This is a genomic window from Thermobacillus xylanilyticus (genome assembly GCF_907165215.1).
Lineage (GTDB): Bacteria > Bacillota > Bacilli > Paenibacillales > Paenibacillaceae > Thermobacillus > Thermobacillus xylanilyticus.
The window spans coordinates 54,015-111,685 of the sequence record NZ_CAJRAY010000018.1; the positions used below are offsets into that span (position 1 = coordinate 54,015).

49 protein-coding genes and 3 pseudogenes (1 of these 52 only partly in view) are annotated in these 57,671 nt (G+C 62.9%); 26 read left to right on the plus strand and 26 right to left on the minus strand.

Features of this window, described 5'->3' with window-relative positions:
• Both KJQ12_RS03580 and KJQ12_RS03585 read left to right on the plus strand, forming a co-directional pair.
• A partial coding sequence (locus KJQ12_RS03580) for a sensor histidine kinase (protein WP_213483519.1) occupies positions 1 to 1,242 on the plus strand: 1,242 nt, incomplete at its 5' end.
• A gap of 72 nt (positions 1,243 to 1,314) precedes the next feature.
• Positions 1,315 to 2,925 carry a S41 family peptidase gene (locus KJQ12_RS03585; protein WP_213483520.1) on the plus strand — a complete coding sequence of 537 codons (1,611 nt, stop codon included), beginning with the start codon at positions 1,315 to 1,317 and terminating at the stop codon, positions 2,923 to 2,925.
• A gap of 2 nt (positions 2,926 to 2,927) precedes the next feature.
• Here the strand turns inward: KJQ12_RS03585 and KJQ12_RS03590 are convergent, their stop codons facing one another.
• From KJQ12_RS03590 to KJQ12_RS03620, 8 genes and pseudogenes are all read right to left on the minus strand, one after another.
• Positions 2,928 to 3,464, minus strand: a complete 537-nt coding sequence (locus tag KJQ12_RS03590) for a DJ-1/PfpI family protein (RefSeq protein WP_213483521.1) — start codon at positions 3,462 to 3,464, stop codon at positions 2,928 to 2,930.
• A 14-nt stretch (positions 3,465 to 3,478) separates the two neighbouring features.
• Positions 3,479 to 4,559: pseudogene (locus KJQ12_RS19845) on the minus strand (winged helix DNA-binding domain-containing protein).
• Between the two features lie 94 nt (positions 4,560 to 4,653).
• Entirely contained in the window at positions 4,654 to 4,896 is a 243-nt protein-coding gene (locus KJQ12_RS03600) for a helix-turn-helix domain-containing protein (protein ID WP_280529249.1), read from the minus strand.
• Between the two features lie 6 nt (positions 4,897 to 4,902).
• A complete protein-coding gene (locus KJQ12_RS03605) occupies positions 4,903 to 5,211 on the minus strand; it encodes a hypothetical protein (RefSeq protein WP_213483523.1) in 309 nt (102 codons plus the stop codon).
• Between the two features lie 31 nt (positions 5,212 to 5,242).
• Positions 5,243 to 5,527: pseudogene (locus tag KJQ12_RS19850) on the minus strand (DUF6597 domain-containing transcriptional factor); the annotation flags it as partial.
• Positions 5,475 to 7,091, minus strand: a complete 1,617-nt coding sequence (locus KJQ12_RS03610) for a glycoside hydrolase family 43 protein (protein ID WP_213483524.1) — start codon at positions 7,089 to 7,091, stop codon at positions 5,475 to 5,477. The gene KJQ12_RS03610 and the pseudogene KJQ12_RS19850, both read right to left, overlap by 53 nt.
• Positions 7,092 to 7,153: 62 nt before the next feature.
• Positions 7,154 to 8,326: a UxaA family hydrolase gene (locus tag KJQ12_RS03615; RefSeq protein WP_425315953.1), complete on the minus strand. Its 1,173-nt coding sequence runs from the start codon at positions 8,324 to 8,326 to the stop codon at positions 7,154 to 7,156.
• Positions 8,313 to 8,594: a UxaA family hydrolase gene (locus tag KJQ12_RS03620; RefSeq protein WP_213483600.1), complete on the minus strand. Its 282-nt coding sequence runs from the start codon at positions 8,592 to 8,594 to the stop codon at positions 8,313 to 8,315. Before KJQ12_RS03620 ends, KJQ12_RS03615 begins: the two co-directional genes overlap by 14 nt.
• Positions 8,595 to 8,632: 38 nt before the next feature.
• Between KJQ12_RS03620 and KJQ12_RS03625 the strand changes: the two are divergent.
• The 13 genes and pseudogenes from KJQ12_RS03625 to KJQ12_RS03685 form a co-directional block, all read left to right on the plus strand.
• Positions 8,633 to 9,052: pseudogene (locus KJQ12_RS03625) on the plus strand (carbohydrate ABC transporter permease); the annotation flags it as partial.
• 13 nt (positions 9,053 to 9,065) lie between these two features.
• Positions 9,066 to 9,917, plus strand: a complete 852-nt coding sequence (locus KJQ12_RS03630) for a carbohydrate ABC transporter permease (protein WP_213483526.1) — start codon at positions 9,066 to 9,068, stop codon at positions 9,915 to 9,917.
• A 66-nt stretch (positions 9,918 to 9,983) separates the two neighbouring features.
• The gene (locus tag KJQ12_RS03635; RefSeq protein ID WP_213483527.1) at positions 9,984 to 10,736 is read left to right on the plus strand and encodes an SDR family NAD(P)-dependent oxidoreductase; all 753 of its coding nucleotides are present in this window, start codon (positions 9,984 to 9,986) and stop codon (positions 10,734 to 10,736) included.
• 71 nt (positions 10,737 to 10,807) lie between these two features.
• On the plus strand, positions 10,808 to 11,251 hold the full coding sequence (locus tag KJQ12_RS03640) for a PPC domain-containing DNA-binding protein (protein ID WP_213483528.1): 444 nt from the start codon (positions 10,808 to 10,810) through the stop codon (positions 11,249 to 11,251).
• A gap of 76 nt (positions 11,252 to 11,327) precedes the next feature.
• A complete protein-coding gene (locus tag KJQ12_RS03645) occupies positions 11,328 to 12,041 on the plus strand; it encodes an RraA family protein (RefSeq protein ID WP_213483529.1) in 714 nt (237 codons plus the stop codon).
• A gap of 18 nt (positions 12,042 to 12,059) precedes the next feature.
• Positions 12,060 to 12,788: a FadR/GntR family transcriptional regulator gene (locus KJQ12_RS03650; RefSeq protein ID WP_213483530.1), complete on the plus strand. Its 729-nt coding sequence runs from the start codon at positions 12,060 to 12,062 to the stop codon at positions 12,786 to 12,788.
• 35 nt (positions 12,789 to 12,823) lie between these two features.
• Positions 12,824 to 13,279 (plus strand): iron-containing alcohol dehydrogenase family protein, encoded by a 456-nt coding sequence (locus KJQ12_RS03655; protein WP_213483531.1) that lies wholly within the window; start codon positions 12,824 to 12,826, stop codon positions 13,277 to 13,279.
• A 197-nt stretch (positions 13,280 to 13,476) separates the two neighbouring features.
• Positions 13,477 to 14,832, plus strand: coding sequence for an ABC transporter substrate-binding protein (locus KJQ12_RS03660; RefSeq protein WP_213483532.1), 1,356 nt, complete (start codon positions 13,477 to 13,479; stop codon positions 14,830 to 14,832).
• A gap of 87 nt (positions 14,833 to 14,919) precedes the next feature.
• Complete coding sequence (locus KJQ12_RS03665; protein WP_213483533.1) at positions 14,920 to 16,338, plus strand: NAD-dependent malic enzyme; 1,419 nt, start codon at positions 14,920 to 14,922, stop codon at positions 16,336 to 16,338.
• A 104-nt stretch (positions 16,339 to 16,442) separates the two neighbouring features.
• Positions 16,443 to 17,198, plus strand: coding sequence for an IclR family transcriptional regulator (locus KJQ12_RS03670; RefSeq protein ID WP_213483534.1), 756 nt, complete (start codon positions 16,443 to 16,445; stop codon positions 17,196 to 17,198).
• Positions 17,199 to 17,247: 49 nt separating this feature from the next.
• A complete protein-coding gene (locus KJQ12_RS03675; protein WP_213483535.1) occupies positions 17,248 to 18,144 on the plus strand; it encodes a fumarylacetoacetate hydrolase family protein in 897 nt (298 codons plus the stop codon).
• Positions 18,145 to 18,169: 25 nt separating this feature from the next.
• Entirely contained in the window at positions 18,170 to 19,627 is a 1,458-nt protein-coding gene (gene gucD / locus KJQ12_RS03680) for an alpha-ketoglutaric semialdehyde dehydrogenase GucD (protein ID WP_213483536.1), read from the plus strand.
• 12 nt (positions 19,628 to 19,639) lie between these two features.
• Positions 19,640 to 21,649 (plus strand): YjhG/YagF family D-xylonate dehydratase, encoded by a 2,010-nt coding sequence (locus KJQ12_RS03685; RefSeq protein WP_213483537.1) that lies wholly within the window; start codon positions 19,640 to 19,642, stop codon positions 21,647 to 21,649.
• A gap of 270 nt (positions 21,650 to 21,919) precedes the next feature.
• Here KJQ12_RS03685 and deoC read toward each other — a convergent pair whose 3' ends face one another.
• The 7 genes from deoC to melA all read right to left on the minus strand — a co-directional run bounded on the left by deoC (position 21,920) and on the right by melA (position 30,206).
• On the minus strand, positions 21,920 to 22,612 hold the full coding sequence (deoC, locus tag KJQ12_RS03690; RefSeq protein ID WP_244860398.1) for a deoxyribose-phosphate aldolase: 693 nt from the start codon (positions 22,610 to 22,612) through the stop codon (positions 21,920 to 21,922).
• Positions 22,613 to 22,666: 54 nt separating this feature from the next.
• The gene (locus tag KJQ12_RS03695; protein ID WP_213483538.1) at positions 22,667 to 23,716 is read right to left on the minus strand and encodes a DNA-binding transcriptional repressor DeoR; all 1,050 of its coding nucleotides are present in this window, start codon (positions 23,714 to 23,716) and stop codon (positions 22,667 to 22,669) included.
• A 25-nt stretch (positions 23,717 to 23,741) separates the two neighbouring features.
• Positions 23,742 to 24,707 (minus strand): ABC transporter permease, encoded by a 966-nt coding sequence (locus KJQ12_RS03700; protein WP_213483539.1) that lies wholly within the window; start codon positions 24,705 to 24,707, stop codon positions 23,742 to 23,744.
• A 1-nt stretch (position 24,708) separates the two neighbouring features.
• The gene (locus KJQ12_RS03705; protein WP_213483540.1) at positions 24,709 to 25,779 is read right to left on the minus strand and encodes an ABC transporter permease; all 1,071 of its coding nucleotides are present in this window, start codon (positions 25,777 to 25,779) and stop codon (positions 24,709 to 24,711) included.
• Complete coding sequence (locus KJQ12_RS03710; protein WP_213483603.1) at positions 25,776 to 27,287, minus strand: ABC transporter ATP-binding protein; 1,512 nt, start codon at positions 27,285 to 27,287, stop codon at positions 25,776 to 25,778. Before KJQ12_RS03710 ends, KJQ12_RS03705 begins: the two co-directional genes overlap by 4 nt.
• Positions 27,288 to 27,395: 108 nt before the next feature.
• Positions 27,396 to 28,490, minus strand: a complete 1,095-nt coding sequence (locus tag KJQ12_RS03715) for a BMP family lipoprotein (protein ID WP_280529246.1) — start codon at positions 28,488 to 28,490, stop codon at positions 27,396 to 27,398.
• Positions 28,491 to 28,907: 417 nt separating this feature from the next.
• Entirely contained in the window at positions 28,908 to 30,206 is a 1,299-nt protein-coding gene (gene melA, locus KJQ12_RS03720) for an alpha-glucosidase/alpha-galactosidase (protein WP_213483541.1), read from the minus strand.
• A 210-nt stretch (positions 30,207 to 30,416) separates the two neighbouring features.
• Between melA and KJQ12_RS03725 the strand changes: the two genes are divergently transcribed.
• The 10 genes from KJQ12_RS03725 to KJQ12_RS03770 all read left to right on the plus strand — a co-directional run bounded on the left by KJQ12_RS03725 (position 30,417) and on the right by KJQ12_RS03770 (position 42,425).
• Positions 30,417 to 30,896 (plus strand): DUF6530 family protein, encoded by a 480-nt coding sequence (locus tag KJQ12_RS03725; RefSeq protein ID WP_213483542.1) that lies wholly within the window; start codon positions 30,417 to 30,419, stop codon positions 30,894 to 30,896.
• 1 nt (position 30,897) lies between these two features.
• Complete coding sequence (locus KJQ12_RS03730; protein WP_213483543.1) at positions 30,898 to 31,257, plus strand: GIY-YIG nuclease family protein; 360 nt, start codon at positions 30,898 to 30,900, stop codon at positions 31,255 to 31,257.
• Positions 31,258 to 31,479: 222 nt separating this feature from the next.
• Complete coding sequence (locus KJQ12_RS03735; RefSeq protein ID WP_244860401.1) at positions 31,480 to 32,397, plus strand: carbohydrate ABC transporter permease; 918 nt, start codon at positions 31,480 to 31,482, stop codon at positions 32,395 to 32,397.
• 25 nt (positions 32,398 to 32,422) lie between these two features.
• Positions 32,423 to 33,262, plus strand: coding sequence for a carbohydrate ABC transporter permease (locus tag KJQ12_RS03740; RefSeq protein WP_213483605.1), 840 nt, complete (start codon positions 32,423 to 32,425; stop codon positions 33,260 to 33,262).
• A gap of 111 nt (positions 33,263 to 33,373) precedes the next feature.
• Positions 33,374 to 34,795, plus strand: coding sequence for an ABC transporter substrate-binding protein (locus KJQ12_RS03745; RefSeq protein ID WP_213483545.1), 1,422 nt, complete (start codon positions 33,374 to 33,376; stop codon positions 34,793 to 34,795).
• Between the two features lie 93 nt (positions 34,796 to 34,888).
• Entirely contained in the window at positions 34,889 to 36,718 is a 1,830-nt protein-coding gene (locus KJQ12_RS03750) for a cache domain-containing sensor histidine kinase (RefSeq protein ID WP_213483546.1), read from the plus strand.
• A complete protein-coding gene (locus KJQ12_RS03755) occupies positions 36,696 to 38,312 on the plus strand; it encodes a helix-turn-helix domain-containing protein (RefSeq protein WP_213483547.1) in 1,617 nt (538 codons plus the stop codon). The genes KJQ12_RS03750 and KJQ12_RS03755 overlap by 23 nt, the downstream gene beginning before the upstream one ends.
• Positions 38,309 to 40,114: a heparinase II/III family protein gene (locus KJQ12_RS03760; protein ID WP_213483548.1), complete on the plus strand. Its 1,806-nt coding sequence runs from the start codon at positions 38,309 to 38,311 to the stop codon at positions 40,112 to 40,114. Before KJQ12_RS03755 ends, KJQ12_RS03760 begins: the two co-directional genes overlap by 4 nt.
• Before the next feature lie 19 nt (positions 40,115 to 40,133).
• Positions 40,134 to 41,261: a glycoside hydrolase family 88 protein gene (locus KJQ12_RS03765; RefSeq protein WP_213483549.1), complete on the plus strand. Its 1,128-nt coding sequence runs from the start codon at positions 40,134 to 40,136 to the stop codon at positions 41,259 to 41,261.
• Between the two features lie 33 nt (positions 41,262 to 41,294).
• Positions 41,295 to 42,425 (plus strand): DUF2264 domain-containing protein, encoded by a 1,131-nt coding sequence (locus KJQ12_RS03770; RefSeq protein ID WP_213483550.1) that lies wholly within the window; start codon positions 41,295 to 41,297, stop codon positions 42,423 to 42,425.
• Positions 42,426 to 42,512: 87 nt separating this feature from the next.
• Here the strand turns inward: KJQ12_RS03770 and KJQ12_RS03775 are convergent, their stop codons facing one another.
• The 7 genes from KJQ12_RS03775 to KJQ12_RS03805 form a co-directional block, all read right to left on the minus strand.
• Positions 42,513 to 44,174, minus strand: coding sequence for a CocE/NonD family hydrolase (locus KJQ12_RS03775; protein ID WP_213483551.1), 1,662 nt, complete (start codon positions 44,172 to 44,174; stop codon positions 42,513 to 42,515).
• 51 nt (positions 44,175 to 44,225) lie between these two features.
• Positions 44,226 to 44,894, minus strand: coding sequence for a CoA transferase subunit B (locus KJQ12_RS03780; protein ID WP_280529247.1), 669 nt, complete (start codon positions 44,892 to 44,894; stop codon positions 44,226 to 44,228).
• 78 nt (positions 44,895 to 44,972) lie between these two features.
• Positions 44,973 to 45,662: a CoA transferase subunit A gene (locus KJQ12_RS03785; protein ID WP_015253400.1), complete on the minus strand. Its 690-nt coding sequence runs from the start codon at positions 45,660 to 45,662 to the stop codon at positions 44,973 to 44,975.
• 21 nt (positions 45,663 to 45,683) lie between these two features.
• Positions 45,684 to 46,868, minus strand: coding sequence for an acetyl-CoA C-acetyltransferase (locus KJQ12_RS03790; RefSeq protein WP_213483552.1), 1,185 nt, complete (start codon positions 46,866 to 46,868; stop codon positions 45,684 to 45,686).
• Between the two features lie 8 nt (positions 46,869 to 46,876).
• Positions 46,877 to 48,511 carry a CocE/NonD family hydrolase gene (locus tag KJQ12_RS03795; protein WP_244860402.1) on the minus strand — a complete coding sequence of 545 codons (1,635 nt, stop codon included), beginning with the start codon at positions 48,509 to 48,511 and terminating at the stop codon, positions 46,877 to 46,879.
• A gap of 58 nt (positions 48,512 to 48,569) precedes the next feature.
• Complete coding sequence (locus tag KJQ12_RS03800; RefSeq protein ID WP_015253397.1) at positions 48,570 to 49,502, minus strand: hydroxymethylglutaryl-CoA lyase; 933 nt, start codon at positions 49,500 to 49,502, stop codon at positions 48,570 to 48,572.
• A 27-nt stretch (positions 49,503 to 49,529) separates the two neighbouring features.
• Positions 49,530 to 50,738, minus strand: a complete 1,209-nt coding sequence (locus KJQ12_RS03805) for a CaiB/BaiF CoA transferase family protein (RefSeq protein WP_213483554.1) — start codon at positions 50,736 to 50,738, stop codon at positions 49,530 to 49,532.
• A 165-nt stretch (positions 50,739 to 50,903) separates the two neighbouring features.
• On the opposite strand from KJQ12_RS03805, the gene KJQ12_RS03810 reads away from it, so the two are divergent.
• Complete coding sequence (locus KJQ12_RS03810; RefSeq protein ID WP_041853753.1) at positions 50,904 to 51,806, plus strand: LysR family transcriptional regulator; 903 nt, start codon at positions 50,904 to 50,906, stop codon at positions 51,804 to 51,806.
• Between the two features lie 69 nt (positions 51,807 to 51,875).
• Here KJQ12_RS03810 and KJQ12_RS03815 read toward each other — a convergent pair whose 3' ends face one another.
• The 4 genes from KJQ12_RS03815 to KJQ12_RS03830 form a co-directional block, all read right to left on the minus strand.
• Positions 51,876 to 54,164, minus strand: a complete 2,289-nt coding sequence (locus KJQ12_RS03815; RefSeq protein WP_213483555.1) for a beta-glucosidase — start codon at positions 54,162 to 54,164, stop codon at positions 51,876 to 51,878.
• Positions 54,165 to 54,206: 42 nt separating this feature from the next.
• On the minus strand, positions 54,207 to 55,091 hold the full coding sequence (locus KJQ12_RS03820; RefSeq protein ID WP_015253393.1) for a carbohydrate ABC transporter permease: 885 nt from the start codon (positions 55,089 to 55,091) through the stop codon (positions 54,207 to 54,209).
• Positions 55,092 to 55,110: 19 nt separating this feature from the next.
• The gene (locus KJQ12_RS03825) at positions 55,111 to 56,058 is read right to left on the minus strand and encodes an ABC transporter permease (RefSeq protein WP_213483556.1); all 948 of its coding nucleotides are present in this window, start codon (positions 56,056 to 56,058) and stop codon (positions 55,111 to 55,113) included.
• 86 nt (positions 56,059 to 56,144) lie between these two features.
• Positions 56,145 to 57,671, minus strand: the 3' portion of a protein-coding gene (locus tag KJQ12_RS03830) for an ABC transporter substrate-binding protein (protein ID WP_015253391.1). Its footprint extends 3 nt past the window's final position; the window shows 1,527 of its 1,530 coding nt (coding positions 4-1,530); its start codon lies off the right edge, out of view; the stop codon is at positions 56,145 to 56,147.

The following is a 57,671-nucleotide window of genomic DNA, read 5'->3' on the forward strand; positions in this document are numbered from 1 at the left end:
CCGCCCCTGGAGCGCGGCCCCGTCGTGCTGCTCTGGGACGGACAGGGCGTGCCGTATCCCGCTTCGCTGGCGGATGCGGGGTACGAATCGTTCTATGCGCAATTCGGCGCGCACCGGTCGGCGGAAAGGCCGGTTACGGTGAAGATCGGCGGCCATTATTACCGCACCTTGTTCCTGGCACTGCCCTCCCCGTTGCTGCTGCATCGGAGCCACAGGCCGCCGGGCGGGGCGGAAGCGGACGTCGGCGCATCCGGCGGGACGGGTTCGGCGTTTGTCTACGGCAGCGATTCCGGCGGGACGGGTTCGGCGTCCGGCAGCGGCTCCGGCGCGGCGGACCCGGCGTCGTCCTCATCACCGGCAGCGCCGATCCCGATCATGCACGTTCAGGCCGTCGTCAATATGGATGCCGAGCAGGCGATGCTGAACAGGCTCGCCGACTGGTTCCTGATCGGGCTCGGGCTGGGCGGCGCGCTGACCGTTCTGGCCGGTCTGTATCTCGCCAATCAGGCGCTCAGGCCGATTCGCCGTTCCTGGGAGCAGCAGCGCCGGTTCACCGCCGACGCTTCCCACGAGCTGCGCATGCCGCTGTCGATCATCCAGGCGAATGCGGAGCTGATGCTGATGCATCCGGATCGCTCCGCGCTGGAACACAGCGAGCAGATCTCGATGGTGCTCGCGGAAGCGAAGCGGATGGCCAAGCTGGCGGACCTGCTGCTGCCGCTCGCCAGGTCCGATTCCGGCCGGGAGGAGCTGCTGCTCGGCGACGTGCGGCTTGACGAGCTGATCCGCCATGTGATGCGGCTGTTCGAACCGCTGGCGGAATTGAACGGGGTGCGGCTCGAGGCGGAGCTCGCCTCCGGCGTCGAGCTGACGGGAGACCGCGACAAGCTGCAGCAGCTGCTCGTCATCCTGCTCGACAACAGTTTGAAGCACACGCCCGCCGGCGGCGCGATCCGGGTCACGCTGACAAGACGCGGCCAGCAGGCGGTCATGATGGTGGAAGATACGGGCGAAGGCATTGCCGGGGAGGACTTGCCGCACATTTTCGAGCGGTTCTATCGCGGGGACCGGTCGAGAAGCCGCGGCGACGGCGGCACGGGCCTCGGCCTCTCCATCGCCCGCTGGATCGCGGAGAAGCACGGCGGCGCGATCACGGCGGCAAGTCAGCCCGGGCGCGGCACGACGATGACGGTCCGCCTGCCGGCCGCGCCCGCGGGAAAGCGGATCGGGCGGTTCAAGTAGGTTTATAATCTGATTTTTATTTGCCGCTCCCATAATGGTCTCCGAAATCTGCGATTCAGGAGGCCATGAACGATGAAGCTTGTGTTGAAACACCGACGGATGCGGAAAATCGCCGGCATGCTGCTCATTGCCGCAGCGATCGCCGGATGCGAGTCCGGGGCCGCGCGAGGCGGGCAGGCCGCGGGAGAGCCCCTTGCGACCGGAGCAGGGCCCGGTCCGGAGAGTCCGGCCGAGCAGCTCGACGCCGCCGTACGCGGACAGGTGGCGGAGGCGTTGGCGCAAGTGCTGGCGGAGTATTATGTCTACGAAGAGATCGGCCGTGAGATGGCCGAGGCGATCCGGAACAGGCTGCAAGAAGGCGCGTATGACGGCATCCGCTCGCCGGTCGAATTCGCCGACGCCCTGCAGGCCGATCTGCGGGAGATATCCCGCGACGGGCATCTCGGCGTCCGGTATGAGCCGATGTCGCCTGCGCCGGGCGGCGCGGAGCCGGGAGGACCTGCGCCAAGCGGTCCCGCGCCGAGGGCGGCGAAACCGGGCGGACCTGCGCCGGGCAGTCCCGCGCCGAGAGCGGCGGTTCCGGGCCCGGCCGTACCGCTTCCGCGCGATGCGGGACCGATGGCGCCGGGCCTGACCGCGCCCGAGCCGGATGGTCCCGCCAAGCCGATCGGTCCGGCGCCGAAGGCTCCGCTCGCTCCGGCGCCCCGGGCGGCCGGGCCGGACGCGGCGGCGCTGCCCGACGTGCGCATCCTCGACGGCAACATCGGCTACATGGCGGTGAACGCGATGCCGCCGACCGAAACGGCCATGCGGGCGATCGCGGCGGCGTTCGCCCTGCTGAACGGGACCGACGCGCTCATCCTCGACCTGCGCGGGAACACCGGCGGATCGCCGGCCGTCGTCGGCCTGATCGAAGGGTATTTGAGCGAAGGCTCGCCCTATACGACGAACACGGTGCACTGGCGCAACGGCGACCGGCCCGAGCGGCTGCGCACCGCCGATGTCGGCGATCTCGCCTACGGCAGCCGGAAGCCGGTCTACGTGCTCACTTCGCCGGCGACCTTCTCCGCGGCCGAACAGCTCAGCTACGATCTGCAGGCGTTCAAGCGGGCGACGATCGTCGGCGAGACGACCGGCGGCGGCTCGCACACGTCGAACATCGGGCCCGTCCCGCTCGGCCACGGCTTCGTCGCGAATATCCCGACCGGCTATCTGGTCAACGCCGTCACCGGCACGAACTGGGAAGGGACCGGGGTGCGGCCCGACGTCGAAGTCCCCGCCGAAGAAGCGCTCGCTGCAGCCTGGTCGCTGGCGGCGCGGACGCTGGCGGACAGCGCGCCCGACCCGGCGGCCCGCGCCGGGCTGGAGCTGCTCGCCGAGGCAAAGCTGAGCGGCGAACCCGATCTCGAGTTCGCCGCTCTGGAAGGCGAATATGCGCCGGTCCAAGGCGGAGGCCCCGGCATGCCGGCGGCGATCCGCCGGGAGGACGGCGCGCTGCGCATCCGGATGCGGGCCGGCTCCTTCGTCCGGGACGCCGCCCTCGTCCACGCCGGCGGCAACCGCTACACGCTGGATGGCTATCCGAGCGGTTTCTCCTGCGCCTTCGTCAAGCGGGAAGACGGCATCCGGCTGCTCGTGTCGGACGCCGGCCGTCTGACCGTCCTCGGCAAACCCGGGCGGTAACGTCAGCGGTCGGACACCGCCCCCATCAGCGCGTAAAAATAAGCGGCCTCGCCCGTGCTGTAGTAATGGTACCAGGCTTCCAGCGCTTCACCGGACATGACGTCCAGCCGCCGCATCACCTCGCGCGCCAGCAGCAGCGCGCCCGCCGAACCGGTCGTGATCAACCGGCCGTCGACCACGACCGGTTCGTCCCTGTAGAACGAGGCGCCCCGGCCGCATATGGCGGCCACGAGGCAGCCGCTGTCCAGCAGTTCGGCCGTCTTGGCCAGAATCGGTCTGTGCCGCGGATCCTGCCAGGTGTCGGCGCCGGGCAGGAGCAGCACGGCGCACGTCTCGGGACGAATGTCTTCGACGGTGAGATCGGGTACAATGGTGAAGCCGCCCTTGGTGACCACCGGTTCCCCGGACGCGCCGACGGTTCTGACCGGAACGCGCCCGCCCGGACGCTTGAAATATTGGCCCGAGTTGAGCTCCGCCGTCACGTGGCCGAGTTCCCAGTCCGCGAGCGCATCAAGCACATAGACATATGCATGTTTCATGGACGCTGCCTCCCTCATTCCGTCCGGATTTCAATCCGCGTCAGGGGGAGTCCGAGAAATTCGCCGTAACGCCGGGCCGCTCCGGCGACGCGTTCTTCGGTGACGCCCGAATTCTCGAACGGATGGACGGCCAGCTCCACGCCTTGCTTCCCGATCGACCTCCGCCAGATGCCCGCGATTTCGCCGCCGACCACCAGCATCGGAGCGTACACGCCGTTGCCGCCGGGGACGACCTTCGGGGCATGCTCCGGCTTGAGCATCGCGCTCCTGTCCTTGTAGCCGAGCAAATATTCGTCGTACCCCGCCAACAGCGCGATCCCGGGCATCTCCGGGCCATCCCCGCGCTTTTCGCCGCCCGACCAGTAAGCCGTACCGCCGATCGTTTCGGAAAAAAGCACCCCGTCCGCCGCCGCGACCGCTTTTTTCGCCTCCGTGATCGTCAGCCCCGCCCACCAGCCGAAATCGTGCAAAGTCGCCGGACCGTGACCCGTGAAATACCGGACCGCAAGCTCCCGCAGCGCTTCTTCCCCGGACAGGTCGCGCGGGTTCGGCGCCCAGTCCTCGAGCGGCACGAACGTCTGCTGTTTGCCTTCCAGCGGCCCCAGGCAGATCAGCCCACAACACCCACAGGATGTGGTAACCGCGCTGCGGCTTCGTGCGGATCCCCGCCTGCTCGAGCAGCTCCATCAGCTCGGCGCGGGTCATCCGCTTCCGCTCCCTCAGCGCGCCCTCGATCAGCCGCCCGCATTGCGCGATCAGCCGGTCGTCAATCTCGAGCTGCTGTTGTCTGCGCTTGTTGCGGGCGAGCACGCGGGGAGCGGACAGCCGGACCATCCAGCGCGCGTCTTCCGCGGGCACCGCATGCAGCGTGCCGCGCAATGCCCAGGTGAGCACGATGCGCCGGTCGGCGATGGCCCGCTCGACATCGACGAGGGTCGCGCTTTCCGTGCGCAGGCCGATCGCCCATGCCGCCTGCGCGTAGTCCTGCGCCTGCAAGGCGCCGAGCCGCCGCATAACTTCGGCGGGCGTCTCCGTTTTCAGGCCGCTGATGAGCAGATTCCGCATTCTGCGGGAGGCGATGGCGGCATGGAGCATGGCATCCACTCCTGATCATACGGATTTCCGGTGTTTGCGGTATGATCGTATCGCGCGGGGGCGCCGGCTGTATTGTAAATTTTTGTCCCGGTAGTCAAAACATCGGCAGGTGGCTGGGGTGCATGCTCGCGGTGAGGCTGTATTTGGTCGGCGTCTGGCCCGAGAAAGCGTGGAACTCTTTGATGAAATGCGCCTGATCGTAATAGCCGCACGCATAGGCGATATCCGCCCAATGAATGTTCTCTGGCTGCCGGATCAGACGCAGGGCCTTCTGGAAGCGCATCAGCCGGCAGAAGCGCTTTGGCGTCATGCCGACTTCGCACTTGAACTGTTCGATGAACCGCTACAGGCTGAAGTTCAGCCGCTCGATCGTGCCGCCGACCGACAGGCCGGCCGGAGCACGGCGGAATTCCGCCAAGGCGTGCGCCACGGCGGCGTCCGGCGTCAGGTCGGAGTGAATGCGGGCGAGCAGCCAGGTTTCGAGGATAAGAAAACGTTCGGGGAGCGACGAGGCGTACAGCAGCTCGTCCCGCAGATCGGCCGCGCCGGGACCGTGCAGATCGGTCAAATCGAGGATCAGGCCGGCCGCTTCGCATGCGGGAACGCCAAGGAACGCGGCGGCGGCGGCCGGCTTGAACTGCGCGCCGATCATCGTCCGCTCGCCCGCGTTGTCCCATGATGAAGCAATCCGAGCGGGGACCGATGACGACGGCGTGGCCGAACCGGCCCGCGTCAAGCCGCCGATCCCGCATCCGGATCCGGTCGTCGCGCAAGTTCACGACCAGTTGGATCACACCCTCCGGGAGATTGCGCTCCTTCGCTCCCGGAGGGTTGATTCCCGAGAAGAACCAGAGGAAATCCACGAACCGCGCGAGCGGTTCGCGGGGAATGAACGTTCTGTAGATCATATGTCCATTATACACCAGGCTCCGGCAGTTCACGATACGTGAAATAGTCGAAGTCCGCATGTTTTCCCTGTCCGCTCAAGTCCTGCACGCAGATCCCCAGGAAGGCGCCCGTGAAGCCCTGGTCGATCATGCGGCCTTCGATCTTCGCTTCCACGTTCTCGTCGGAAATGACACTCGCGTCCAGCTCCGGCCCGATCGGCGTCCAGTCCTGCCCGTCCCGCGAATAGAGGAACTGCAGCCGGTCGTAACGGAGCGACGCTTTCAGGTGGACGCGCTCCCACCCGTCAACGGACACCGGCTGCTCCAGCGGCTCGTCGTACAGCCCGCGGTCGCTGCACATGATGTTCAGGCATTTGCCCAGCTCTTCGTCGCGGCTGATGTACAGGTAGTAGTAGTTTCGCGTGTTGTAGTAATGGATGAGGCCCGCCAGCTGCTGGAACGTGTCCGGCTCGAACTCGACCGCCGTCTCCGCTTCCGCAACGAACGCTTGCTGCCGGCGCGCGATCAGGCTTTGCCGATGCTTGGAGGAGAGCGATTCCCGCCCGATCAGCCGCAGGTATCCCGACCGCGCGGTCAGCGACGCCCACTGCTCGTCGAGCGGCTCGCGCAGCGTCTGGAAGTGGATGGAGATCCGCTCTCCGTCGAAATGGTCCGTCTCCGGCTCGGGCGGGAACGGATGGTCCGGCAGGTCGGGCGCGGGCACGACCGCCTTCGGGCTGTTCCCGCCGCCGGCCGGGCGCAGCCAGCCGTCCTCCGTCCATTCCACGGGTAGCAGCGCCGTCTCCCGGCCGAGAATGCAGCGCTCCGACGGGCGGAGCGGCCGGCCGCACAGGTAAGCGAAGTACCAGTCGCCGGTCTGCGTCTGCACCAGGCTGGCGTGACCCGCCCGCTGCAGCTCCAGTTCGGGTTTGTTCGCCGCGGTCAGGACGGGATTTTCGGGATCGACTTCATACGGACCGAACAATGATCTTGATCGCGCGACCGTCACCGCGTGGTTGAAACGGGTGCCGCCTTCGGCCGTGACAAGGTAGTACCAGCCGTTGTGTTTGTAGAGATGCGGCCCTTCCGTGAGCCCCAGCGGCGTGCCGCGGAAAATGTTGCGGATCGGTCCCAGAAGGCGCCGCTCTTCCGGTGAATACTCCTGCAGCGCGATGCCGGCGAACTTGTTTTTGCCCTTGCGGTAGTCCCAGATCATGTTGACCAGCCACTTGCGGCCGTCGTCGTCATGGAACAGGGACGGGTCGAACCCGCTGCTGTTCAGGTAGATCGGCTCGGACCACGGCCCTTCGATGCTCGGGGCGGTCACCAGATAATTGTGGGTGTCCTTGAACGGCCCGACGTGGCTCTTCACATCCGTGAATACGAGGTAGAACAAGCCGTCGGCGTAGCTCAGGCAAGGCGCCCAGATGCCGCCGGAGTCGGGATTGCCGAGCATGTCAAGCTGGCTCCGGCGCTCGAGCGGCCGGGCGGCCAGGCGCCAGTGGCGCAGGTCGCGGGAGTGGTGGATCTGCACGCCGGGGAACCACTCGAACGTGGAGGTCGCGATGTAATAGTCGTCCCCCACCCGCAGGATGGACGGGTCCGGGTTGAAGCCGCGCAATACGGGGTTGTGGATCGTCTTCAATGGAATTCCCTCCTTTACTCTATCATGTCATAAAGCCGGTCCGACGCGTCAATCATCATTTTTTAGAATGTCGGTCCGATGCGCCAAATTCCGAAGTCGTGCTGCTTCAAAATTTCCGACCGGGTCAGCTTGCCCGAGCAGACGGCCAGCAGCTCCCCGTACAGCCGGCCGCCGACTTCTTCGATCGTCTCCGTGCCTTCGATCACCGTGCCCGCGTTGAAATCCATATTGTCGCCCATGCGGCTGTACATATGGGAATTCGTCGCGATCTTGATGACCGGGGCGATCGGCGAGCCGGTCGGCGTTCCCCGGCCGCTCGTGAACAGGACGACCTGCGCCCCGCCGGCCACCATGCCGGTGAGCTGCTCGATGTCCTGGCCCGGCGTATCCATCCAGACAAGCCCCTTCTTGCTCGGCCGCTGCGCGTAGTCCACCAGCTCCTGCAGCGGGCGGCTGCCCGCCTTGGCCGCGGCGCCGAGCGATTTCTCCTCAAGCGAGCTGAGCCCGCCGCGGATGTTGCCCGGGCTCGGGTTGCCCGTGCGGATGTCCACGCCCATCATGAACGCGCGGCTCTCCATCGCCTGAATCACTTCATATACCCGTTTGGCCACCCGGTCATCGGCGGCCCGGGCCGCGAGCAGATGCTCCGCGCCGATCAGCTCGGTCGTCTCCGCGAGGATGGAGGTACCGCCGGCGTCCACTACAGCGTCGCTGACCCAGCCGACGGCCGGGTTCGCCGAGATGCCCGAGCAGGCGTCCGAACCCCCGCATTCGGTGCCGACGATCAGCTCGCTGACCGGCACCGGTTCGCGCATGAGCCGCGAGGCGTCCGCGACCATCGCCGCCGCGATTCTCGCGCCCTGCGCGATCGCCATCAGCGTGCCGCCGTGGTCCTGGATCGACACCACCTCGACCGGCTTGCCGCTCTTCGCGATTTCCTCCGCCACGCTCCGCGCCTGGTGCGTCTCGCAGCCGAGCCCGAGCACCACGACGCCGTAGACGTTGGGGTTCGCCCCCATGCCGGCGTAAGTGCGGAACGTCTGCTCGAAGTCGACGCCCACCTGGGCGCAGCCGTGCTGGTGGATGAACGACACCGTTCCCGACACGAGCTGCGTGATCTGATGCGCCGCCTGGGCCGCGCAGGTGATCGTGGGCAGAATGAGCACGTGGTTGCGCACCCCGACCCGTCCGTCCGGCCTCCGGTATCCCCAAAATTGCCCGTCATGATTTTGCAAGTTGATCCCCCCTGCCCCGAACCCCTTCGAGATTGTGAATGTGGACATGCTGCCCCGGGCGAATGTCGGATGTCGCGCGCCCGATCACTTCGCCGTACTTGAGGATGGACTCGCCCGCCGCGATCGGCCGAACCGCAAACTTGTGGCCGAAATCGATCGGCTCAAGCACTTCAACTTCGAAAACGCTTTCTCCGCAAACGACGCGAACCCTCGTGCCGGCGGGAATGTCCGTCAAGGCGACGGCCACGCTGTCGACGGGCTTCATCATTACCACTTTGTGCGCCTTCTGCACGTTGGTCCACGTCGCTGTACACACTGATTACGCTGCTTGTGTGGCAGTTCGGATCACCGATGATTATCTTCCTGGCGGGGCTGAAGCAGATCCCCGAAACGTTGTATGAAGCCGCGGCCATCGATGGCGCGGGACCGTTCAGAAGGTTCTGGAACATTACGCTGCCGTCGCTGACGCCGATCATCTTCTTCAATCTGGTCATGCAAATCATCAACGCGTTCCAGGCGTTCACGCCGGCCTACATCGTAGGCGGCGGACAGGGCGGCGCGATCGATTCCACCCTGTTCTACACGCTGTACCTGTACATCAAGGCGTTTACGGAGTTCAAAATGGGCTATGCCTCGGCGCTGGCCTGGGTGCTGCTGGTAATTTGCGGCGTGTTTACCTGGTTGTTGTTCCTGTCTTCGAGAAAATGGGTTCATTACGAAAGCTGAGGGGAGTACGGACATGTCCCGCGTCTATGCCGCGAACAAAGGCGCCTCCGTCATCAAGACGGTGATCGCCGTCATTGCTTCGGCCGTCATGCTCTACCCCTTGCTCTGGATGCTGGCCAGTTCGTTCAAACCGCAGCATTTGATTTTTCAGGATCTGAGCCTGTGGCCGGATGTGTTCACGCTGGAAAACTACATCAACGGCTGGAACGGATTCACGAATCTCACATTCGGAACGTTCTTCAAAAATTCGTTCATCGTCGTCCTGTTCTGCATCATCGGGAACCTGCTCACCTGCTCGATGGCCGCCTATGCCTTTGCAAGGCTTGAGTTTACGGCCCGCAACTTCTGGTTCGCGCTCATGTTCGGGTCGTTGCTGCTGCCGCACCATGTGGTTCTTATTCCGCAATACATCCTGTTTGACAGTCTGGATTGGATCAACACGTACATGCCGCTTATCGTGCCAAAGTTCCTGGCTTCGGACGCCTTTTTCATCTTCCTGATGGTGCAGTTCATTCGCGGGCTGCCCCTCGAACTGGATCAAGCGGCGAAAGTGGACGGTTGCGGCCACATCCAGATTTACGGCCGGATCATTGTGCCTTTGCTGCTGCCGGCCATCGTGACAACGTCCATCTTCACGCTGATTTGGACATGGAACGATTTCTTCAGTCAGCTGATCTACATCAGCGATCCGCGAAAACTGACCGTCGCGCTTGCGCTGCGGTCGTTCATGGACACAATGGGCCAATCCTCCATGGGTTCGCTGTTCGCGATGTCCATTCTGTCGCTGGTCCCGATCTTCACCTTCTTCCTGGTGTTTCAGCGTTGGCTGATTGAAGGCATCGCGACTTACGGTGTGAAAGGTTGATGCATGCCGAACCGTTCAATGGCGACATGGAAATCACAACTTTAAGAAAAAGGGAGAATGGCTTGCATGCACTTGGAAGGCAGAACCGTGTTAATCACCGGCGCAGCTACCGGCATCGGCAAGGCGATCGCCCTGAAATTCGCATCGCACGGCGCCAACATCGTCATCAACTACTCCAAGTCCGAGGCGGAAGCGGAGGACACGCTACGGGAAGTGGAGCAGCAGGGCGTGAAAGGCCTCGTATGCCGGGCAGACGTCTCCATCGACGAACAGGTCCGCGGCATGGTCGAACAGGCGGTTCAAGCCTTTGGCCGCATCGACGTGCTGATTAACAACGCGGGAACGACGCAGTTCGTGGCGCTGTCTGATCTGGACGGCATGACCGAGGAAATCTGGGACCGGGTATTTGATGTCAACGTCAAGGGCGTTTTCTTCACCAGCCGCGCCTGCGCACCGGAGCTGGTGCGCAACCGGGGGTGCATCATCAACATCACCTCGATTGCCGGCTTCAGCGGGCACGGCAGCTCCTTGGCCTACGCGGCGTCGAAGGCGGCGGCGATCAGCATTACCCGGTCGTTCGCCCGGGTGCTGGCGCCCCATGTCCGGGTCAATTCCATCGCGCCCGGCGTCGTTGTCACCCGTTGGGTAGATGGGCATGACGACCACATCCAGAACTTCGCAAAAGCGACTCCGTTCGGCCGCGCGGCCACGCCGGAGGACGTGGCCGACGCTGCCTGGGGGCTGGTGTGCGGCGGGCAGTTCATTACCGGGCAAACCCTTGTGGTGGACGGCGGTTGGAGCCTCAACAGCATTGTCTGATGTTCCGCCTGCCGCTCTGCGAAAGTTGAGCATACAGGGTTTGAAATCTTTTTTCAGCGGAGGGATGTACCATGGCCACATTGTTTATGGGTGAAGGATTCGGCAGGCCCATCATCATCCATCTGAAGCGGGGGGACCTGCTTCTGGAGAGCATCCGCGACCTGCTTGCGAAGGAGGGGGTGAAAAATGCGGTCTTGTTCGGCGCGGTGGGTTCGATGCGCAGACTGGTCTACCACCTGCCCACCAGCACCGGACCGACTTCGGATGACCGGTTCATTACCGTGGAAGGCAACGGCCCGATCGAGCTGGGCTCCCTGTCGGGGAACGTCATTGACGGCGACCCCCATCTTCACATCGTCGCCCAGGACGCAAAAGGCACTTATGTCGGCCACCTGGAGGAAGGCACCGAAGTACTGTTCCTGGCGGAAATTATTTTGGCCGAAATCAAAGACCCGGGCATCCATCGCGTAAAAAATGAACACGGAGTCGTCTATCTGGACCGAAAACCGCAATGATCGCGCTGTTCATGACCATTTGCTTTCTCACCTTTCCATTCAACCATAACAATACATGCATTGGAGGTAATCCCGCATGGCTATGACTGACAAAGAATTGATTCAAGAGATTCGAAAATGCCGGCTGGCTGACCTGTCTGACGGAATGGACGCGCTCGGGCTGGTGAACGTCGGCTCGATGTCGACCGAGATGCGCCCGCTGCGCCCCGGCATTTCGTTCGCCGGATTCGCCTGGACCGTCAAGCTCGTTCCCGCACAAAAGACGTTCCATGCCTGCAAGACGGTCGAAGAGTACAAGAAGATGAACGGCGAATGGTGCTCCGACGTCTACACGTTCGCCAAAATTTTGAAGCAGGAAGACATGACCGACAAAGTGCTCGTCATCGACCAAGGCGGCTATCCGGGCGGCGTGCTCGGCTCCGAGAACACGATGGACTACAAGCTGCGGGGCGTGGTCGGCTACGTGGTGGACGGCGGCTGCCGCGACTCCTACGAGTGCAATCTGCAGCAGGCCAACGTCTTCTGCACGAAGCGCACGTTCCACCACGTGTCCGGCCGTCTGGTGCACGGCGGCGTCAACATTCCCGTCGAGTGCGCCGGCGTGACGGTCAATCCCGGAGACATCGTGTGCGCGGACGACGACGGCGTGCTTGTCATTCCCCGCGACCGCGCCGAAGAAGTGCTCATGTTCGCCAAGGCCATTCTCGAAGACGATATGAAAGTGCGGGCTCAACACTATGAAGCCCTGGGCTTCGAGCCGGACGAAACGTTGAACAGGTTGAACGATTGAAGATTGGAGTTTTGGAAAGTGAGCAAGGATTTCAAGTTTGAACCGATTGAAACGCACTCGCTGGTCGTCGAGCTGACCAAACGCCTTCTGAATTACATTCTTTCGGGCAACGTTCGCCCGGGCGAGAAGATTCCGGCCGAACGGCCGCTGTCCGAAGCGCTGGGCGTCGGCCGCTCGGCCATCCGGGAAGCAATCAAGGCGCTGTCCGTTCTCGGCATTCTGGAAGTCCGCCAGGGTTACGGCACCTACGTGAAACAGACGAGCTCCTCCCTGCTGACCCAGAGCATCGAATGGGGGCTCCTGCTGGGAGAGAAACATACGATGGATCTGGTGGAAGCCCGGATGCTGTTCGAGGTGGACATCGCCCGCCTCGCCGCCCAGCGGTGGGAAGGATCGGAACTGGATGAACTGCGGGACATTCTCGCCAGGATGAAGAACGCCAGCCTGTCCGAGTTCGTGGACGCCGACGTCCAGTTCCATATGAAGCTGTGCGACATGGCGAAAAATACCGTTCTGAAAAACGTGCTGTCCAGCATCCGCACCCTGCTGCGCACCTGGATTCAATGCGTCATCGACAAAGCCGGCGAGACCGCGTTCTCGTACGAAGACCACCACGCCATCTACCTGGCGGTCTCCGAACGGGACCCCGACGCCGCGGCCAGAGCGATGGAGCATCATATGAGCGATGCTTCCAAGCGGCTGATCGAGGTGCTGCGCGAAGCGGACGAAGCGGACAGTGCATCCTGAATCATCCATCCTGAAAATTGAAGGAAGTCAGGGCCATGAACTATCGATTCTCGATCCCAACCACGGTGGAGTGCGGAACGGGCATTTCCGGACGCGCCGGCGAATTTCTGCGGGCACGGGGCGCCAGCCGCGTGTTCGTCGTCACCGACGCCGGCATCCGGAATGCCGGACTGCTGGAGCCGGTCCTGCATTCGCTCGAGGAACACGGATTGAAGTACGACATCTTCGATGAGACCGAGCCCAATCCGAGCGCAGAGAGCGTTATGACAGGATTGGAACGGCTGAAGCAGAAGCCGCATGACCATATCCTCGCCCTTGGTGGCGGAAGCAGCATCGATACCGCGAAAGGTATCGGCATTATGGCGACCAACAAGGGGCACATTCTGGATTATGAGGGGGTGAACCGAATCCCGCATCCCGGCCTCCCCGTGGTGGCCATCCCCACCACGGCCGGCACCGGCAGCGAAGTGACCGCTTCGGAGTCGATTTGAAAGCGCTCCCCAAACTGGTTGAAGATTCGATGCGAAGCGGCAACGTGCTCGTCAACCCGAGATGGACCCGGTCATCCGACATTGAACGCATCATTCGGAACGCATATGAAGGGAATCTGTCGGTTTAACCCTGTCGATTGCCTTCACATTTTGCCGTACTCATGTGGTCCACACCGAAGAATGGAGTGATTGTTTCTATGAAACGGAAGCAAGGCATCGCATTCTTACTGGCTGTTCTGTTGTTGGTGCTGTCGGCGTGCGGCGGAGGCGCCAATGAACCGAAATCCAATTCATCATCCGAAACCGGCGGCTCCGACTCCGGATCCTCAGCGTCAGGCAACAGCGCGCCGGAGAAAGTGGAACTGCGCATCTCCTGGTGGGGCAACGCCGAACGCGCGAAGTTGTACGACCAGATTCTGGATATGTACGAGAGCGAAAATCCTCACGTGACGACCGTTCGCGAGTGGACAAGCTTCAACGATTACTGGCCGAAGCTCGCTACCCAGGTTGCGGGAAACAACATCCCTGATATTTTCAGTCTGCACGTATTGTTGTATGGCGGCGACTACGGCAGCAGGAACGTCCTCGAACCGCTGCAGCCGTATGTGGATCAAGGTCTGATCAATCTGGACGGCTGGGATCCGGCCGTAATCGACGCGGGCAAGCTGGACGGTGTTTTGTATGCGCTTCCGAAAGGTGTAACGTCCAGCGCCCTGATCTTCAATACGACAATGATCAAAAATCTGGGACTCGATCTGCCGGAAATCGGCACGCTCAGTGAATTCAAATCCTATCTGCAGCAGCTTCGCGACAAAATGCCGGCGGACCAATATCCGATCGTTGACGCCAGCTTCGACGACCACTATGTCGAATCGTTCGTCCGGAGCAAAGGCAAATCGTTCCTGTCAAGCGACGGCAGCGGCCTTGGCTTCGCCAAGGAAGACCTGATGGAGTTCTGGAGCATCTGGGAAGAATTCCGGCAACTCGGTCTCACCGTTCCGGTCGGGATGACTGTCGAGAACACCGGACAGCCCGCGGAGAATTCGCTGTTCGTCAAGCAGCGCGTGGCCATCGACATGAAACCGAGCAACCACGGCAAAATCTACAGCCGCAACCTGCCCGATGTCGAAATCAACATGCTGCGCACGCCGAGTGCGGACAACGCCGTGTTCAGAAGCGGCGAGAACCTGCAGGCGCCGTCCTGGGTCATCAGCAACAAATCGCAGCACAAGGAAGAAGCGGCCAAACTGATCAACTGGTTCGTGAACAATGTGGAAGCGCAAAAGATCTACAGCCTGGAGAACGGCATCCCCGGTTCCACGGCGATCCGGGAGGCGCTGAAGCCGGACTTGCATCCGATGGACATCGAGGCGATCAATCACGCGGAAACGATCTCGCCCGATTTGCCGCCCACGGATTACCGCCAGGAAGGCGCTTCGGAAGTTTTCACGCTGTACAAGAAATGCCTGGAACAGCTCGCCTTCGGCCGCATGAGCGTGGAACAAGCGGTGGACGGCTTCTTCCAGGAAGCAGAAACCATTCTGAAACGATAATTTGATTCTCGGAAATGGCTTTGCAGCCCCGGCTCCGGCCGGGGTTGTCACGCTTCTTCAGTATGAATGCGACGAGGTGCTCCCTCTATGACGTTTACCAGCATCATTCTTCGTCTGGAACTGGACCATCGCATGGCCGCCCTCGGTGATGCCATCGACGTGATCACCGCCTCCGGCGGAGACATCACATCCATGGACATGGTGCGACCCGGACGCGACAAGTCTGTATGCGACATCACGATTCATGTCACAGATACGGCGGAGACCGCCGTACTGGACGCCGTGAAGCTGTACCCGGGACTCCGGCTGATCCATGTGTCGGACCGCACCTTTCTGATGCATCTGGGCGGGAAAATCTCGATTCAGCCGACCGTCCCCATCAAGAACAGGGACGACCTTTCCCGGGTATACACGCCCGGCGTGGCGCGCATCTGCACGGCGATCCGGAACAATCCGGACAGCGCCTACACCCTCACCATCAAGCGGAACACGGTCGCGATCATCACCGACGGAACGGCCGTTCTCGGCCTGGGTGACATCGGTCCGTCCGCTGCGCTTCCGGTCATGGAAGGCAAGGCGATGCTGTTCAAGCAGATGGCCGGCGTCGATGCCTTCCCCATCTGTCTGGACACGAAAGACCCGAACGAAATTGTGGATATCGTGAAAAAAATTTCTCCCGTCTTCGGCGGCATCAATCTGGAAGACATCGGCGCCCCCCGCTGCTTCGAAATCGAACGCCGGCTCGCGGAAGAGCTTGACATTCCCGTGCTGCACGACGATCAGCACGGCACATCCATCGTGGTGGCTGCCGGACTGCTCAACGCGCTCAAGGTGGTCGGCAAGCGTCTGGAAGACATCCGCGTTGTGGTCAACGGCATCGGAGCGGCGGGCGGTTCCATCTGCCGCATGCTGCTGTCCATGGGGGTGCGGCGGCTCGTCCCCGTGGATCGGGACGGCGCGATCGTGCATGGCGACCGATATGCCAATCCGATGTGGCAATGGCTGGCGGAGCAGCCCCAGGTGGAACGGAAATCCGGCACGCTGCGCGAAGTTCTCGCCGGAGCGGATGTGTTCATCGGCGTGTCGCGGGGCGGGGTGCTGCATGCGGACGATATCCGGCAAATGTCGCCCGATCCGGTAGTGTTCGCGCTCGCCAATCCGGTTCCTGAAATTGAGCCCGCTGAGGCGCGGCCGCTCGCCCGCGTACTCGCCACGGGGCGCAGCGATTATCCGAATCAGATCAACAACGCGCTTGTCTTCCCCGGCATATTCCGGGGAGCGCTCGATTGCCGCGCCCGGCGCATCAACGACCGGATGAAGCTGGCGGCTGCACAGGCGATAGCCGGCGTCGTCTCGGACCATGAGTTGAACCGGGACTACATCATTCCCGGCGTCTTCAACGAACGGGTCGTGCCGCGGTTGCGGCGCGCCGTCATCGAAGCAGCCATCGAAACCGGAGAGGCGAGGCGGATTCCGCCGGATTTCCGCAATGGCTCCACGGGTTGACGCGGATCTGTTTACAACAAACCCGTACGCAATGTAATATAGACTCAAAGATCATAAAACTATATTTTATATTATAAAACTTTGAGTCAAGGAGTCATTGCGACATGCCGATCATCCAGGCGCTGGACCGGGCGCTGCGCATTCTCGACCTGTTCGACGAGCACACCCCCGAGCTGAAACTGACAGAGATCAGCGCGCGCATGCAGCTGCACAAAAGCACCGCGCACGCGCTGCTGCGAACGCTGCAAATCCACGGCTACATCGAGCAGGACGAGGAGAGCGGCAAGTACCGGCTCGGCCTTCGCTTGCTGGAAAAAGGACAGATGCTGCTGCAAAATCTCGACATCCGCAACGTAGCCAGACCGCATTTGCAAGCCCTTTCGGACGCGACCGGGCAGACGGCGCATCTGCTCATTCTGGACGGCCGGGAGGGGGTGTACATCGACAAGGTGGAAGGGGCGCAGGCGGCCATCCGCTATTCCCGCATCGGCCGCCGGGTGCCGCTGCACAGCAGCGCCAGCGGCAAAGTGCTGGCCGCCTTCCAGCCGCCGGACGCGCTGGAGCGCCTGCTGGCCGGCTACACCTACGTGCGGCACACGCCGAACACCATCGATTCCGAGGCGAAGTTTCGCCGGGAGCTGGAAGAAGTGCGGAAGCACGGCTGCGCCTTCGACCGGGAAGAGAACGAGCCCGGCGTCCTGTGCATCGCGGCGCCGATCTTCGGCCATGACGGGCAGCTTCTTGCCGCGATGAGCCTGTCGTGCATGACCGCGCGGGTGGACGAGGCGGAGGCGCAGCGGCTGGCGGAACGGGTGCGGAAGACGACGGCGGAGATTTCGGCCCGCCTCGGGCACCGCTGACGGAGAGCTGCACCCCCTCAAAAAAGATTATTTGAATGGAGTGAACCAGATGCGCATTATTCGTTACATCGGGGACGACGGAGCTGCGCGCCTCGCGGCGGTGACCGACGAGGAGCAGGCTTTCCCGCTCCGGTCGCCGGATTTCATGGCGCTGGTGCGGGAAGCGGACGAGGCGGGGATCACGCCGCTGGAAGCGGTGCGCCGTCAGATCGCGGGCGCACAGCCGCTGCCCGGCGACTGGCGCGAGTTGAACCTGCTGACGCCGGTGGATGCGCCCGAGGTGTGGGCGGCCGGCGTCACTTATGAGCGCAGCAAAGAAGCGCGCAACGAGGAGTCGAAGGGCGCCGCAACCGGCGACGAAACGTTCTACGACAAGGTGTACCGGGCCGAGCGGCCGGAGATTTTCTTCAAGTCGACGAGCGCCCGCACGGCGCGGCCGGGCACACCCGTCTGCATCCGCAGCGACTCGGACTGGCAGGTGCCCGAGCCGGAACTCGGCATCGTGCTGGACCGCGGCGGCCGCATCCTCGGCTACACGGTCGGCAACGACATGAGCTGCCGCGACATCGAGGGCGAGAACCCGCTCTATCTGCCGCAGGCGAAAATCTGGCGCCGCTCCTGTTCCATCGGTCCGGCGATCCGGCTGGCCGAAACCGTGCCGAATCCGTATGACCTGACGATCACCTGCCGCATCTATCGGGACGGTCAATTGGCGGTGAACGAGTCGGCCAATACGGGGCAGCTCCGGCGGAAGCTGGACGAACTGGCGTCCTTCCTCGTGCGGGACAACGTCGTTTTCGACGGCACCGTGCTGCTGACCGGCACCTGCATCGTGCCGCCCGACCGGTTCACGCTGCAGCCCGGCGACCGGATCGAGATCGACATTTCCGGCATCGGCACCCTGATCAACCCTGTCGCGGCGGCAGACGCCGCAATCCAGGATTAAGTCTCACAATCGGGAGGAATCATCGATGGCTAATGCCCCTGTTTTCCAAAACTACATCAACGGCGAATGGCGCGGCTCTTCCACCGGGGACACCGTTGCCAGCGTGAACCCGGCCAATCGCCATGACATTGTCGGCATCGTCCCGAATTCGAGCCGGGATGACCTCGAGAGCGCCGTGGCCGCGGCGGATGCGGCCCGCACGTCGTGGCGCAAGCTGGCGGGACCGGCGCGCGGCCAGCTGCTGTACAAGGCCGCGGACATCCTCGAAAGCCGGATCGACGACATCGCCGAGACGATGACGCGCGAGATGGGCAAAACGTTCGGCGAAGCGAAGGGCGAAACCGCGCGCGGCGTGGCCCTGCTCCGCTATTACGCCGGCGAAGGCATGCGCAAGGTCGGCGACGTCATCCCGGCCACCGACGCCTCGGCGCTCATGTTCACGACGCGCGTGCCGCTCGGCGTCGTCGGTGTCATCACGCCGTGGAACTTCCCCGTCGCCATTCCGGTATGGAAAATCGCCCCCGCCCTCGTCTACGGCAACACGGTCGTCTGGAAACCGGCGACGGAAACGGCGGTTACCGCGGCCAAGGTGGCGGCCTGCTTCCATGACGCCGGGCTGCCGGCGGGCGTGCTGAACCTCGTGATCGGCAGCGGCTCGGTCATCGGCCAGGGCATTGCCGACCACCCCGGCATCCATGGCGTCACATTCACCGGCTCGAACGCGGTCGGCAAGCGCATCGCCCAGGCGGCGCTCGCCCGCGGCGCGAAATACCAGCTCGAGATGGGCGGCAAAAACCCGGTCATCGTCCTGAAGGACGCCGATCTGGAGCTCGCGGTGAACGCGACGATCAGCGGCGGCCTCCGCTCGACCGGCCAGAAATGCACGGCCACGAGCCGCGTCATCGTGGAGAAGGAAATTTTCCCGGCCTTCCGGGAGAAGCTGCTGGAGAAGATCGCCGCGCTCAAAGTCGGGGACGGCATGGAGGCGTCGACCTGGCTCGGTCCGTGCGCGAGCGAGAGCCAGATGGAGACGGTGCTCGGCTACATCCGCAAGGGTGTCGAAGAAGGCGCCGAACTCTTGTGCGGGGGCGAACGGCTGCAGGAAGGCAAAATGGCGGACGGTTTCTTCGTGGCGCCGACCGTTTTTGACCGGGTGACGCCCGAGATGACGATCTTCCGGGAAGAGATTTTCGGGCCGGTGCTGGCGCTGGTGCAGGCGGAAAATCTGGAAGAAGCGCTCCGTCTCGCCAACGATTCGGAGTACGGCCTCAGCGCATCCATTTTCACGCGGGACATCGGCAGCATCCTGACCTTCATTCAAGACATGGACGCCGGGCTCGTGCGGGTGAACGAGGAGACGGCCGGCGTCGAACTGCAGGCGCCGTTCGGCGGCATGAAGAACTCCAGCTCGCATTCGCGCGAACAGGGCACGGCCGCGATCGAGTTCTATACCGCCATCAAGACCGTTTTCGTGAAGGGTTGAGGAGCGACCGCCATGTCTTCCGTTCTGGAAAAAATCCTCGGCCGCCCGGACGACGACGACTATCGCATCGACACGCACGCGCCCGGTCCGGACGGATCGCTGCCGCTGACGCCGGAGATGCTGCGCGAGAGCCCGAGCGGCGACCTGTTCGGCTGGTCGCAGAACGTCGGCATGGGCTGGGACCCCGCCCGGCTGCTCGGCCCGCAGGTGCTCATCCTCGGCACGCAGGGCGGCATCCGCGATGAGGACGGCCGGCCGGTGGCGCTCGGCTACCATACCGGCCACTGGGAGGTCGGCCTGCTGATGCGGGAAGCCGCGGAAGAAGTGGCCGGCCTGGGCGGCGTACCGTTCGCCGGGTACGTCAGCGACCCGTGCGACGGCCGCTCGCAGGGCACGACCGGCATGTTCGACTCGCTGCCGTACCGCAACGACGCGGCGATCGTCATCCGCCGGCTCATCCGCTCGCTGCCGACCCGGCGGGCGGTGCTCGGCGTCGCCACCTGCGACAAGGGGCTGCCGGCGATGATGCTCGGCTTGGCCGGCACACGGAATCTGCCGTCCGTCATCGTGCCCGGCGGGGTCACGCTGCCGCCGACGCGCGGAGAGGACGCCGGCAAAATCCAGACGATCGGCGTCCGGTTCGCGCGCGGCGAGCTCTCGCTGGAAGAGGCGGCCGACCTCGGCTGCCGGGCGTGCGCCACGCCGGGCGGCGGCTGCCAGTTCCTCGGCACCGCCGCGACCGCGCAGGTGGTCGCCGAGGCGCTCGGCCTGACGGTGCCGCACGCGGCGCTCGCCCCTTCGGGGCAGCGGGTCTGGGCGCAGATGGCGCGCCAATCCGCCCGCGCGGCGCTGCACATGGCGGAGAGCGGCCTGACCACGGGCCGCATCCTGACCGACGCGTCCATCCGCAACGCGATGGTCGTGCACGCCGCGTTCGGCGGCTCCACGAACCTGCTGCTGCACGTGCCCGCGATCGCGCACGCGGCCGGCCTGCGCGTGCCGGACGTCACCGACTGGACCGCGGTGAACCGGTCCGTGCCGCGCCTTGTCAGCGCGCTGCCGAACGGGCCGGTCCCCCACCCGACCGTGCGCGTCTTTCTGGCGGGCGGCGTGCCGGAGGTGATGCTCCATCTGCGGCGGCTCGGCCTGCTCGATGAGACCGTCCTGACGGTGACCGGCGAGACGCTCGGCGCCGTGCTGGACTGGTGGGAATCGTCCGAGCGGCGCCATCGGATGCGGCAGCACCTGCTGGAGCGGGACGGCGTCGACCCGGACACGGTCATCTATCCGCCGGAGAAGGCAAGCGCCGCCGGCCTGACGTCGACCGTCACCTTCCCGGTCGGCAACATCGCGCCGGAAGGCTCGGTCGTCAAGTCGGCGGCGATCGATCCGGCGCTGGTGGACGAGGACGGCGTGTACCGGCACGTGGGCCGGGCGAAGGTGTTCACCTCGGAACGGGCGGCGATCCGCGCGATCAAGGAAGGCCGCATCGTCGGCGGCGACATCCTCGTGCTGATCGGCTGCGGGCCGTCGGGCACCGGCATGGAGGAGACGTATCAGCTCACGTCGGCTTTGAAGCATTTGCCGTTCGACGGCAAGGTGTCGCTGCTCACCGACGCCCGGTTCTCCGGCGTGTCCACCGGCGCCTGCATCGGCCACATCGGCCCGGAGGCGCTGGCGGGCGGACCGCTCGGCAAGGTGCGGGACGGCGACTGGATCGACATCCGCATCGACCTGAACCGGCTGGAAGGCCGCATTGACATGGTCGGCGACGGCGAAGCTCCGGCGACCCCCGCCGAGGGGGCCGAGGTGCTGGCCCGGCGCGGGCCGCACCCGGACATGGCAAGCCATTCGCTGCTTCCGGACGACACGCGGCTGTGGGCCGCGCTGCAGGCGGCCAGCGGCGGCACGTGGCGCGGCTGCGTGTACGACGTCGACCGGATCATTGAAGTGCTGGAGGCGGGCGCGAAGGCGCTGGCCGCGGCGCGGGAAGCCGGCGGCGCGGTTGAAGACCGGCGTTAAAATCCGGCCGCGCAAATCTAACGGAACTGACAGCCGTTATTTGCTCCGGACAGATGCGATTCCCAAGTCTTGCGGAACTCAGAGGCGTTATCGCTGCCCGGACAGGCAATATATCGCCACCACAGACCAAATAGGTGCTTTCAGTTCCGTTAGATTTTCCAAAGGCGCAATTTCGGCGGAATAACGCCTCCTGGTTCCTTTAGCGCACCGTTCGAAGCGTTTACGGGGCACATGAAGCCGCAGGGCTTGTGAAATCAACGGAGCTCTGGCTCAGTATCCGCCGTCGCCCTGGCCGGACGACGCCATCGCCGCGCCGGAACTCGTGCCGATGCGGGTGGCCCCGGCGGCGATCATGCGGCGGGCGGTCTCGAGATCCCGCACGCCGCCGGACGCTTTCACGCCCATCTCCGGTCCGACCGTTCGCCGCATGAGGGCGATGTCCTCGACGGTCGCGCCGCCTGGTCCGAAGCCGGTCGACGTTTTCACATAATCCGCCCCGGCCGCTTTGCTGATCCGGCAGGCTTCGATCTTCTCCCCGTCCGTAAGCAGCCCCGTTTCCAGGATGACCTTGACGACGGCCCGGCCGCAGCACGCGGACACCACGCCCTCGATGTCCCGCTTCACGGCGTCGGCATCGCCGGATTTGAGCGCGCCGACATTCATCACCATGTCGATTTCCGTGGCGCCTCCGGCAATCGCGTCGCGCGCTTCGGCGATCTTCGCGAACGTGGTGGAAGCGCCCAGAGGAAAGCCGATGACGGTCGTGACGCCGACCCCGGAGCCGGCAAGCAGCTCGGCCGCCAGCGGCACCCAGTATGGATTGACGCATACCGTGGCGAAACCGTACATTTTCGCCTCTTCGCACAGCCGGACAATGTCCGGGCGGGAAGCGTCCGGTTTGAGCAGCGTATGATCGATTCTCCTGAATATCTCCTCCGGGGGGATCCGCATGGCTTGATCCATGACCTCGTGCCTCCTGTCGTCAGAACCCTCGTCCATGAACGGGAGAGCGGCCGTTCATTCTCCCGGCCCCCGATCAACGACCGGCTGCCTTTCGACCGGCGGCCTCCCGGCCGGAACCCGCTCGGCCTGCTGCCCCGCCCCTCCCGCATCCGGCTCTCCGTCCGGCTCACGCTCCAGCAAGGTTTTGGCCGTGAACTGGTCGGTGATCAGCACGTTCGGGTACTTCCCCCGCAGCGCGCCGTACACGGCCTCGACTTTGCACGGGCCTCCCGCCACCAGGATCGATTTTTCCTTGCGGCGCAGTTCGGACAGATCGATGCCGATGGTGCGGCGGTCCAGCTCTTCGCTGCAGAGGTTGCCGTTCATGTCAATGTAGCGGCAGCAGATGTCGCCGACCGCGCGGGAATAGACCACCTGCAAATCTTCGAAGTTGAAATAGCCCGCCCGGATCACCACCGAATCGTTGTCCGGAACGCCGACGGTGAACACGGCGATGTTGGTGTTTTTGCCCATATCCAAAATTTTGCGGATATGGCGGTCCGCCTCGATCGCCTGTTTGACCAGCATATGATCGACGATGGCGGGCAGCGGGAGAAAATGGGGCGTCGTGTTGAACGCCTTGCCGAACAGATGCACGATTTCGTAAGCGTACGTATCGGTCTCCGAATAGCTGACGCCGCCGTTCATCTGCACGATGCGGACGTTTCGCACGTGCTTGCTCTGCAGATTGACGGCCACTTCATGCAGCGTCGTGCCCCACGTGACGCCGATGGAATCGCCGTCCTTGACGATGTCGTGCAAATATCCGGCCGCCGCTTCGCCCAAATATTTCTTCACGATCCGGTTTTCGTTCTGCGGCGCGGAGACGACGACGGCCTTCTCCAGACCGTAACGCTCCTCCAGCCCGCGTGCGAGGATCTCGTTGTCCTGCGTCGGGTCCAGAATCTTGATCTGCACGATGCCTTCTTCTTTGGCCATCTGCAGCAGGCGCGACACCGTCGGCCGGGAAATGCCCAGCTTCTTGGCGATTTCCTGCTGGCTGTAGTCGAGCTGGTAGTACATTTTGGCCGCATCGACCATTTTTTTGAGCTTATCCGTTTCCATCCCTTACGTTCTCTTCTTTCCCATGCTATCTCTCGCCCTTCCGGTACGGCTTGCCGACGGCGCCGGGCGCCACCGCGCGGCCCACGAATCCCGCAAGCACGAGCACGGTCAGGATGTACGGGAACATGTAAATGAAATCGACCGGAATATAGTTGGTAATCCCGTACACCTGAAACACCGATTTCAACGCGGATGCGATGCCGAAGAACAGGGCGGCGAACATGCCCGCCACCGGCCGCCATTTGCCGAAGATAAGCGCGGCGAGCGCGATGAAGCCCTGTCCCGATATCGTATTGTGCGAGAAGTTGCTGGTCGTGGTCAGCGCGATCGTCGCGCCGCCCATCGCGGCAAGCGCGCCGCTGATCATGACCGCGGCGTACCGGACGCGGTACACGTTGATCGCCACGGAGTCGGCCGCTTTCGGATGTTCGCCGACCGCGCGAAGCCTTAAGCCCGCGGGCGTCTTGTACAGCACGAACGCCATGACGGCGACCAGCAGGAACGCGATGTAGCTGGTCGGATACGCGACGAACAGCGCCGGTCCCAGATAGGGGATGTCCGACAGCGCGGGGACAGCCCATTTCGAGAATACGTGCTTCAAGGTCGGCGTCTGGGCCGCCCCGTTCAGCAGCATTTTGCACAGGTAGATGGTGGCGCCTGCCGCCAGCAGGTTGAGCGCGACGCCGCTGACCACCTGGTCGGCCCGGAACGTGACCGAGGCCGCCGCATGCGGCAGCGCGAACACGGCTCCCGCAGCGATGGCGCAGACGAACCCGATCCAGGGCGCGCTTCCCCCGAGCCCCGCATTCGTCTCCAGAAAGTAGGTCACAATCGCCGCCGTGAACGCCCCGACCATCATCATGCCTTCCAGGGCGATGTTGACCACCCCGGAGCGTTCGGAGATGAGGCCGCCCAGCATGGCGAATACCAGCGCCGTGGCGAACACGATCGTGGTCTGAATCAAGTCGCTGGCTACCTGAAGCACCGCCATGCTAATGCACCGTCCCGTTCTTTTTTCTGAACCGCCGGATCAGCAGTTCCACCATGCCGCCGGCCGCCACGAAGAAAATAACCAGCGCGATGACGACATGAATCAGTTCTTCGGGAACGCCGGCGCCGAATTTCATGCCGGACGCGCCGTAGGTCAGCACCCCGATCAGCACGGCGCCGAGCACCACCCCGACAGCCGTGTTCCGCCCGATCAGCGCGACGGCGATGCCCATCAGGCCGTAGCCCGGAAACGCGGCGTTGATCGTCTGGTAATGGAACACGCCCATCACTTCGCAGGCGCCGCCGACGCCGGCGAACAGGCCGCTGATGAACATCGTCTTGACGAACGTGGATTTAACGTTGATGCCCGCGTATTCGGAAGCGTCCGGATTGAAGCCCACCGCGCGGAGCTCATAGCCCTGCCTTGTCTTCCACAGCACATAATAGAACAGCACGGAGAGGGCGAGTGCGATCAGGACGCCGTAGTGAATGCGCGCGTGGTCGAACAGTTCGGACAAGCCCGGCGATGACAGCCAGGCGCTCTCCTGGATATACTTCGAGCGCGCCATCCCTTTTTCAAGCAGGGCGGTGCGGACGATATAGTTCGCTGCGTGCAGGGCGATCCAGTTGAGCATGATCGTGGTGATCACCTCATGCACGCCGCGCGCCGCCTTCAGATACCCGACGATCGATCCCCACAGCCCGCCGGCCAGGGCGCTTGCGGCAAGCGCCAGCGGGACGTGGAGAAACCAGGGCGCATCCAGCAGCACCCCGACGCAGGCCGCGGCGACGGCGCCCATGATGAACTGCCCTTCCGCCCCGATGTTGAACAGTCCCGTCCGGAACGCGAAGGCCACCGCCAGACCGGTGAAGATGTACGGCGTAATCTGCCGGATCGTCTCGCCGAAGTTGTACATGTCCCCGAACGCTTTCGCGAACAGGGAGCCGTAGGCCAGGAACGGATTGTAATGGCCCGCCAGCATGATGACGGCGCCGAGGATCAGTCCGATCAGGATGGAGACAACGGGGATCAGCGTCGATTCGCTGAACAGTCGTTTGACGAATCCGGTCATGCGGTCTCCTCTCTTTCTCCCTTGTGGCCTCCGGACATCAGGAGACCGATCTCCTGCTCATTGGTCTTCCGCGGGTCCAGAATGCCGACGATCCGGCCTTCGTACATCACCGCGATGCGGTCCGACAGGTTCAGGATCTCATCCAGTTCCAGCGAATACAGCAGCACCGCCTTGCCTTTGTCGCGCTGTTCGATCAGCTTCCGGTGGATGAACTCGATCGCGCCCACATCGAGGCCGCGCGTGGGCTGCGTCGCGATGAGCAAGTCCGGCTCGCACGCGACTTCGCGCGCGACGATCACTTTCTGCTGGTTGCCGCCCGACAGCGCTCTGGCCGGCGTTTTCTCGTCCGGCGTCCGGATGTCGTATTCCCCGATCAGCCCGGCGGCGTGCCCGAAGATCTCGTCGTACCGCAGCAGGCCGCGTTTGCAGAACGGGGGAGCGTAATAGTTTTTCAGCACCAGATTTTCCCCGACGCAGAAATCAAGCACGAGCCCCCGCTTCTGCCGGTCCTCGGGAATATAGCCGACTTTCGCCTCCGCGATCCGGCGCGGGCTTTCGTTCTGAACCGCCCGGCCCCGCAGCCGGATTTCCCCGGACGACGCCTTGCGCAGTCCGGTGAGCACCTCGATCAATTCGCGCTGGCCGTTGCCTTCCACGCCCGCGATGCCGAGGATCTCGCCGCTCCGCACCTCCAGCGACAGCCCCCTCAGCGCCTGGCAGCCCCGGTCGTCGAAGGCCGTCAAGTTGTCGATCTCCAGAATCGTCTCGCCCGGCTGCGCTTCCTTCTTCTCGATGACGAAGCTGACGTTCCGCCCGACCATTTTCGCCGCCAGCTCCTCGGCCGTCGTGTCCCGGACGGGAAGGCTGTCCACCACCCTGCCGCGGCGAATGATCGTGACCCGGTCGGCGATCGCCATAATCTCCTTCAGCTTGTGGGTGATGAGGATGATCGTCTTGCCTTCGTCGGCCAATTTGCGCATGATCGCCATCAATTCCTGTATTTCCTGCGGCGTCAGCACGGCGGTCGGTTCGTCGAAAATGAGAATGTCCGCACCCCGGTACAGCGTTTTCAAAATTTCAACCCGCTGCTGCATCCCCACGGAGATTTCCCGGATCGTCCGATGCGGATCCACATGCAGCCCGTACTTGTCCGAAAGCTCCCCGATGCGGGCGAGCGCCTTCTTGTAGCTGATCATCACGCCTCTGCGCGGTTCGGCTCCGAGGATAATGTTCTGCAGGACGGTATAGGGTTCGACCAGCATGAAATGCTGGTGAATCATCCCGATCCCGAGGTCGATCGCCTTCTTCGGATCGGTGATTTTGACCGTCTGTCCGTGGATGCGGATTTCGCCTTCATCCGGCTGGTACAGGCCGAACAGGATGTTCATCAAGGTCGTCTTGCCCGCCCCGTTCTCGCCGAGCAGGGCGTGGATCTCGCCCTTTCGGACCTGCAGATGGATATCATCGTTGGCGACAATGCCGGGAAAGCGTTTGGCAATGCCCTTCATTTCCACGGCGAATTCGTTCGGCACCGGTTCATCCCCCGCTTGTGACGGCCGGGCGGCCGGGACGCATCCGTCCGCCGCCGCCCGACCGCAGTCTGGATCTGCTGTCTGTTACTCCGACGGCACCACAATTTCACCGCTGACGATTTTCTGCGCGTATTCATCCACTTGCTTCAAGACATCCTCGGGAACGTTCGGGTTGTTCTCCGGCAGGCCGACGCCGTTCTCCGCCAGGCCGAGCTCGGTCAGCCCCGGCTGGAACCGGCCGTTCACCAGATCGGCGCTGACTTGCACGACCGCCTGGTCCACCCGCTTCATCATGGAGGTCAGCGTAATGTCATGTCCGAAGGTGATGGACTGGTCCTTGTCCACGCCGATGACCCAGACGTCGCCTCCCGCTTTCTTCCGCTCGATGCCTTCGTTGAACACGCCGTCGCCCGTCGCGCCCGCCGCGTGGAAGATGATGTCCGCCCCGTCGTTGTAGAGGGTGGCCGCGGCCGCCTTGCCCTGGTCCGGCGCGTCGAAGGCGCCCGTGTAGTTGATGATGACGTTCGCGTCCGGATTGACGGCTTTCACGCCGGCCGTGAAACCGGCCTCGAACCGCTTGATGACGGGGATCTCCATGCCGCCCACGAAGCCGATCTTGTTCGTCTTGGTCATGAGGCCCGCCACGACGCCGACGAGATACGAACCTTCATGTTCCTTGAACGTGACCGAAGCGACGTTCGGCGCGTCCACCACCTGGTCGATGATGGCCAGCTTCGCGTCCGGATTCTGGTCGGCGACCTGCTTCACGGCGTCGCCCATCAGGAAGCCGATGCCCCAGGTCAGATCCGCTCCGTTCTTGACGAACTGGTTCAGGTTCGGCACGTAATCGGCATCGCTCTGGCTTTGCAGGTAATCCACCTTCGCGCCGTATTCCGACTCGAATTGCTGCAGGCCTTCCCAGGCGCTCTGGTTGAACGAGTTGTCGTTCACGCCGCCGACGTCGGTTACCATGACCACGTAATATTGTTTCTCCTCGCCGCCGGACGTTTCGTTCGATCCGGTCTCCGTCTGTTCGTTCTGCTGTCCGCCCTGCGTTTCCGGCGGCTGACCGCCGTTGTTCTGATTGTTGTCCGACTTTCCGCAGCCCGCCAGCACGAAGGTCAGCGCGAAAACTGCGGCAATGATGGCCATCCAGCTTCTTCTGCGCCAAATTGTCATTTGCAAAATCCCCTCTCCTGCTTAGTCATCACTTGAAACGAGAGTCATGCGGCAAATGTCCTTCGTCGTTGCCCGGATCGGTTGCGCCACGGTTCGCCCGACTGTTCACCCCCCTTGTCTGGTTAAGACGCCGTTATGCAAATTGAAAAATTGATAATATCCGCGATGAACAAACGTTCACTTCAAATTGCGCGAGGAATCGGAATTTTCAGTTATTTATTTGGGGATAAAACCACGATAAGTAAAAAACTTGTTATTATGCTGAACGTATGTAAATATAGAAATTTTTATTTTGTTCCAGTATATCCGAGACAGCCGGCAATGTAAATATTGTTTACATCGGCGCAGCACCGAAGCCAAAAAAAGGACGTGCCATGCACGTCCTGTTCAACGTTCGCGATGCTTTTTGGATGCTTTTTAATGGAACTTCGGCAGCCAATCGCCGTGCGCCTCGATCAGATCGTCGCACAGGGCGACGATGTCGTCGATCGACAGCTCGGCCGACGTGTGCGGGTCCAGCATCGCCGCGTGATAGATATGCTCCTTCTTCCGCGTAATCGCCGCTTCGATCGTCAGCAGCTGCGTATTGATGTTCGTCCGGTTCAGCGCGGCGAGCTGCGGCGGCAGATCGCCGACATACGTCGGCGTCACCCCGCTGGCGTCCACCAGACAGGGCACCTCGACGCAGGCTTCCTTCGGCAGATTCGTGATCAGCCCGGTGTTCATGACGTTGCCGCCGATCTTGAACGGCACATCCGTCTCGATCGCTTCAAAAATATAGGACGCATACTCATTCGAGCGCTGGTGCTCCAGATTGGCGTTATTGACGAGCGACTCCCGCATTTTTTTCCAGTCTTCAATCTGTTTCACGCAGCGGCGCGGATATTCGTCCAGCGGAATATTGTACTTCTCGATCAGCTCGGGATAATTCTTCTTGATGAAATACGGGTGGTACTCGGCGTTGTGCTCGGACGATTCCGTCACATAATAGCCGAAGCGGAACATCAACTCGAAGCGGACCATGTCGTCGTGCTTCTCTTTCTGCTTCTCCCGCGCCCGCCGCTTGATCTCGGGGTACAGGTCCTCCCCGTCCTTCGTCACTTCCAGCAGCCAGGCCATATGGTTGATGCCGGCGATCTTCCATTGCACGCCGGACGGGTCCATGCCCAGCGACTTGAACAGGTGCGGGACGCAAGCCTGCACGCTGTGGCACAGGCCGACGGTGCGGACGCCGCCGTATGTATTCATGACGTTCGTCAGCACGGCCATCGGGTTCGTGTAATTCAGGAACAGCGCGTCCGGGCACACTTCCTGGATGTCCCGCGCGAAATCAAGCATGACCGGGATCGTCCGCAGGTTCCGGAAAATGCCCCCGATCCCCACCGTGTCGCCGATCGTCTGGCGCAGCCCGTATTTCTTCGGCACTTCGAAGTCGGTGATCGTGCACGGGTCATAGCCGCCGACCTGGATCGCGTTGACGATGTATTTGGCTCCCCGCAGCGCTTCCTTCCGGTCGGTGTACGACTTGATGCGGCAGGTGCTGCCGGTCGTCGCCTTGAGATTGTTCAGCATGTTCTCCGAGTCTTTCAGCCGCTGGTGGTCGATATCGTACAGCGCCAGCTCGAATCCTTGCAGGGCCGGGGTCAGCATGCAGTCTCCGAGGACGTTTTTGGCGAAAACGGTGCTGCCGGCGCCGAGAAACGTGATCTTCGACAATGCGCTCATCCTCCATTCTGTAAGCGGTAATTTTGACTTGATTATAATGCCGGCACCGCGATCACACCATGGAAGTATGCCATCTTGATATGGAGAAATGTAGGGATCAATCTCCATTTGACACCCGTCCCCGCCCGCTGTACAATCAAAATAATGATTCAGTAATTTAGTAAATCAGTAATACCAATTAAACCACCGAGGCGATCACGCATGAAAATCCCCACCAACCTGAAACACAAACCGGTCATCGTCTGCGAAAACTACGAGAACGTCGACGGCAAATACGCCTATCGCTCGGACGCCAAGGGCCTTTCGCTGGGGCTGGCGCAATGGAACGACCGCGGCAAACTCGATATTTCCGCCAAGGTCTGGCGGCATACGGGCGGGAAATGGTCGCGGCAGTCGGAGGAATTGCCGCTGCACCGCGTGCTGGATCTCGCGATTCTCGTCTGCCGGGTGCAGCTGCATTTTCAGGACGCCCACCGGTACGAGAAGCTGTATGATCCGGAGAGCCCCCGAATCGACCGGGTCGGCCTGCAGGGCGACGCCATGACGGTGGAAGTGTGCACGGACAACGAGATGATCGACGAGGACATCCGCCTGTTCAGCCAGGCGCTGAGCCAGGAAGGCGAAATTCTCGGCGAGCGGCTGCGCGTCTTGTCAAGATTGCTGAAAGAGATGGGATATTGAAATGACCAATCGAAGAAAAGAACTGATCGAACAGTACAAACAGATGAAACCGGACATGGGCATCTTCCGGATTCGCCTGAAAGACGGCGGCAAGTGTTTCATCGAAACGTCCCAGAATCTGAAGGGCAAAATGAACAGCACGAGATTCCAGCTCGACGCGGGGAATCATCCCAACCAGGAGCTGCAGCGGGACTGGAAGCAGTACGGCGAGGGCCGCTTCGAATTCGAAGTGCTCGAGCTGCTGCCCTACGCCAAAGACGAATCCAAGACCGATTACACCGAGGAACTCGAGATCCTGAAACAGATTTGGGAAGAGAGACTGCTTCAACAGCAGTTCGAATTCTACAAGAAAAAAATATGACCGGCGGCCGCGGCGCATTGCCGCGGCCGTCTTGTCTTGCAGCGCATTCCTGCGAACCGTGCTGTGCAAGCCGGCTTTCAAACTTCCTTCCGCCCCTCCCGCCGCAAGTCAAAATTTTTTCAATCGGATCAAAAAAGTGGCAAGGCATGCCGCGCGCTTTCCCCTACAATGGAACACAACAGCCGAGAACAGAGAGGTGAACCGCGGATGGAAGCCGCCCCGATGCTGAGGAAAACGGCGCCGCGCAAAGCGCGGACAGGACGTCTGCAACGAAGGGAATCGCTCGCCGGCTGGCTGTTCGTCGCGCCGATGCTGCTCGGCATTTCCATCTTCACGCTGTTTCCGATTCTCATCATGCTCATCCTCAACTTCGCCGACTGGGATTTCGTGCTCGGGCTGGAGAAGTTCGCGTGGGCGGGGCTTGACAACTTCGGGCAGCTGCTGGACGACAGCCGATTCCACAAGACCTGGATGAACAACATGATCTTCATGTTCACCGTGCCGGTCTGCATGGCGATTTCGCTGCTGCTCGCGATCATCATCAACAAGCACGTGTTCCTGAAAGACTTCTTCAAGGTCGCCTACTTCATGCCGTACATCTCGAGCGTCGTCGCCGTCGCCGTCGTCTGGCAGGTGCTGTTCCACCCGTCGAAGGGGCCGGTGAACCAGTTCCTGCGGATGATCGGCATCTCCGACCCGCCGCGCTGGATCGCGGACCCGGACTGGGCGCTCCTCTCCGTCATGATGATCTCGATCTGGATTTCAATCGGGTTTAACATGATCGTGTACATGGCGGGGCTGCAGGCGATTCCGAAGGATCTGTACGAATCGGCCGAGATCGACGGCGCGGGCGGCTGGACGAAGTTCCGCAAGATCACGCTGCCGCTCATTTCGCCGACGACGTTCTTCCTGCTCATCACCGGCATCATCTACACGTTCAAGTCGTTCGACCTGATCGCCGTGCTGACGAAGGGCGGGCCGGCCGGCTCGACCAGCCTCATGGTCTGGTACATGTATGAAACCGCCTTCTTGAATCTGAAGATCGGCTACGCTTCCGCGATCGGCACCGTGCTGTTCATCAGCGTGCTCATCATCACCCTGGTTCAATGGGCCGGCCAGAAGAAATGGGTGAACTACTAAAGTGGAGGAACCGGGAGTGAACGCCATGTTGAACCTGAAACTGCCCGACATCCGCAAAACCGTCGTCACGCTCATCATGCTCGGCTGCGGCATCCTGTTCCTGCTGCCGTTCTTCTGGATGATCTCGGCTTCGCTCAAGTTCGAGAACGACGTGTTCACCTATCCGATCAGGTGGATTCCGGACGAGTGGAACGCGGTGAACAACTACCGGAAAGTCTGGTTCGGCGACCATCCGTTCTGGCTCTACTACCTGAACACGATCAAGGTGGCCGTGCTCACGACGCTTCTCTCCGTGACGGTGTCCGCACTGGCGGCGTACGGGTTCTCGAAGGTGAATTTTCCGGCTGGCCGGTGGTTGTTCCTGATCGTGCTGGCCACCTTCATGGTGCCGCAGCAGGCGGTGCTCGTCCCGCAATTCATCCTGTACCGGTCGCTCGGGCTGTTCGACACGCACGCCGGCCTCATCCTGCTGAACAGTTTCAGCGTGCTCGGCACCTTCATGCTGCGGCAGTTTTTCCTGGGCGTGTCGAACGATTACATCGAATCGGCGAAAATCGACGGCGCCGGGCACTTCCGCATCTTCACGCGGATCGCCCTGCCGCTCGTCCGGCCCGCCATCGCCACCTATGCCATCTTACGGTTCATCTGGACCTGGAACGACTACCAGAACCCGCTGATCTTCCTCCGGACGGATCACCGGTTCACCCTGCAGCTCGCGATGCAGAAGTTCACGACGATCAACGGCGAGTACTACTCCCTGATCATGGCGGCGGCCGTATCGGCCATTCTCCCGCTGCTCATCGTGTTCGTCATCGGCCAGAAACACGTTATCGAAGGCATCTCCTTCGGCGGCGTCAAGGGTTGAAGAAAAGTCAAATGATTTTGAAAGAAGTAAAAGAATGCGCATGTGCCCGCCGACCGCCGTCGGTAAATTGAAGTTGAACGCCACATCTGCATGGAATGGGGAGGTGTTGGCATGAAGAGGACTCTGGGGTTCGGATTCGCCTGCATCGTCCTGGTGCTGGGACTGCTCACCGCATGTTCCGGAGGGGGGAACAGCAAACAGCCGTCTTCGGGGCAAAACGATTCCGCCGGAACGAGCACGAACGCGCCGCAAAACCAGACGGACAACGCGCCGGCCGACGAGCCCGCGCAGGAACAGGTGACGATCAAGTTCCACACCCACGGCGTGGAGCAGCAGTACAACTGGTCGGAGACGATCGCCGCGTTCGAGGCGAAATATCCGAACATCAAGGTCGATCTCGTCACGCTCAGCGAGAAAGGCGACTCCCAGGAAGCGCTGCAGAAACTGGACCTGGCCGCGGCGAGCGGCGAGCAGCTCGACGTGCTCATGTTCTCCGATCCCGCTTCCTACGCGCAGCGGGTCAGCATCGGCATGGTGGCGGCGATCGACGAGTTCATCGCGAAGGAAGGATTCAACGTCGCCGACGAATATCGCGTCGACACGACGCTGGGGGGCAAAGTGTACGCCCTGCCCGGCAAGTTCAACCCGTGGTACGTTCTGCTGAACAAGGATCACCTCGACACGGCCGGCCTGCCGGTACCGCAGGACTGGACCTGGGACGATTTCGCGCGGTACGCGAAAGAGCTGACCACGGACGATCACTACGGCACCTATTTCCACGGTCCGCAGAACGGCGGCTGGATGGAGTTCATGAAGCTGCATCTGGGCAACCGGCTGGACGAATCGACGGAGTTTCTGAAAGATGACGGTTCCTCCAACCTGGACAGCCCGCTTTTCCGCAAGACGCTCGAGCTCAGATGGCAGATGGAGAAGGAAGACCAGTCGGCGGTGCCCTACGCGGACATGCTGTCGCAGAAGCTGCATTACCGCACCCAGTTCTTCAATCAGGACGCGAGCATGATCCTGATCGGCAGCTGGATGAACAGCGAGCTCGGCGGCACGGAGCAGAACCCGCTGGACCACCATGTGGCGGTCGCGCCGTATCCGAAGAACGATCCTTCCGATCCGATCGGCGTCACGCCCGTCACGACCGATTTCATGGCGGTGGCCGAGAAGTCGAAGCACAAGGAAGAAGCGTACACGTTCATCCGCTGGTACACGACGGAAGGGCTCGCCAACTACGGGCGCAACATCCCGTCCTGGACCCGGGTGGACGGCAGCTCGCTGGAGAAGATCATCGATTCGATCCTGGCGGACACGCTGAAGCCGGAGCTCGTCGACAAGGCTTCGCTGATCCACGTCCTGTCGAACTCCAAGTCCGGCAAGATCATTCCGCCGGTCTCGTACCAATCGGAAGTGTACAAGGCGCTCAACGAAGAATTCGAGCTGTTCATCCTCGGCGAGCAGAATCTCGACGACACGCTGAAAAACATGCAAGACCGCGTGCAAAAAATTATTGACTCGAACAAGTAAACCTTCGCCAATGCTGGTACAATGGACGAAGAAGGAACGGAATTCCGGGGACGGACCTTTCCGTTCCTTTTGTCTACGGGGGGGCTGGACACGATGACCCGATGGATCCGGGCGCTCAAGTCCCGTTCGTTCCGCCTGAAACTGATGATCACGTCGGTGGCCTGCATCCTCATCCCGACCTGCATCACGCTCGGGGTGTCCAATGTGATGACCGAGAAGGCGATGAAGGAGCAGGCCGCCCAGAATGCCCGAAACACGCTGCAGCTTGTGGACGGCTATGTCTCCAGCCTGCTCGATCTCATGCTGTATGTCATCAACTACATCCAGGTGGACGCCGAAGTCAACGTCGTGCTCCGGGAGCAGGCGGCCGAGCCGCTCGAGGAAGACGCGGAATTCCGATACCGGCGGTTCGTCGACGAGTACTACACCGTCATCAAGAAGCTGGACAATCTCTCGATCGCGGGCGGCGAGCAATTTTTCATCACGATCCTGCTGCCGAACGGCAAATCCTACACGAACTACGCGAAGGATGAGCTGGATCCGGACCGGTGGCGGGACGAGCCGTGGTTCGAGGAGCTTCGGAAGCTGAGCGGATTCGACACGTACTGGGTCGGCACGCAGCCCACCATGTTCCGCACCTTGAAGAAAGATCATCCGCACCAATTGTCCATCGCCCGGCCCCTGCGCAACAACAGCACCGGGATTTACGCCTATGTCATCGTGACCGTGCTGGAGGACAACATCAGCTACATTTTCCAGCAGAGCGCGGGCGGCCGGGAGATCGCCCTGATCGACGGGACCGGGCGGATCCACTCCCACACCGATCCCGCCAAGATCGGCACCGTTCTGGACGAGGCGGCGCTCAAGACGTCCGGCTTCATCCGGCTGGACGGCGAGGCCGTTCTGGCCGTGCGGGAGGAACTGCGCTACGCGGACTGGTCGCTGCTCCTCCTGTCGCCGTACAAGGAAGCGATCGCCGGCGTCCGCAATATGAACAAGGCCGTCTTCCTCAACCTGCTCATCTCGTTCTTCACGTTCATGCTGCTGCTCATCCTGCTGATCGGCACGTTCACGAAGCCGCTCAAGCGGCTCGGACGGCTGGCCGAGACGGTGCAGCGGGGCAACCTGCAGGTCCGCTCGCACATCCGCGGGCAGGACGAGATCGGCTATCTCGGCTCGTCCTTCGACCAGATGCTGGACCGGATCAACGAGATGATCGCGGAGATCACGGCGGAGCAGACGAAGAAGCGGAAAGCGGAACTGGCCATGCTCCAGGCCCAGATCAACCCGCATTTTCTGTTCAACGTGCTGAACTCGATCCGCTTGAACATCCTGCGCAAGGGGGATCGCGAGAACGCGGAAGTGATCAGTTCCCTCTCCCGGCTGCTGCGCATGACGATCGAGCAGGACAAGGAGAACATCAGCCTCCGCGATGAAATGGAACTCGTATCGCACTACGTGCGGCTCATGAACATGCGGCGGAAGGAAAACGCGCAGCTCGTCCTCGACATCCCGGAGGAAGCGCTTACAGTCCGCGTGCCCCGCTTCTTCCTGCAGCCGGTGATCGAAAACGCGCTGATCCACGGCCTGAAGCAGCGCGGGGGCATCATTCGTGTCGGCGTCCGGTTCGAGCCGGAGACGATGGTGATCGCGGTCGAAGACGATGGAATCGGCATGGACCGCGAGACGCTGGAGAAGCTTCGGCGAAGCGCCGCGTCATCCGGCGAGCGGACCCGGGAATCGGATAACCGGCAAAACTTCTCCGGCATCGGCCTGTCCAACGTCCGCGAGCGCCTGCGCTTCATCTACGGCGAGCATTCGGCGATGAGAATCGACAGCGCGGAGGGCCGGGGAACGGCGGTGACGTTCCTCATCCCCCGTCAGGAGGTGAACGCTGTCCATGTACAAAGTGATGCTGGTTGACGACGACTACCCGGTGCTGGAGTTTCTGTCGGAATCGGTGCGGTGGGAAGCGTACGGCATGGCGCCGCCGACCTTGCACATGGACGGAGAGGACGCGCTCGGCCACGCGATCCGCGACATGCCGGACATCGTCATCACCGACATCGGAATGCCGGACATGGACGGGCTGACGCTCATCGAGCGCATACGGGAGATGAACCCGAACGTCCGGGCGGCGATCCTGTCCTGCCATTCCCAGTTCCACTACGCCCAGCAGGCGATGAAGCTGAAAGTGCAGGATTATCTGCTGAAGGATGCGCTCGATCCGACGGAACTTGACGCCCTGCTCCGCCGATTCAAGTCCTCCCTGGACGAGGAGCGGCTTGCGTGCCGGCAGCGGGAGCAGCTTCGCCGCATGCTGGACCGGAGCCGCGAGAAAATGAAAGAGGCGTTCATCCGCGGCACCATCCATCAGCCGATCCTGCATCCGGAAGCGTGGCTGCAGGAGCTGAAGTCGTTCGGCCTGCGGACGGACGACGCGGTCTTCCTCCCGGTGCTGGCACATGTCGATCATATGCGGCAGGCATGGAAGCGGTTTCTGGACGAAGATGTGCTCCGCTACGCCATCCAGAACGTCATCGACGAGATCACGTCCGGGCGCCCGGAGGTCGCGCATTTCTCCTACAGCGCGCGGCGGTCGATCTTCGTCTTCGCCTTCGAGCAGAGCCTGAAAATCAACCCGCACGACGAAGCCGCGGCCTGCGTCCGGGACGTGCTGCACCATCTGAGGCGCACCCTGAAACTGTCGATGTCGTTCATCATCGGCGAGCGGTGCGCCGCGCCGCGGGAGCTGCAGAAGGAGCTGGCGGACCTGCTCGACTGCGGCGGCCAGCGCTTCTATCTGGAAGAAGGAGCCGTGGTCAAAAAACATCCGCCGGCCTATGCCGGCATCGAGCTGTTCCGCTACTACGACCGGGCGAAGGAAGAGTTCCGGAACACGCTGCTCGACCGGCAGGCGGACGCGCTGTCCGCCGTCGTCCGGCGATGGATCGGCTTTATCCGGGACAATCCCCGTCCTCCCGAAGTGATCAAGGACTGGGTGTTGAAGCTGGCGCTCGATCTCAAGCTGAAAGTCCAAGCGTTGCAGTATTTCCAGCCGCCCTTCACGGCGGAAGCCCTGCACCGGGAAATCTTCGAGATTGACTCCCTGTCGGAATTGGAAATCTGGCTTGTCGAATACTTAAGGTCGCTACGCCCCGTCGTCGACGGCATCCTGCAGACCGGCAGCCGGCCGGAGATTCTGCAGGCCTTGCAATACGTCACCGCGAACATGGACAAGAAAATCGGGCTGGACGACGTGGCGGCCCATCTGCACATGAACCCGAGCTATTTCAGCCGGATGTTCAAGAAGGAGACCGGCGAGACGTTCACGGACGTCGTCATCCGGATGAAGATGGACCGGGCGCGGGAGCTGCTGGACACGACGGCATATTCGGTCGGGCAGATCGGCGACATGCTCGGGTACGACAACCAGAGCTATTTCATCAAGACGTTCAAGTCCATCGTCGGGGTCACCCCGATGGAATACCGGAGAGCGGGGGCGGCGGCCAGATGAACAAGGAAGCGATTTTTCGCATCCTGCGCGGCGCGCCTGCGCCTGCGGACAACAGCCGGCTGCTGTTCCCGGACGGCGCCGCGGCGTGGCGCGAGCGGGCTTTCGCCCATTCCGATATCCGGCGCATGGCGGAGGAAATGAAGGAAGAAGCGGACCGGTTTCTCCAGCGGCCCCTACCCCATTTGCCCTGGTCGCTGTTCAGGCGGTTCGAAGTGGACGGCTCCCGCCTGCCCTACGAGAAGCCGTACTTCGAGAAGCGGACGCGGCTGACCGTCCTCGCGATGATGGACGTACTGTACCCGGAAGACAACGCGTACCGGGAGGCGCTGTACGATACGCTGTGGTCGATCTGCGACGAGTACACCTGGTGCCTGCCTGCCCACTTGACGGGCCGGGACCCGGAGACGCACGTCGATCTGTTCGCCGCGGAGACCGCCTTCGCGCTGGCCGAAATTCTGACCCTCACCCGGCAGCACCTGCCGGAGCGAATCGCAAGCCGCATAGACCGCGAAGTGCGCCGCAGAGTGCTGGATCCGTACCTGAACCGGGGGCCGTTCGGCTGGGAGGACGCGCGGCACAACTGGTCCGCCGTATGCGCCGGATCGGTCGGAGCGGCGGCGATCTATCTGATGGATGACGCTCGGGAACTGGCAGGCGTGCTGGAGAAAGCGCTGGCTTCTCTCGACTGCTACCTGGACGGATTCGCCGATGACGGGGTCTGCCAGGAAGGGTACGGCTATTGGGCTTACGGGTTCGGGTTTTTCGTATATTTTGCGGATCTGCTGAAGAAGAGGACGCACGGCGCCATCGACCTCATCTCCCGGGACAAGGTCGCCGCCGTCGCCCGCTTCCCGCAGCATTGCTTCATGAGCGGACGCAAGACGGCGAACTTCTCCGACACGCTGCCGGAAGCGGAGCTCGACCTCGGACTCTTCCATTTCCTGCACGCGCGGTTCCCGGATGTCGCCGTGCCGCATGCGGGACTCCGCGGCCCGTTCAGGCCCGACCCTTGCGGCCGGTGGGCGCCCGCGATCCGCGGCATCGTGTGGCGCGATCCGGAGCTTGCCGGCGAGCCGTGGGGCGGGATGTCCGTCTGGTTCCCGGACGCCCAATGGCTGCTGTCCCGCCATGCGGAGAACGGGCGCACCTGGTTCTTCGCGGCCAAGGGCGGCCACAACGGCGAGCCGCACAACCACAACGACATCGGCCATTTCATCCTGCACGCGGACGGCGACACGTTCCTGATGGATCTGGGGTGCGGGGAGTACACGGCGGATTATTTTGGCGCGAGGCGGTATGCATTTATCGGCAACAGCTCGCTCGGCCACTCGGTTCCGATCATCGGCGGCGCAGTTCAGCGGGAAGGCGCGGAGCGGCGCGCCATCGTGCTGGAGGCAGCCACGGGCGCGGAAGAAGATGTGCTTGCGCTCGACATCTCCGGAGCTTATCCGGACGCGCCGCTTGCTCGCTGGGTGCGCACGTTCGTCTGGCGCAAGACGGGCGTTCCGCATTTGCGGCTGGAGGACGCGTATCGATTCTCCGGCAAGCCGGTTGAGCTGGTCGAACGGTTCATCACACCCTTCCCGCCGGAATTTGCCGGAAACGGCTGTGTTGTCCTGAGTGCCGGCGGAGGACGCGGAGTGTGTATCCGTTACGACGGCGGCTTGATGGCCCCGGAAGCGCGGACGATGGAGTTTGCCGCGCATGACGGCGGGACGATGATGTTCCACGCGCTGGATTTCAAGGTTCGCGCGCCCGAATCGGAAGGACGGCTTGTGTTTGCATTTTCGTTTATTCCATGAACGGAGGAGAGAATGGCCCATGACCGCGCATGCCCCCTGGCTGGACGAAGCCTGGAACAAGGTGAACGAGAAAGTGACCCGCACGTCGCAGACGATCGGCAGCCGTTTCCCCCATGCGACGCGCGACGGCAAATATGTGCTTGAGCGGCCGCATTGGTGGACCGCCGGCTTCTGGCCGGGGCTGCTCTGGCTGCTGTACCGGGAATCCCGGCACGAGCCGTTCCGGCAGATCGCCGAGGAATGCGAGCGGCAGCTCGACCAGGTGATCGACGATTTCTACACGCTGGACCATGACATCGGGTTCATGTGGACGCTGACCAGCCTGGCACGCTACAAGCTGCTCGGAGAGCCGGATGCCCGGCGCCGCGCGCTGCACGCGGCCAATCTGCTGGCGGCGCGGTTCAACCTGCAGGGACGGTTCATCCGCGCCTGGAATCCGTGGCATGAGAACGAAGACAACAGCGGCTGGGCGATCATCGACTGCATGATGAACCTGCCGCTGCTCTACTGGGCTTCCGAGGAAACGAAAGATCCCCGTTTCCACCAGATTGCCCGGGCGCATGCGGAGACGGTGCTGTCCACGTTCATCCGCGGCGACGGCTCCGTTTACCACATCTACACGTTCGATCCGTTCACGGGCGAGCCGGCCGGGCCGCTCGGCGGGCAGGGCTATGCGCCGGAATCGGCATGGGCACGGGGCACGTCCTGGGCGCTGTACGGATTCGCGCTCACCTACCGCTATGCGAAGGAGCCGAAGTTCCTCGACGCGGCGAAGCGGGTCGCGCATTTCTTCCTGTCCCATCTGCCGGAGGACTTCGTCCCGCACTGGGACTTCCGCCTGCCGTCCGAAGCGCCGCGCCATCGCGATTCGTCCGCGGGTGCCTGCGCCGCCTGCGGCCTCATCCTGCTCGCGGAGCTTGTGCCGCCCCATGAGGCGCCGGTGTACCGGCAGGCGGCGGAGAAGATTCTGCACTCCCTGTACGTGAACTACGGCGCATGGGATGACCCGGGTCAGGAAGGGCTGATCCTTGCCGGCACCGGCCATTTCCCGGCGGGGCAGAACATCGGGGTGTCGCTCATCTACGGCGACTACTACTTCGTGGAAGGGCTCTCCAGGCTGAGAGGCAATACGGAGCTGTTCTGGTAATTTGCACACAGTGGCACGGGGGAGGGGAACGTTTTGCCGCAGCTTCAGGATCGGACGTATTGGCTGCAGACGATGCTCAGGATCGCGGAACCGGTGCTCGCACATCTGGCGGAGGGACGGCTTGCGGCTTCGCTGCCGGTACAGGGGCCGCCGGACCGGCAAGTGTACGCGCCGTTGGAGGCGTTCGCCCGGACGCTGGCCGGGATCACGCCCTGGCTGGAGAGCGGATCGGAGGACGGCTTGCGCGGGCGGTTCGCGGCGCTCGCGAGGGAAGGGCTGGATCAGGCCACCCGTCCCGATTCGCCCGACCGGATGAACTTCGGCGAAGGCGGCCAGCCGATCGTCGACGCGGCGTTCCTCGCCCAGGCCATCCTGCGCGCGCCGACGGCGTTGTGGGCGAAGCTGCCGGACCGGGTGCGCGGGCAGGTCGCCGCGGCTTTGAAAGAGACCCGGAGCCGGAAACCGTGCTTCAACAACTGGCTGCTGTTCTCCGCCCTGATCGAGGCGGCGCTGCGCCGGATGGGGGAAGACTGGGACCCGATGCGGGTCGACTATGCGCTGAAGCAGCACGAGCAGTGGTACGCCGGCGACGGCGCGTACGGGGACGGGCCGCATTTTCACTGGGACTACTACAACAGCTTCGTCATCCACCCGATGCTGATCGATCTCTTGGCGGAGGTCGGCGCGGAGGACCCGGAATGGGAAGCGATGCGGGAGCCGGCGCTGCGCCGCGCGCGGCGGTACGCGGAAGTGCTGGAGCGGCTCATCTCCCCAGAGGGCACCTTCCCGCCGCTCGGCCGCTCGCTCGCCTACCGGTTCGGCGCGTTCCACCTGCTCGCCCAGCTCGCCCTGCGGCGCCAGCTTCCGGATTCGCTGCCGGCGCCGCAGGTGCGCGCCGCCCTGACGGCGGTCATCCGCAACATGATTGAGGCGGAGGGCACCTTCGACGAAAACGGCTGGCTCCGCATCGGGTTCCGCGGACACCAGCCGTGGATCGGCGAGCCGTACGTGAGCACGGGCAGCCTCTATCTGTGCACCGTCGTCTTCCTGCCGCTCGGCCTGGACGCATCGGACCCGTTCTGGAGCGGCGAGCCGATGGACTGGACGGCGAAGAAGATCTGGTCCGGCGGCCAGGCGCGGATCGACAAGGCGCTGGACGGGTAAGGGACCGGGGATTCGCTGACCGCCGGCATGGCCTTACTGCGGCAAAAAGCGATCCGCCGGATCGCTTTTTGCCCTTCACATTCGCTCTCAATGGTCCGGGACGATCGGAATTTCGATGCGCGAGTCGTACTGTCCGCCGAAATGGATTGTCTGCGCGGCCGCCCTCGTCTCCGGGATCAAAGACCACGTACCGGCGATGTTGGGATGGGCGTGATAAGCGGGAAAATTCGATGACGACACGTCCACCCGAATGCGGGATCCCCGTTTCATCGTCCAGGTGATCGGCCACATCCCGATGACGACCTCCACCGCATCGCCCGGCGTGTAAGCAAGCGGTCTCGACGCGCCGTTGCGGTAAGCGAGGCTGGTGATGCCGTCCCGGATATTGACGGCGGTCCCGTCCGGGAACACCTCCATGACCTGGACGGTGAAGGCCGTGTCTTCCGCATCGGAGCTGACGAACAGGCAGGCGCGAATCCGGCCCGCGATGCGCAGATCTTCCGTCAGCGGCTCCGACAGGAAGCTGACGACGTCGGGCCGCGCCCCCGGCGGCGGCTGGACGACGCTGGCCGGCGGCACCGCGTCGGGATCTCCGGTCAAATAATGCATGACCGCCGCGCCGCCTCTCGTCGGCACCGGATCTTCCGGATCGTAACGATACGATGCGGCCGCGGGTTCCGCCGGCTTCCCCGGCGACAGCGTCCGGGCCGCTTCTCCGGCCGGCCTTGGATCGAGATGGAATGTCCGCAGCCCGCCCGCGCCGATGCCGCCCGTCCATGCCTGCCAGCGGTTCTCCCGGATGATGTAGGTTTGGATGCCGGGCGCAAGCTCCGGCTCTTGTCCTTTCAGATGATGGTTGAACCAGGCGAGCGCGGCTTCCCGCTGTCTGGGGCCGAACCGGTCGTGGCCCGGATAGTCCAGATCCCCGGACACCCCCTCGGTGTGGATCCACGGGCCGACGATGAGCGCGCTCTTCGCCCGGACATCGTCCGGCAGCTTGTCGAAGCTGATCAGGGAAGCTTCGAGGTTGTGGTCGAACCAGCCGGCCGTCATCAAGATCGGAACGCGGGTGCCGGCCGGCTTGTCTTTCAATTCGGCCCAGAAGCCGGTCTTCCAATACGGGCTGTCGGGACTGACCTCGGTCACCCAGTCCCGGTACCACGGCAGCCTGCGGCCGAACAGCCGCTCGTCCATCTCGACATGCGGGCGGACGGCCAGCGCCTCCCGGTACAGTCCGGGACGCCTTGCCGCCTTCGGCACGCCGGAATTGCCGATCGCCCAGGACGTATAAATGTCGTGCCGGAACATGCCGTTCATGTAATTTTGCCGGTATCGCTCGATGCCGGTGAAGCCGATGCACATCGTCTTCACTTCCGGCGGCAGCCGGTCGGCCATGCACCATTGCAATACGCCGCAGTAGGAAGAACCGTAGGTGGCTGCATTTCCGTTCATCCACGGCTGCCGGACGAGCCACCCGAGGCTGTCCAGCCCGTCCCGCTCCTCATGCACGAACGGAACCCACTCACCCTCCGAAGCTCCCGTTCCCCTGCACTCCTGCATGACGAAGACATAGCCGCGGGCGGTCCAGAACTTCGCCTGTTCATGCCAGAACGGGAGCATCCCCGGATACGGCGACCGGCTGAAAATGACCGGCCAGGGCCCGCCGCCTTCGGGAAAATGCACGTGGGTGGCCAGACGCACGCCGTCCGACATTTCCACGAAATACGTTTTGCCGCCGAATTCATTCATCACGATCCCGCCTTTCCATCAGACACACCCGCTTCAGCGCGTTGAAAAAACTCAGTAAGCGTCCAGGAGCAAATCGTCCGCAACCGTCAATTCCGGCTCCGTGCAGGCGCGGACGTCGTCGACGGTATAGCCTTCCGCGACTTCCCGAAGCAGCAGGCCGTCCGGCGTCACATCGATGACCGCCCGGTCGGTGATGATCCGGTTCACGACGCCGCGCCCGGTCAGGGGCAGCGAGCATTGCCGCACAATCTTCGGCGATCCGTCCTTGCTGACATGCTCCATGACGACGATGATGCGCCTCGCGCCGTGCACCAGGTCCATCGCGCCGCCCATGCCCTTGACCATTTTGCCGGGAATCATCCAGTTGGCCAGGTCGCCCGTCCCGGACACTTCCATTCCGCCCAGAATGGCGACGTCGAGATGGCCGCCGCGTATCATGGCGAACGATTCCGCGCTGTCGAAGAAGGCGGCGCCGGGCACCGCCGTGACCGTCTCCTTGCCCGCGTTGATCAGATCCGGATCGACTTCCGCTTCCGTCGGATACGGGCCGACGCCCAGCAGTCCGTTCTCGGAATGGAGCATGACCCGCTTGTCCGGCGCGATGTAATTCGCCACCAGCGTGGGAATGCCGATGCCCAGGTTGACATAGTCCCCGGACGCGATTTCCTTCTCCGCCCTCCTGGCCAGCCGCTCTCTCACGGCCATGCGATCCGTGCTCATCTTCCTCTCCTCACTTTCCCGCGAAGTACGGTGCATTGTCAAGCATCCGGCGGATGAGCCGCAGAGCCGGTCCGCTCGTCAGGCGCGTACCGTCCGGCGCTCGATCCGCTTCTGCTGCCGGCCGACGATGAGCCGCTGCACGTAGATGCCCGGCGTATGGATCTCGTCCGGATCGAACGTCCCCGTTTCGCAGAGCTCCTCCACTTCGGCGATGGTCACGGCGCCGGCCGCGGCCATCATCGGATTGAAGTTTCGGGCCGTTTTGTTGTAGACCAGGTTGCCCATGCGGTCCGCCCTTGCCGCGCGGATCAGGCTGAAATCGGCGCGCAGCGCGTGTTCCAGCACATATTCCTTGCCGCCGAACACGCGGGTTTCCTTGCCTTCCGCGGCCGGCGTGCCGACGCCGGCGGGCGTGTAGAACGCGGGGATGCCCGCGCCGCCGGCGCGAATTTTCTCGGCCAGCGTCCCTTGCGGAATGAGTTCCACCTCGATCTCGCCGGCCAGCACCTGGCGCTCAAACTCCTTGTTCTCGCCGACATAGGACGCGATGATCTTGCGGATCTGCCGTCTCTGGAGCAAGAGGCCGAGTCCCCAGTCGTCCACGCCGCAGTTGTTGGAAATGACGGTCAGATTCCGCACGTCCCGTTCCGCCAGCGCGAGAATCAGGTTCTCCGGGATGCCGACGAGTCCGAACCCGCCGATCATGAGCACGGCGCCGTCCGGAATATCGCTTGTCACGTCAAGAAACGACTCGTATACCGGTTTCATCCGTCAACCTCCTTTCCGGTTTCAATCCGGCCGTTCCACCACGGCGGCGATGCCCTGACCGCCGCCGATGCACAGCGCGGCAAGACCGTACCGGACCTTCCGCCGCGCCATCTCGTGCAGCAGCGTGACCAGGATGCGCGCGCCGCTGGCGCCGATCGGATGGCCCAGGGCGATGGCGCCGCCGTTCACATTCACGATGGCCGGATCGAGCTCCAGTTCCTTCCGGCAGGCGAGCATCTGGGCGGCGAACGCTTCGTTCAGTTCGGCGAGGCCGACATCGGCGAGGCCGATCCCGACCCGGTCCAGCGCCTTGCGGACGGCGGGCACGGGCCCCAATCCCATGACCGCCGGATCGACGCCCGCCGAAGCGACGGACCGGATGACCGCCATCGGCTTCAGCCCGAGCGCCCGCGCCTTCTCCGCGCTCATGATGACGGCCGCCGCGGCTCCGTCATTGATGCCCGAGGCGTTGCCCGCGGTCACCAGGCCGTCCGGCCTGAACGCCGGGCGCAGCGCGCCCAGCGCCTCCAATGTCGTGTCCGGCCGCGGATATTCATCCGCTTCGAACCGGACCGTCTTGCCGCCGCGCGCCGGAATGTCCACCGGCACGATCTCCTCGCGGAACCGCCCGGCCCCGATCGCTTCGGCGGCCTTCCGCTGGCTTTCCCAGGCGAACCGGTCCAGCTCCTCCCGGGTCAGGCCTGCCCGCTCGCACAAGTTCTCCGCGGTGATGCCCATGTGATGGTCGCCGATGGCGCACCACAGGCCGTCGCTGATCATGCTGTCGACGAGCGCCCGGTGCCCCATGCGCAGGCCGCCGCGCGCTTCCCGGACAAGAAAGGGGGCCCGGCTCATGTTCTCCATGCCGCCGGCGACGACCGTCGTCAGATCGCCGCACCGGATCGCCTGCCAGGCCAGTTGCACCGCCTTCAGTCCCGAACCGCACACCTTGTTGACGGTGACGGCCGTCGTTTCCTGCGGCAGTCCGGCCGCGAGCGCCGCCTGGCGCGCGGGATTCTGTCCTTCGCCGGCCTGCAGGACGTTGCCCATGATCACTTCGTCGACCGACGCGGGATCGATCCCGGCCCGTTCGACCGCCGCCCGGATGACGATCTCGCCGAGCCGCGCCGCCGGCACATCCTGCAGACTGCCCATGAACTTGCCGATCGGCGTTCGGACAGCGCTTACAATTACCGCTTCAGACATGGATGGATTCAGCTCCTTTCATCAGCGACCGGAATCTCGATCCGCGACGGATATCGGCCGCCGAGATGCACCGTCTGGCGGGCGACACGCGTGTCCGCCTGCAGCGCCCAGCATCCGGACCTGTTGGGATGGACGTGGTACGCGGGAAAATTCGAGGAGGAGACGTCAAGCCGAAGCCGGCAGCCTTTGCGGATCGTCCAGGCAATCGGCCACAGCTTGATGATTACCTCCACCACGCTGCCGGGAATGTATTCGACCGGCAGTTTGACGCCGTTGCGATACGACAGGCTGGTAATGCCGTCCCGGATATTGTAGGCTTCGCCGTCCGGCGTCACTTCCATCAGGTTCACGGAGAACGCCGTGTCCGGCGCCTCGGAGCCGACGAACAACCGCACTTCGACGGAACCCGCAATGCGCAGGTCCTCATCCAGCGGATCAGACAGGAAGCTGATGACGTCGTCCCGGTATCCCGGCGGTTCCTGCCGCAGGCTGGCCGGCTTCGGCGCGTCGGGCGCGCCGGAGAGATAACGCAGCAATCCCGCTCCGCCGCGCGTCGGCACGGGGTTGTCCGGATCGTACGTGTACCCGATCCGCTCCTCCAGCGGAGACGGCGCGCCGGCGATCCGGTGCGGCACGCTGCCGTCGCCCGCCAGGTACAGGATGCGGCGGCCGTCCGGTTCGAAGCCGCCCGGCCAGCGGCGCCAGCGGCCTTCCCGCACGACGTAGGTCATCGTCTCCCCCGCGGGCACCGATTCTCCGGCTCCCCGGAGGTGCACGTCAAACCACCGGACCGCTTCGGCCAACAGGTTCCGTTCGCCGTCCGGATATTCGAGATCCCCCGCGGGCGAGAGGGTGTGCACCCACGGCCCGACGATCAGGCGGCTGACGGCCCGCGTGCCCTCGGGCAGCTTCCGGTAGTCCATGAGCATGCCGTCCAGATGGTGATCGAACCAGCCGGCCGCCATCAGCACGGGAGTTTGAATATATTTTGGGATCTCCCGCAGTTCGGCCCAGAATCCGGTCTTCCAGTAATCGTCCAGCGGGCTGGTGTTCGTGATCCATTGCCGGTACCAGGGCAGCTGCTTGCCGAATAGTTGCTCGTCCATTTCGATATGCGGACGGATCGAGACGGCGCGGGCGAACAGATTGCCGGGCTCGAGCGGTTCGGTTCCCGCGTTGTCCAGCGCCCACCCGGTGTAGACGTCCTGGCGGAACATGCCGTTCATGTAATGGCTCCGGAACCGTTCCGTCGAAAATCCGGAGAGCACCATCGCCTTCACTTCCTGCGGGAAACGGTCGGCCATCGCAAGCTGCACGGCGCTCAGATACGAATGACCGTAGGTGCCGATGTTGCCGTCCATCCAGCGCTGGCGGACGATCCATTCGATCGTGTCCAGACCGTCCATCCGTTCGTTCACGAACGGCGTCCATTCCCCGCCCGACCGCCCCGTCCCCCGGCAGTCCTGGACGATGGCCGCGTACCCGTATTCGTTCCAGACGGAAGCCGTCACTTCGAGCATCGGCAGCATACCGGCGTAGGGGTTCCGGATGAGCACCACCGGCCACGGCCCCGGCCCGGCCGGCAAGTAGGCGCGTGTATAGAGTTCCGTCCCGTCGCGCATGGCGACGCGATGGACGGTCATTGGCCCGGCCTCATGCCGGGGTTCCGGCAACCCTTTCCTGATCTGGCCGGCAAAAAGTTCAAGAACAGACATCCCGGTCACCTCCCGTCAGGCAATCGCCGGCTGCCGCGCCCGGGTCGCCGCCGGTTCGCGCCAGCGCTTGCAGAATATACGCGGACGCTTCGGAGAGCCCGGCCTCGTCGACGCCCGTCCGCACCCCCATGGCGTGCAGCATGCGGATCAAATCGCCCGTCGCCACGTTGCCCGCGGCGCCCGGCGCATACGGACAGCCGCCCAGTCCGCCGCAGGACGCATCGAAGGTCCGAATGCCCATCTGCAGCGCGACGACCGTGTTGGCGAGCGCCAGCCCGTTCGTATCGTGGAAATGAAGGGCGAGCCTGTCCGGCGGCACCCGTCCGAGCAGCTCCTCCAGCACCGCTTCCACCTGGCGGGGATGGCCGATGCCGATCGTATCCCCGAGCGACACTTCGCGGACGCCCATTTCCAGCAGCGCCTCCGTCAGCCGCACGACCTGCTGCGTGTCGACCGCTCCCTCATAAGGGCAGCCGAACACGGTGGACAAGTAACCCCGCACCGTCTTGCCGGCCGCCTTCGCCGCCGCCGTCACTTCCCGCAGCACGGGCAATGTCTCACCGATTGACTTGTTGATGTTCCTGCGGTTGTGCGTTTCGCTGGCGGACATGAACACCGCCGCTTCATCAATCCCCGAGCGCAGCGCCCGCTCCAGTCCGCGCATGTTCGGCACCAGCGCCGCGTAGGTGACGCCTTCGCGCCGGCGGAGTCCCGCGGCGACCTCCTCCGCGTCGGCCAGCGGCGGAATCCATTTCGGACTGACGAACGATGTCACTTCGATGTAGGACAGACCGGCATCGGCCAGCCGGCCGATCCAATCGAGTTTGACGGCGGTCGGCACGAAGCCCGGTTCATTCTGCAGGCCGTCGCGGGGGCCCACCTCCCGGATCTGGACACATTCGGGCCATCGGGACGCCATGGTCTTTCCCCTCCTTCGTCCGTTTCCTCACGCGGTCAGGCCGGCCGGGCTTTCCAGCACGACACCCCGTCCGGCCAGATCGGCGACTTCTTCATCCGAGTAACCGAGTTCCCGCAAGATATCCCGGGTATGCTGTCCGAGCAGCGGGGGTGAGCTGCGGACTTTCACCTCGCGTTCGGAATACCGGATCGGCGTCCGGATGACCGGAAGCTGTCCGAACACCGGATGCTCCACCTCCTCGATCAGACCGTGATCCCGGATCAGGTCGCTCGTCACCAGCTGCTCCACGTTCCAGATCGGACCGTGCAGCACCCCGCGGGCCTCGAAGATTCGGCACCACTCGTCCGTCGTGCGGGTCGAGAAGATCGCATTGAGCCGTTCCGTCAGCTCTTCGCGGTACTCCAGGCGCAGCCGGTTCGTGCGGAACCGCTCGTGGTCCGCCAGCTCCGTGCAGCCGATCGCGCTGCAGAAAGTCTGCCAGGCCTCGTCGCTCTGCGCGCCCGCCATTACCCAGCCGTCCCGCGTCGGGAACGCCTGATACGGCACGACTTCCGGATGCTGGTTGCCGAACGGCCGCGGCGACTGCCCGGTGGCCACATACTGCGCGAACCGGGTGGACAGATTGAACACCATCGTATCGATCAGATTGAGCCGGATGTGCTGCCCGGCTCCCGTCCGCTCCCGATCCACCAGCGCGGCGCAAATGGCGCCGAACGCCATGTACGCGGTGGAAATGTCCGCGACGGGAACGCCGACCAGCATCGGTTCGCCGTCCAGTCGGCCCGTCAGGCTCATGACGGCGCCCATTCCCTGCACAATCGGGTCCATGCCCGGCCGCTTGACGTATGCGGGCGTATCGCCGAACGCCGAAATGGAGCAATAGACGATCCGCGGATTGATCGCGCGAATCTGTTCGTAGCCGACCCCGAGCTTGTCACACGTGCCGGGCCGGTAGTTCTCGATGATCACGTCGGCCTCGCGCGCCAGCCGGTGGACGATGCGCACGCCCTCCGGCTCCTTGAGGTTGACCGCGATCGAACGTTTCCCGTGGTTGTAGGCCGCGAACAGGTAACTTTCGCCATCCTTGAAATGGCTGCCGGCCTTCCGGACCTGATCGCCCTGCGGCGGCTCGATTTTGATGACATCGGCGCCCAGGTCGGCCAACATATTGGCGCAGTACGGGGCGACCAGCCAATGCGCGATCTCGATCACCTTGATGCCCGACAACGGTCCCATCTTGCCCGTCCTCCCATGTTGATCTGTTTGTTTCGGCGGTCTGCGGCGACCTCTCCGACTCCTTACGGATCATTGTAAATATAGTGTTTTCTTATGTAAAATACGTAAATATAATGTTTGTATAGACATTTCCTATTTTATTGCGAAAGCGGTGAAGTCTCGCCCATGCGGACCGAACAGTTGCAATATTTTGTGGAAGTGGCCCGCCAACAGTCGTTCTCGCTCGCAGCCGAACGATTGCACATTGCCCAGCCGAGCATCAGCCAGGCCATCAAGGGGCTGGAACAGGAACTGAACGTGCAGTTGTTCACGAGATCGCGGGCGGGCGTCCGGCTTACGCCCATCGGCCGCGCGCTGCTTCCCAAAGCCCAGAACATTCTGAACATGGTTGAAGAATTGTGCGAGGAAGCGCGCTCCGAGACCGATCAGATCGAAGGCCGGCTGCAGATTGCCGCCATCCCGAGCATGATGAACACGTTCCTCAGCGAGACGCTGTCCCGCTACAAGAAGCAGCATCCCAACGTACGCCTGGAAGTGAAGGAGGCGGGCACCAACCAGATCGTGCAGGAGGTGCTGGCCGAACAGGTGAACATCGGCATCGTATCGTGCCAGCCCGGCGAGACGTTCGATCCGCGCATCGAATTTGCCCCTCTGCTGAGCGGCACCTATGTCGTCTATGTCGGCCGGCACTCTTCCATCCCGCTGCAAAATCCGGTTCCCCGCGAGCTGATCGCCCGTCAGCCGCTGATCACCCTGCAGCACGAATACCGGCAGGTGGATTACCTGCGGAAGCTGCTCGGCACCGATGACCTGAACATCCTGGTCTCCCTCGGCTATACGGAAGCGGCCAAGAAGATGATCAGCGAAGGCATCGCCATCGGCTTCTATCCGGATTTCTCGGTCGGCCAGGACCCCTATGTCCAGTCCGGCGACATCATCCCGCTCGACATTGCGGACAACGGGCTCTCCCTGCGGTTCGGCTGGATCCGGTCCCGGCAGCAGCGCTTCTCGCTGGCCGCCCGGAAGTTCGTCCGGGTACTGAAAGAGGTCATTGACGCCCGCGGCTGACGAACCAAGAACGGCTGCCTCGCGACGCCGCGGTTCCGGCATCCCGAAGCAGCCGAAAGTTCGGCAAGCTCACGTCGAAGAGACGAGACGGTTCAGTTCTTCCAGCAGCGCGTCCAGATCCGTCGCCGATTCGCGGTTGAAGCTGGCGATGTTGCGCAGCGGCATGTATTTCAAGAACGCTTCCAGCATGACCTTGAGCTCCTCCGTCGGCGCACTGCCGAACGGGGCATTCTTCTCCAGCATCCGTCTGACGTACGGCGCCGTCCGCTCGTCCGCCAGCAGGTCGCCGATCAGCGTGTTGCGGTGAATGACCCAGGGCAGCGTCACCGTCGACTCGACATAAATGGAGCCTTGCAGCCGGATGTCCCGCGACGATGCGCCGACGAGGATGTCGAACTCCCCGCTCTCCACACGCCAGTCCCGGATGGCCGGCTCGTAGTAGGCGAAGGCGCGTTTGCCCAGCCTGAACGTCACCGTCTTCCGCTCGCCGGGCTGAAGTTCCACCTTGGCGAACCCTTTCAATTCCTTGACCGGACGGATGACGGAGCTTTCCCGGTCGCGGACGTAGAGCTGTACAATCTCTTTGCCCGCCCGCCCGCCGGTGTTGGCAATCGTGACGCGCACTTCGGCCGTCTCCCCGTCGCTCATCCGCGCGCGGTCGATCTCGATCTTCTCGTAAGCAAACGTCGTGTAGCTGAGGCCGTGCCCGAACGGGAACAGCGGCTCGATCTCCTTCGCGTCGTAATACCGGTAGCCGACGAACAGCCCTTCCCGGTATTCGACGCGGTCCCCTTCACCCGGGAAGAACAGGTGCGAAGGGTTGTCGGACAGCTTGTGCGGGAACGTCTCCGCCAGTTTGCCCGACGGATTGACGTCGCCGAACAGCACGTCGGCCACCGCGCCGCCCATCGCCTGGCCGCCCAGATAGGCCTCCAGCACCGCCTTCGCGTTGCCGAGCCACGGCATTTCCACGGGCGCACCGTTGCACAAGACGACGACAACCCGCTCCTGCACGCCCGCCACCGCTTCGATCAGCGACTGCTGATTGCCCGGCATCCGCAGATGGGTGCGGTCGAACCCTTCCGACTCCCAACTCTCCGGCAATCCGGCGAAAATGACGGCGACATCGGCCGCGGCCGCCGCCTGCAGCGCCTCTTCCACCAGCCGGTCATCCGCCGCATCGTTCGCCAGTTCGTAGCCTTGCGCATAGACGACTTCCGCGGCGGGTCCCGCCGAACGGCGGATTTCGTCGAGCGGGTTGTCCAGCCGCGTCGGCTTGACGTGGGAGCTGCCGCCGCCCTGGTAGCGCGGCTTCACGGTCAGCTCGCCGATTACCGCGATCCGGCCGGACTTCGCAAGCGGCAGCGTGCCGTCTTCGTTGCGCAGCAACACCATGCTCTCGCCGGCGGCCCTGCGCGCCAGCCGGTGATGCGCATCCGCATCATAGCTTGCACCCGGCTTCCTGCTGTCTACCGCCCTCAGAATGATGGTCAGCAGCCGCTCGACGGCCCGATCCAGCACGTCCTCCGGCAGGCTGCCATTCCGCACCGCTTCCACGACTTTCCGGTCGTTGATGCCGCCATTGCCCGGCATTTCCAGCTCCAGACCGGCCGCAACGCCCGCCGCCCGGTCGTTGACGGCTCCCCAGTCAGAGACGACGAATCCTTCGTGGCCCCACTCTTCTTTCAGGATGCGGGTCAGGAGCTCCGGATGTTCGGATGCGTAGGTGCCGTTCACCTTGTTGTACGAGCACATGACCGTCCAGGGCTGCGCCTGCCTGACCGCGCCTTCGAAGCTGGCCAGATAAATCTCGCGCAGCGTCCGCTCGTCGACGACCGCGTCGACCGACATTCTGCGGTGCTCCTGGTTGTTGACCGCGTAATGCTTGAGCGACGTGCCGACGCCCTTGCTCTGGACGCCGAGGATGTGATGCGCCGCCATTTCCGACGACAGGTACGGATCTTCCGAGAAATATTCGAAGTTGCGGCCGCACAGCGGCGAGCGCTTGATGTTCGCCCCCGGCCCGAGCAGAATCGCCACATCTTCGGCCTGGCACTCCTCGCCGAGCGCTTCGCCCACCTCGCGGATGAGGCCGCGATCCCAGGAGCTGGCGAGCGCCGCCGCCGTCGGGAAGCAGGTCGCGGGCACGCTGTCGAACAGCCCCAGATTGTCGGCGTCTGCCCGCTGTTTCCGCAGGCCGTGCGGTCCGTCGGTCATCATGACGGACGGAATGCCGAGCCGTTCGATCGGCTTTGTCGTCCAGAAGTCGCGTCCGGACAGAAGCGAGGCCTTCTCTTCCAAAGTCATCTGCCGCACGAGCGCGCGGACATCTCTTGTTTGCGGCGTTTGCGAATCCATCGAACCCCTCCTGTCAACTTTCGATCAAATCCGGTCTGCGGCTCAGCCTTTGACCGCGCCGATAACCAGACCTTTTACCAGATACTTCTGGAAGAACGGATAAATGCACAGAATCGGCAGAATGCCGATGACCGCCATCGCCATGCGCACCGCGTTCATGGGCATCTGGGCCAGCGATTCCGACGAACGTCCGCCCAGATCGTTCTGCATCAGAAACTGGATGTTGCTCAGCATCCGGTTGAGCAGATTCTGGATGCTGTACAGTTTCGGATTGGTAATGTAGATAAGCCCGTTGAACCAATCATTCCAGTACGCGATCGTGAGCATCATGCCGATCGTGGCCAGAATGGGCAGCGACAGCGGCAGGATGATCCGGCTGAAGATCGTCCATTCCGATGCCCCGTCGATGTAGGCCGATTCGATGACCGCGCCCGGGATCGACATTTTGAAGAACGTGCGGATGATCAGAATGAAGAAGGCGTTGGTCAAAAGCCCCGGCACAATGAGCGCCAGCAGCGTATTTTTCAGGTGGAACACTTCCGTGTAGACCAGGTAGGTGGGCACCAGTCCGCCGTTGAACAGCAGGGTGAACACCACCAGGAACGACAGCACGCGCCGCAGCGGCATTTCGTCCCGCGACAGCGAGTACGCCAGCAGGGACGAGATCAGCAGGCCCGTGATCGTGCCGACCGCCGTAATGAGCACCGTGATGCCGTAGGCGCGCGCCAGCGGCGTCAGCTGGCCCCACAGATACCGGTAAGCTTCGAGACTGAAACTGTCGGGGATCAGGGAGTAGCCGTTGAGAATGATCGACTGCTCGTCGGAGAACGAAACGACGAAGAGCAGGATGAACGGAAACAAACACGCTGCGGAAAGCGCCGCCATGATCGCGTGGAATAATGTTTGCTGTACCGCGTTCGTTCGCATCGTGACCTCTCCTTCCGCATCAGAACAGGGCTTGATCCCTGCTTCTTCTTCTGACGAGCCAGTTGGACAGCAGGATCAGGACGAAACCGACGGCCGACTGGTACAAGCCCGCTGCCGACGACATGCCGATGTCGCCAAGCGTCATTAGACCGCGGTACACATACGTGTCGATGACATCCGTCGTCGGTTTGAGCGCGCCCGAGTTGAGCGGCACCTGGTAGAACAGCCCGAAATCGGAATAGAAGATCCGTCCGACCGCCAGCAGCATCATGATGGTGATGGTGGGCGCAATGAGCGGCACGGTGATGCGCGTGATTTGCTGCCACTTGCTGGCGCCGTCGATGACGGCGGCTTCATAGTACTCGTGGTTGATGCCGACAATGGCGGCCAGGTAGATGATGCACAGGTAGCCGACGTTCTTCCACAGGTTCACGAAGGTCAGGATATAGGGCCAGTAGGCCGGTTCACTGTACCAGGATACGGGATCGATGCCCAGCAGCGGCAGGATGATCTTGTTCATGAAGCCGTTCTCCACATTGAGCATCGAGAGCGCGAGGTATCCGACGATGACCATGGAGATCAGGTAGGGCAGCAGGATCAGGCTCTGGTACAGCCGCGACATGAAGCGGCTTCTGATCTCGTTCAGCACGATCGCCACGGCGATCGCCACAACCGTGTTCAGGACGATGAACAAGCCGTTGTACAGAATCGTATTGCGCGTGATGGTGTAGGCGTCGTCCGTCCGGAACAGGTACTCGAAGTTTTTGAAGCCGATCCATTCATGTCCGAACAACAGGTTGAACAGACCTTTGCGGGAATAGTCGATTTCCTTGAACGCGATGGTCACGCCGAGCATCGGCAGATAGTTGTTGATCACCAAATAGGCGAGCCCCGGCAGTGCCATCAGGATGAGCATGCGATGTCGGACGACCCGTTTCCGGAACTTGCGCCATCGTGATTGGTTCATCAGGTTCCCTCCGTCATGGCTTGCAATCGGAAGGGCCCCGATCGCCGGGGGCAGCCGGGGCCCTTCTTGGCCAGTTGCCGGAATTTTTACTGGTTCGCAGCCAGGAATTCATCCAATTGCCGCTGCTTCTCGGCGATGATCGTGTCGATTCCGGCCTTCTTCAGATCTTCGATGAATTTCGGCAGCACATTCGGATCCACGGCGCCGGACTCAAGACCGGCCTTGTACTCGCTGATGACGTTGCTTACGGCCGCCACCTCTGTCTTGACCTTGTTGGCATCGAACAGGAAGCCGAGCGCGGGCGAGTAGACGGCGTTGCGGTTGAACGCCTTCAGATTCTCCCACTGGTTCGGGTCCCAGCCTTCCCATACATACGTCAGGGAGTTGTTGCCGATCAGCCATTGGTTGAACACATAGCCGCTGCTTTCCACGCCGTCCGGCACGCGCACCTGGCCGTTGTCCGTCTTCACGTAGTGCTTGCCTTCGATCCCGAGCGTCAGCAGGTTCATGATGTCGGCGTCCGTATAGAGCAGGTTCATGAATTGCATCGCTTTCTCCGGATGCTTCGAATTGCTCGGAATCGAAATCATGAACGCGACGGGACCGGAAGAACCGCCCACCGCCGGCGTGAGGCGCACGCCTTCGATCTCGTAGCCGATCAGGCCGGTCTCCTGCGCTTCAAATCCGGGCTTCATGTTCGAGAAATAGCCGAAGCCTTTGCCCGCCTTCATCAGCGCGACGTAGCCTTCCTGGCTCGTTGCCGCATCGGACGCGATGTAACCCGCGTTGTACCACTTCCGCGCCAGTTCGACCGCTTCCCGATACTGCGGCGTCTCGTACAGATTGACGACCGTCGTGTTGTTGTCGTCCAGCATCAGCACGCCCATCCCGTCTCCGAGATTGTCGACGCGGGAGGCAATCATGTCGTTCACGACCGTGTTGCTCGTGTTCCGCTGCACGAGCGGAATCATGCCCGGCTCCTTCTCCTTGATCAGCTGGAAGATCGGCTCCAGATCTTCGAACGATTTGACCTGGCTCAGATCGATCTGATGCTTGTCCAGCAGATCTTTGCGGGCGTTGAAGCCGTAATCCGCGACCAGCTCCCGGAAGCTGGAGACGCCGTAGATTTTGCCGTTGATCCGCGTGCCCTCATAGAACACCGGGTCCATCGCTTCCATGATCCCCTGGCCGTATTGCTGCAGCAGATCGTCGAGCGGGATCAGCTGATTTTTCGCCACCATGCTGGAGTAGTTCATGTACGCCGAAGTGACGAGCAGATCGAGCTGTTCATTGCCGGCCAGCACGAGATTGATCTGCTGGTTCCAGGCGGCCCAGTCAATCAGCGTGAACTTGACCGTGGCGTTGATTTTCTGCAAAGCGATCTTGTTGATTTCTTCCTGGACCAGCTCCAGGTCGTTCATGGGCGTGCCCGTATTCGGCATGGCGAAGATCAGTTCGACCGGCTTTTCGCCGGATCCGGACGATTGTCCGCCGCCCGACGAACCTTTCGAGTTCCCGGAGCCCGAGCCGGATCCTCCGCCGCACGCCGCCAGAAGCCCGGCGATCAGCAGCAAACTCAACGTGAGAGCCCATAATTTCCGCTTGTTGCTTGC

Coding starts and splice junctions, on each gene's coding strand:
- KJQ12_RS03755 (WP_213483547.1), top strand. CDS start 36,696: ATGTACAAAGTGATGCTGGTTGACGACGACTACCCGGTGCTGGAGTTT.
- KJQ12_RS03730 (WP_213483543.1), top strand. CDS start 30,898: ATGACCAATCGAAGAAAAGAACTGATCGAACAGTACAAACAGATGAAA.
- KJQ12_RS03675 (WP_213483535.1), top strand. CDS start 17,248: ATGCGCATTATTCGTTACATCGGGGACGACGGAGCTGCGCGCCTCGCG.
- KJQ12_RS03825 (WP_213483556.1), bottom strand. CDS start 56,058: ATGAACCAATCACGATGGCGCAAGTTCCGGAAACGGGTCGTCCGACAT.
- KJQ12_RS03800 (WP_015253397.1), bottom strand. CDS start 49,502: ATGGCGTCCCGATGGCCCGAATGTGTCCAGATCCGGGAGGTGGGCCCC.
- KJQ12_RS03805 (WP_213483554.1), bottom strand. CDS start 50,738: ATGGGACCGTTGTCGGGCATCAAGGTGATCGAGATCGCGCATTGGCTG.
- KJQ12_RS03655 (WP_213483531.1), top strand. CDS start 12,824: ATGAACTATCGATTCTCGATCCCAACCACGGTGGAGTGCGGAACGGGC.
- KJQ12_RS03665 (WP_213483533.1), top strand. CDS start 14,920: ATGACGTTTACCAGCATCATTCTTCGTCTGGAACTGGACCATCGCATG.
- KJQ12_RS03765 (WP_213483549.1), top strand. CDS start 40,134: ATGACCGCGCATGCCCCCTGGCTGGACGAAGCCTGGAACAAGGTGAAC.
- KJQ12_RS03605 (WP_213483523.1), bottom strand. CDS start 5,211: ATGATCGGCGCGCAGTTCAAGCCGGCCGCCGCCGCCGCGTTCCTTGGC.
- KJQ12_RS03795 (WP_244860402.1), bottom strand. CDS start 48,511: ATGACCGTCCATCGCGTCGCCATGCGCGACGGGACGGAACTCTATACA.
- KJQ12_RS03670 (WP_213483534.1), top strand. CDS start 16,443: ATGCCGATCATCCAGGCGCTGGACCGGGCGCTGCGCATTCTCGACCTG.
- KJQ12_RS03760 (WP_213483548.1), top strand. CDS start 38,309: ATGAACAAGGAAGCGATTTTTCGCATCCTGCGCGGCGCGCCTGCGCCT.
- KJQ12_RS03635 (WP_213483527.1), top strand. CDS start 9,984: ATGCACTTGGAAGGCAGAACCGTGTTAATCACCGGCGCAGCTACCGGC.
- KJQ12_RS03740 (WP_213483605.1), top strand. CDS start 32,423: ATGTTGAACCTGAAACTGCCCGACATCCGCAAAACCGTCGTCACGCTC.
- KJQ12_RS03785 (WP_015253400.1), bottom strand. CDS start 45,662: ATGAAACCGGTATACGAGTCGTTTCTTGACGTGACAAGCGATATTCCG.
- KJQ12_RS03815 (WP_213483555.1), bottom strand. CDS start 54,164: ATGGATTCGCAAACGCCGCAAACAAGAGATGTCCGCGCGCTCGTGCGG.
- KJQ12_RS03725 (WP_213483542.1), top strand. CDS start 30,417: ATGAAAATCCCCACCAACCTGAAACACAAACCGGTCATCGTCTGCGAA.
- KJQ12_RS03710 (WP_213483603.1), bottom strand. CDS start 27,287: ATGAAGGGCATTGCCAAACGCTTTCCCGGCATTGTCGCCAACGATGAT.
- KJQ12_RS03705 (WP_213483540.1), bottom strand. CDS start 25,779: ATGACCGGATTCGTCAAACGACTGTTCAGCGAATCGACGCTGATCCCC.
- KJQ12_RS03735 (WP_244860401.1), top strand. CDS start 31,480: ATGCTGAGGAAAACGGCGCCGCGCAAAGCGCGGACAGGACGTCTGCAA.
- KJQ12_RS03820 (WP_015253393.1), bottom strand. CDS start 55,091: ATGCGAACGAACGCGGTACAGCAAACATTATTCCACGCGATCATGGCG.
- deoC (WP_244860398.1), bottom strand. CDS start 22,612: ATGGATCAAGCCATGCGGATCCCCCCGGAGGAGATATTCAGGAGAATC.
- KJQ12_RS03660 (WP_213483532.1), top strand. CDS start 13,477: ATGAAACGGAAGCAAGGCATCGCATTCTTACTGGCTGTTCTGTTGTTG.
- KJQ12_RS03645 (WP_213483529.1), top strand. CDS start 11,328: ATGGCTATGACTGACAAAGAATTGATTCAAGAGATTCGAAAATGCCGG.
- KJQ12_RS03620 (WP_213483600.1), bottom strand. CDS start 8,594: ATGATGAAGCCCGTCGACAGCGTGGCCGTCGCCTTGACGGACATTCCC.
- KJQ12_RS03695 (WP_213483538.1), bottom strand. CDS start 23,716: ATGGAAACGGATAAGCTCAAAAAAATGGTCGATGCGGCCAAAATGTAC.
- KJQ12_RS03700 (WP_213483539.1), bottom strand. CDS start 24,707: ATGGCGGTGCTTCAGGTAGCCAGCGACTTGATTCAGACCACGATCGTG.
- KJQ12_RS03775 (WP_213483551.1), bottom strand. CDS start 44,174: ATGAATGAATTCGGCGGCAAAACGTATTTCGTGGAAATGTCGGACGGC.
- KJQ12_RS03640 (WP_213483528.1), top strand. CDS start 10,808: ATGGCCACATTGTTTATGGGTGAAGGATTCGGCAGGCCCATCATCATC.
- KJQ12_RS03750 (WP_213483546.1), top strand. CDS start 34,889: ATGACCCGATGGATCCGGGCGCTCAAGTCCCGTTCGTTCCGCCTGAAA.
- KJQ12_RS03630 (WP_213483526.1), top strand. CDS start 9,066: ATGTCCCGCGTCTATGCCGCGAACAAAGGCGCCTCCGTCATCAAGACG.
- gucD (WP_213483536.1), top strand. CDS start 18,170: ATGGCTAATGCCCCTGTTTTCCAAAACTACATCAACGGCGAATGGCGC.
- KJQ12_RS03715 (WP_280529246.1), bottom strand. CDS start 28,490: ATGACAATTTGGCGCAGAAGAAGCTGGATGGCCATCATTGCCGCAGTT.
- KJQ12_RS03745 (WP_213483545.1), top strand. CDS start 33,374: ATGAAGAGGACTCTGGGGTTCGGATTCGCCTGCATCGTCCTGGTGCTG.
- KJQ12_RS03585 (WP_213483520.1), top strand. CDS start 1,315: ATGAAGCTTGTGTTGAAACACCGACGGATGCGGAAAATCGCCGGCATG.
- KJQ12_RS03590 (WP_213483521.1), bottom strand. CDS start 3,464: ATGAAACATGCATATGTCTATGTGCTTGATGCGCTCGCGGACTGGGAA.
- KJQ12_RS03790 (WP_213483552.1), bottom strand. CDS start 46,868: ATGTCTGAAGCGGTAATTGTAAGCGCTGTCCGAACGCCGATCGGCAAG.
- KJQ12_RS03685 (WP_213483537.1), top strand. CDS start 19,640: ATGTCTTCCGTTCTGGAAAAAATCCTCGGCCGCCCGGACGACGACGAC.
- KJQ12_RS03780 (WP_280529247.1), bottom strand. CDS start 44,894: ATGAGCACGGATCGCATGGCCGTGAGAGAGCGGCTGGCCAGGAGGGCG.
- KJQ12_RS03810 (WP_041853753.1), top strand. CDS start 50,904: ATGCGGACCGAACAGTTGCAATATTTTGTGGAAGTGGCCCGCCAACAG.